The following is a 57671-nucleotide window of genomic DNA, read 5'->3' as shown; positions in this document are numbered from 1 at the left end:
ACTGCCATGACAAACCCAAATATCCAGGTCGCTATCACTGGATTGGCCCATCGAAGCGGTGCTGCCCATGCTGTATAAACCCCAAATTTGGCGCTTTTGCGGCTCTTGTGCGCTACAGCCAAAATGGTTTTTTAGCATGACCTGATGACGGGAACTACTGCGAAATAAACTAACGCCACAGGGCGTTTCATCACCGACAAAACCAGGCAAAGAGGGATGGTTAAAATGCAACAACAGGGGGATCAGTTCAAATGTCTGACGAGCGTTTGAACTCATACTTTGGATAGCAAAAGCTCGTCGCCAGTCACTGTACTCAGTGGCCCGAGCCAAATATTCTTCGATACGTTGTTGCAAAACTGGACCTAAAGATTTTTAAATGACCGCGGTCGATACCCCGGTAACAGAATAAACGAATCACAATCACAGTGTGACGATGTTAACAGTTTATCTAATAGTGGTAAATAAAACTGATGAAAAAACCACCACTAAAATGATGGATATCAATTCTACACATAAACTCTGTGGATATCTGCATAAATAGCACGTATGCAATAGCTTAGCAGCCGCCTGATTACAGATGTTTTGCCCCAAGCATGTTATCATAATGCAGCTTTAGCTCCTAACAGGCTGTTATGGCTGCAAATACGATAATACCCGTTGCGGTATTTTATCATGACCCGTTCAAGAAAAGAGGATATTCATCGTGTTTACGATTCGAATTGCTACGCGTCAGAGCGCATTAGCCCTTTGGCAAGCCCAATATGTCAAAGACGCGCTGCTCGCCCATCATCATGATCTTCAGGTCGAGTTTGTTCCGATTACGACGCGCGGCGATAAGTTACTCGATACGCCTCTTGCCAAAATTGGCGGAAAAGGACTGTTTGTCAAAGAGTTAGAAGTTGCCATGTTAGAAGGCCGAGCCGACATTGCCGTTCACTCCATGAAAGATGTGCCAATGGCGTTTCCAGAAGGGCTTGCCTTAACCACTATCTGCAAACGTGGTAATCCATTTGATGCGCTAGTCAGCCATAGCGTTAGCTCTTTAGAACAGCTGCCCAAAGGAGCTGTTGTGGGCACCTCAAGTTTACGTCGCCAAAGTCAGCTCAAAGCATTACGCCCAGATCTTGAGATTAAAACCTTGCGCGGTAATGTCGGAACTCGCCTTGGGAAATTAGATGCAGGCGATTACGATGCCATCATCCTGGCTTGTGCTGGTCTCGAACGTCTTGAATTAAGCGATCGCATCGCTAGAGTTCTAAATGATGAGCAAATTCTACCAGCCTGTGGACAAGGTGCCGTGGGGATTGAATGTCGCAGCGATGATACTCGTCTGCATCAGTATCTTGCACCGTTATCTGATGCCGACACACGCGATAGAGTACTAGCTGAGCGCGCCATGAATACACGCCTAAACGGTGGTTGTCAGGTTCCTATCGGCGGCTATGCAACGCTTGATGAAAACAATCAGCTGACCCTCAAAGGGTTAGTTGGCAGCCCCGATGGAAAAACCCTGATTACGGGACAAGTGTGCGGCCCAAGAGAAAATTGTGAGCAATTAGGTCAGCAACTGGCCGAAGATCTCTTAAGCCGAGGCGCTCAACAGATATTACAGGAACTCAGTGGTGACTCCATCTAACGTTCATCTGTTATTGACCCGTCCCCAACCGGCGTGTGCAGTCGATTGCCAAACGCTGCAAACGCTTGGCTTTGATGTGCAGGCCGCGCCACTTTTGGCATTTGCAGCAATGCCAACATTAGAAGGTGCGGCGCTAGAGAAATATCTGGCAAAGTTTGATGTCATCATTGCCCAAAGTCCTCGGGTTTTTGAATTTTTAACACTGCGGCACTGGCCCAATTGCCAGTATTTCGCCATTGGCGAGAAAACAGCTCGAAGCTGGCAGGCGCTAAATCTTAAGGTAACTTGCCCGGAACAGGCCAATAGCGAAGGCCTGTTAGCCACGCTTAAAAACACTGCTCCCACGGCAGCTAACATTCTTATTTTGCGCGGCGAGACATCGCGCAACTGGCTGCCAGGGCAACTCACGGCACTCGGTTTTACGGTCTCTGAATTATGCTGTTATCGGCAAATTCCTCAGTCGATCACAGCAGCACAATTTCACCACTGGCAAACTGCCGGTATAAACTTCATTGTATGCACCAGTGCATTACAGGTCACCACACTTGTAAAACAGGCTCAGTTAGCCGCAATGCAAGATTGGCTGAGTCAATGTACTTTGGTTGTCCCCAGTAAAAGAATTATACAAATGATCGATTTTCCTTTTCGCCATGTGTATAACTGTGGGGGGGCCCATGTTGATGCGCTTATCGATACTCTCAGATCTATTGTTTAAGGAACCTCTATGTCCGATCAATCATCTCAACCTGTTGTAGAGCAACCGGAACCTAAGCACGCCAAAGGACCATGGGTTCTTGCAGGTATTGCGCTTATCGTATCGGTTGCTATAGCTGGGTATGGCTGGCAGCAGATTCATGGGGTGACGCAACAAGTTGCGCAGTTGAGCGAGCAAAATGCCCAATTGCAAAGCACGTTAAGTTCCACTCAAACCGATGCGGCTAAACAAGCAGCGCAATTACGCGCGCAATTGGCTCAGACTCAAAGCGATCTGAAAACACAAAGTAATCAAAGCCGTGTGGTGCTAAGCCAAATGCAAAACACCACCCAAGCGCTCAAACAACAGTTGGCCAACTTAAATATTCACGATTTGAACCAGTGGCGACTGTACGAGTCTCAATATTTAGTGCATCTGGCTGCGCGCAAAGCTTGGCTCGAAGGCGATATTGGCTCAGCGATTGCGCTGCTGAAAAGCGCTGATAAAGGCATTGCTCAGCTGCACGACCCTAAATATATTCCACTTCGCCAGTCATTGGCCGATGACATCAACCAGTTGGACTCGCTACCTAAAGTAGATGTCGAAGGCATCATGATTCAGATAAACAGCCTGCGCGAGCAAATTGCTCATCTGGCGCTCACGCGTGTGAATCTACCCAAAGCGACCGATGACAAAACACCCGCGACAGCAAAGCCAACCTGGAAAACACAGCTTGCTGATAGCTGGCATACATTTATTCATCAGTTTGTGACCGTGCGTCGCCGAGATGGGGATGTCAAACCATTGTTAGCGCCAGAAAAAGCCTGGTACCTGAAACAGAATTTGCAGCTACAATTAGAGCAGGCGGCACTGGCAGCAGGAAACCGCCAACCGAAACTGTATCAACAGAGTTTAACTCAGGCCAGTCAATGGCTGTCCAAATACTTTACACACAACCCAGCAGCGGATCACTTAGTGAACGCCATTGCTCAGTTGCAAAAACAGTCCGTTGCCGTTATACAACCTAGTCAGCTAAATAGTGTGGAACTTATCGACAAGGCCGTTGATCAAATTAGCCAGCAAAATTCGTCCAGGGAGGAGGCCAAATGATTCGGCTGTTCTTACTACTTTTGGTGGTCGCTGCTGGCATGATTGCCGGGCCGCTACTTGAAGGTCATCAAGGGTATGTTTTAATCGCCTTAGGTCATTATACTATTGAAATGTCAGTCGTTGGTGCGCTGAGCGCCCTGATTGTCATTTACATTCTTGCCCAATTACTAAGCGCTTTAGTTAAACAAACTTGGCGACTCTTTCCCGGATTGCGTTACAGCATGAAAAATCGCAAACAAGCGATCGCTCGTAAACAGACGCAAGAAGGCCTTTTATCGCTGTACCAGGGCGATTATCAAAATGCCCATCAACAATTAGCAAAATCGGCCAAAAGCAGTGATTCACCATCGCTGAACTATCTGTCGGCGGCTCGCGCAGCGGCAAGTCAGGGGGAGGTCAATTTAAGCGACAAATTACTCTCTAAAGCAGATAAACAAAGTGGGGATTCACAGACGCGCCATGCGGTCTGGCTGGCTCGCGCCAAACTGAAACTAGAAAATGGCGATATTGAAGCGGCTCGCAAACTCCTTGAGCAGTTACCGAGCAATCAACGCCATCGTCCTTCAGCGCTGCAAATCCATTATCAGTTGGCCAAAGCGGACCAGGATTGGGATAAACAGTTAGAATTATTAGAGCAATTGAGTAAATTTCAGCCCCAGCGATGGCAAGAAGAGCGGGAATTTAGCTATCGCGGCAAATTTATGCAATTGGCAGATGCTGGTGAGAGCGAATTAGAGAACTACTGGCATGGCCTTGCTCGCAAACTAAAACAGCAATCGTGGTTGTCACGCGCAGCACTGCCTGCTTTGCTCAAATTACAGCGCACCGACCTCATCGTTAGTATGCTAAAAAAACAGGTAAAACAAAAAGATCCAATTGCCCTGTCTATATTGCCACGGCTTCCCAAAGATCAAGCCGCTCAATTCAGCAAAGAGCTTGAATCACTGGCTAAAACAGATAGTAACAACGCAACGCTGCTCACTGTATTAGGCGCGGTTTATATTCTCGATGGTCAATTTGAACAAGCGAGCGAAGCGCTCAAGAAAAGTCAGGCAATCTCTCCCAGTGCTCGAAATTGCAAGCTACTAGGAGATATCAGCGCTGCCCGCCATGAAAACGAACAAGCGCTGAGCTGGTATCAGCAGGCGCTACAGCTGCGCACGGCCGAAGCCTAATTAAATAAATTCGTATGCGTCGCCATGTAACTGGCTGGCAACCAGTCCTTTGGCAAAAAAGGCATCCCGGGCGACGGCAGCCATTTCAAAACGCCCTGCGACATAAACATCGACATCTTTAAGTGATGCAAAATCACTTAGAACCGCTTCGTGAACAAGCCCGGTATGATGTTTCCACTGCGCAATGGGCTGTTCAATCACCGGTTCAAATTGCACTTGCCCCGCATCGTGCCATTGCTGAGCCAACTCATATAAATACAATCCACCAAGATTACGACCGCCCCAATACAGATAAACATTCACCGAATGTGGGATCTGATTAAGCGCTTCAACCAACGCTTTGGCATATGAGAACCCTGTTCCACCAACCATGATCAACACATCTCGCTCAGGTGCTTTCGCAATGCTCGCTCGACCAAATGGCATCTCAATATCAATCTGGCCTTCGGTGCGCATCCGCTCTAACACTTGACCGGCGTATAAATTCCCGGGGGCCGCACCAATATGTAACTGCAGATGTTGCTCACCGGGTGCATTTGCAATCGTAAACGGGCGCTTATCATCGTTTGCCATTACTACCTGCAGATATTGTCCAGCAACATAGTCAAAGCTTTGCTGAGGTTTTAATACAACGTCATAGACATCATCTAAAATGGGACTCAGCAACTCAACCTGGCAATTCATCCGTTCCATGCAAACTCCATCAGTTTAATCGTATGACCGGTCTAGATACTTAACTCTGTTAACCAATATCATACGTTCTTTTAACAAAATTTAACTTCTCAGTGCATTACACCCGATCACCGCTCACTAATCAATGCCCAGTGATGACCAAATCTCATCGACTCGCTGTTTTACACCCGCATCCATCTCGATAGCTTCACCCCATTCGCGATTGGTTTCACCGGGCCATTTATTGGTTGCATCTAACCCCATTTTAGAACCCAAACCTGTCACAGGAGAGGCGAAATCTAAATAATCGATCGGCGTATTTTCCATCATCACCGTATCTCGGGCTGGATCCATCCGGGTGGTAATAGCCCAAATAACATCTTTCCAATCACGAGCGTTCACATCACTATCACAAACGATGACAAATTTAGTATACATAAACTGGCGTAAAAACGACCAAACCCCCATCATGACTCGCTTCGCATGACCGGGATATTGTTTCTTCATGGTCACCACCGCCAACCGATACGAACAGCCCTCAGGTGGCAGATAAAAATCAACGATTTCCGGAAACTGCTTTTGGATAATTGGCACAAAAACTTCATTAAGAGCTTTGCCCATTACCGCTGGTTCATCCGGTGGCCGGCCAGTATAAGTCGTGTGATAAATTGGGTCTTTACGATGGGTAATATGGGTTATCGTAAACACCGGGAATGTATCCGTTTCATTATAGTAGCCAGTATGGTCGCCGTAAGGGCCTTCTATTGCCTCCTCGCCCGGCATCAAATAACCTTCTAAGACGATTTCAGCAGTAGCTGGGACCTGCAAGTCGCTGCTGATACATTTCACCACTTCGGTACGCGAGCCGCGCAGCAATCCAGCAAAGGCATATTCAGAGAGTGAATCGGGAACAGGTGTCACCGCAGCCAGCGTCGTTGCAGGATCGCAGCCTAAAGCAACAGCAACCGGATAGGGTTTGCCCGGGTTTACCTCTTGCCATTCTCGATAATCCAGCGCCCCACCGCGATGCGATAACCAGCGCATAATGAGTTTATTTTTAGCCAGCTTTTGCTGGCGATAAATTCCGATATTTTGCCGCTTTTTAAATGGCCCTTTCGTAACCGTTAAACCCCACGTCACTAATGGCGCAGCATCTTTTGGCCAGCAGGTTTGAATCGGCAATTGGTCCAAATCGACATCATCGCCTGTGATTATGACCTCCTGACACGGCGCTTTACGTCGCGTCTTGGTCGGCATATTCAAAACCTGCTTAAAAATCGGCAACTTCTCCATGATCTCTTGCAAACCGCGCGGCGGTTCAGGTTCTTTTAGATAAGCTAACCACTGGCCGATATCTCGCAGCTCACTGCTATGATCGCGCCCCATTGCCAAGGCGACCCGCTCTTCGGTTCCAAATAAATTGCCCAGCACTGGCATGTCATGGCCTTTAACATTCTCAAACAATAATGCTGGCCCCTCTTTTTTAAGGGTCCGGTCGCAGATTTCAGTCATTTCCAAATATGGGTCAACACTTTGGTGAATTCGCTTTAATAGGCCTCGTGATTCAAGCAAAGCGATAAATTCACGTAGATCTCGGTATTTCATTCTCTCCCCTTAAGTCTGAATCAATTTATGCTGGCGCAGTACATTGAGCGCTTCTTGGTTATATGGGCCTTTCTCTTTTTGCTGAAGTAAGTATAAGCGCGCCTTGGGATAACGTTTGGCCAAAAGCGCAATTGCATCAAAGCTATAAGAGAGTAGCTGTTTGTTATCTAAAAGTTTTTTAAAAATAGCTAGCGCCCGCTCAGGCCGATAATGTGCAGCGATCTGGTGCAGAGTATCCACCGTGTATTGATCCACTGGCTGAGCAAATAATAGTGCCAGTAACTTATCGTCATTGAGATGATAAGCAATGGCACTAAGAACGCTGTTATCTGGAAAATAATATTGATGAGCCGTAATTTTTTGCCAGCTGCGGCGCAATTGTTTGGCATCAAGCTGAGAGAGCGCGTACACCACACTTTGCTGCTCAGAAAAAAGTGCGGGGTTATCTTGGCTAAAAATCTTCTGCCAAGGTAACGAGCCTTCACGCAGCTCATTGGCATACTGCTGACGACGTTCGACTAGGCGCCAATGGCCTAATATCGCGCGAGCCAGAGATGGGTAATCATAGCGCGGACGCACCACTTGATAGCCATCGAGCAAAGTCGTTTCACTCAAAGTTGGCCGTTCTTTGGCAATGGATTGCAACCACGGAACAAGCGTTGGTGAGGGTTTAGGGTCAAATTGATAATATTGGCTGAGCAACACATACAAAAGTGGCTCGCGTTTTTTCGCTGGCAAAATGGGAATGTGATACTGCAACCAAGACAGATTGTTATTGGCCAGAGCCTGGCTGGCTTCATTAAGCAGTGGCAAGCTGTCATCAAATGTTTTTTTGCCCCATGCCACAGTCGATAACATCAGCAGAAAAAAGGCACATCCGATATAAAACAGGTGTCGTATCATGAGAAAAAGCTGCGTTAATCGCTAAAAGCTTATCATAGCATGGCAAGCTATGATGACTCACGCAGCGAAGATATCTAAATTTTGGCCAATAAAAAGACCGACTCAATGGCCGGCCTTTTTGACAACACTTAACGCTTATTTTTTCTTCATTGCATCGAAAAATTCGTCGTTGGTTTTGGTCATTGCCAGTTTATCGATGAGAAATTCCATCGCATCGATTTCATCCATTGGATGAACGATTTTACGCAGGATCCACATTTTTTGCAGCTCATCAGCGGTGGTCAATAACTCTTCGCGACGAGTCCCAGAGCGGTTGATATCAATGGCAGGATAAACACGTTTTTCAGCGATTTTACGGCTTAAGTGCAGCTCCATGTTACCAGTACCTTTGAACTCTTCGTAAATCACTTCGTCCATTTTCGAACCGGTATCAATCAGCGCAGTAGCGATAATGGTCAGGCTTCCGCCTTCTTCAACATTACGCGCAGCACCGAAGAAGCGCTTAGGACGATGCAGAGCATTGGCATCTACACCACCGGTGAGCACTTTACCGGAAGATGGAATAACGGTGTTATAGGCACGCGCTAAACGAGTGATAGAGTCGAGCAGAATCACCACATCTTTTTTGTGTTCTACCAGACGCTTGGCTTTTTCAATCACCATTTCAGCAACTTGTACGTGACGGTTGGCTGGTTCATCAAAGGTTGAAGCAATCACTTCACCTTTCACCAAACGCTGCATCTCAGTTACTTCTTCAGGACGTTCATCGATAAGCAGAACCATCAATTCACACTCTGGGTGGTTAAATGCAATGTTTTGCGCAATGTTCTGCAGCAACATGGTTTTACCAGCTTTAGGTGGCGCAACAATCAAGCCACGCTGACCTTTACCGATAGGCGATGCTAAATCCAGAACACGTGCGGTAATATCTTCAGTTGAACCATTGCCGCGCTCCATCCGTAGCCGTTTGGTTGCATGCAGCGGAGTTAAGTTCTCAAACAACACTTTGTTGCGAGAATTTTCCGGCTTGTCATGGTTCACTTCATTAATTTTTAGTAACGCAAAATAGCGCTCGCCATCTTTAGGCGGACGAATTTTTCCGGCGATGGTATCACCAGTGCGTAGGTTAAAACGGCGGATCTGACTGGGTGATACATAAATATCATCAGGTCCGGCCATGTAGGAACTGTCTGCACTACGCAAGAAGCCAAATCCATCCTGAAGGATTTCTAAGACACCGTTGCCAAAGATGTCTTCGCCACTTTTGGCGTGGGCTTTCAGGATTGAAAAAATTATGTCTTGTTTACGTAGTCGGGCAAGATTTTCCAGCCCCATCTGCTCGCCTAGCGAGACAAGATCATGGACTGGCGTATTTTTCAGCTCAGTTAGATTCATAATGGTGAGTTTCTTGATTGGTTAGGATCAAACCCTAAACAGTGTTTATTTTCAGATTTCGTTTAATCAAAAAGTAATGATAAGTGATTCGCTACAGACTGAAGTATGGAATGGGCCTTTGGATCGGCACAGAGACTTCGGTAAGATAAGTTAGCACTGTTGCAAGGGAAAATCCAGTACAATTAATCAATAAAGCAGACTCATTTAATGAGTCTGCTTTGGTATGGTAATTTTTAATAAACCAAATTAAATGTTTTCGTTAATAAATTCAACTAATTGCTGTTTAGACAAGGCACCAACTTTGGTCGCAGCAACATTGTGATCTTTGAAGATCATTAATGTAGGAATGCCGCGAATCCCGTATTTTGGTGCTGTTTCAGCATTTTCATCGATGTTTAACTTGGCAACAGTTAATTTACCGGCGAATTCTTCTGCTACTTCTTCGAGAATAGGTGCAATCATTTTGCATGGACCACACCATTCTGCCCAAAAATCTACAAGGACTGGTCCACTAGCGTTGAGAACATCTTCTTCAAAGCCTGAATCAGTTACATGAACAATGTTGTCGCTCATTAGTTACTCCGGGTTACAATATGTAGGTCACAAAAAGTGAAGATACTTTTCGTAATATAGTCGCTCTATTTGAATAGATCCTGCTTATTATTGCAACCCTAACCTGATATGCTTTAGGAATGAGTAAAAAACATTTAACAGACCAGAAATTTGCCAATCTGGACCTCCAACCGCAAGTGCTTAAAGCACTGGAGCAGCAAGGCTACGAATATTGCAGCGCAATTCAGGCAGAAAGTCTGCCGATTTTACTGCAAGGAAAGGATATTGCCGGTCAAGCGCAAACCGGGACAGGCAAGACTCTAGCGTTTTTAATTGCCACATTTAACCACCTGTTGGTCACTCCCGAACCATCGCAGCGTCAGACCAATCAGCCTCGGGCGGTGGTCATGGCACCAACGCGGGAATTAGCCATTCAAATTCATCGTGATGCCAAAGTACTGGCTAAAGAGACCGGACTAAAAATGGGGTTAGTCTACGGCGGTGAAGGCTATGAAAGCCAGCGACAAGTCCTCGATGCAGGGGTCGATATTCTGATCGGGACCACCGGGCGAATGATCGATTATTACAAACAGGGCGTGTTTGACCTCAAAGGTATCCAGGCCTTAGTTTTAGATGAAGCAGATCGCATGTTCGATTTAGGCTTTATCAAAGATATTCGCTATTTAATGCGTCGCATGACCGCGCCGAAAGAGCGGTTAAACATGCTGTTTTCGGCAACCTTGTCTTATAAGGTCAAAGAACTCGCGTTTGAGCACATGAATGAACCGAAACATATTGTGATCGAACCTGAACATATGACCAACGAGCGGATCACCGAAGAGCTATTTTATCCCTCGAACAATGAAAAAATGGCACTGTTCCAAACCATCCTCGAAGAAGAATGGCCGGATAAAGCAATTGTTTTTGCTAACACCAAACATCGCTGCGAAGACATCTGGGCAAATTTAAAAGCCGATGGTCACCGGGTTGGAATGCTCACCGGGGATATCGCCCAGCGCAAACGCTCCAAAATCTTAGAGCAGTTTACCCAAGGCAATATTGATATTTTAGTTGCCACGGATGTCGCGGCACGCGGGCTGCACATTCCACATGTAACAGTTGTATTCAACTATGATTTACCTGATGACGCAGAAGATTATGTCCATCGGATTGGGCGAACAGGCCGCGCGGGCGACACTGGTAAAGCAATTAGTTTGGCGTGTGAAGAATATGTGTTTAACCTGCCAGCTATCGAAGAGTACATCAAACACTCCATACCAGTGACACAGTACGATCCGGAAGCACTTTTAGATGACTTGCCAGCGCCGGTAAGAATTCATCGCTCACGCAATAATAACCGTAGCGGTGGCAATAAAAGCGGCGATCGCTCACGACGAGGCAACTCGCGCAACCGGCGTCGCAGCAATAATGGCTCCCGTAGCCAGGCAAAACCGGCTTAGGAGTTAAACGTGTCGTCACCCTTGTACGCTGCTATTGATTTAGGTTCGAACAGTTTTCATATGTTGATTGTGCGTCAAGTCGATGGTGCCGTGCAGACGGTTGCAAAGATTAAACGCAAAGTCCGTTTAGCTGCCGGACTAGATGAACATAATCAGTTAGATGAAACAGCAATGGTGCGCGGCTGGCAATGTTTGAGCTTATTTGCCGAACAGCTCCAAGATATTGAGCCACAAAACGTGGCAATTGTCGCCACCGCCACACTGCGCCAAGCGGTTAATCGAGAGCAGTTCATCGAGAAAGCGCAGCAAATTTTGCATCATCCGATTCAGGTAATTAGTGGCGATCAAGAAGCACAAATTATCTATCGCGGGGTTGCCTGCACCAGTAGTGGCCGGGGCAAGCGCCTTGTCATTGATATTGGCGGAGCCAGTACCGAGCTGATTATTGGCGAAAAAAATCGAGCGTTACTACTCAATAGCCTGCAAATGGGCTGCGTTACTTGGTTAAACCGGCACTTTAAATCCTCAGAGCCGCTCCAAAAGGAGCAGTTTAACCGAGCCATCGATGCGGCCAAGGCGGTTTTAGCACCTTATCTCAGTAGTTATCGTCGCTTGGGTTGGCAAAGCTGCATTGGCGCCTCAGGGACGATTCAAGCGGTTCAAGAAATCATGTTAGCCCAAAATTTGGGCGAGCCAATGACCCTGAAAAAGCTGTATCGCCTGCGCGGACAAGTACTTGAGTGCGGACAATTTGAGCAACTACAGCTCAAAGGTTTAAGCGCCGAGCGAACGCCTGTTTTTCCTAGTGGATTAGCGATTTTAATCGCCTTATTTGAAGAGCTTAAAATCAAACAGATGAGTTTAGCCGGCGGAGCCCTTCGTGAAGGGCTCGTCTATGGGCTGCTCAGCCAGCAAAGTTCTTCAAGCGTGCGAACCCAAACCGCACACAGCTTTCTTAAACGTCACCGCATTGATGCCAAACACGCGCAACTGGTGTCTGACTACGCGTTGCAACTGGCCACTCAAATTAAGCCAGAACTTGATCATCTCGAGCGGCAAATGCTGCGATACTCAGCCATGTTCCATGAAGTTGGGCTTAATATTGAATTTAAGCGCGCCCCCGAACATGCCGCTTATATTATTGATCATAGCGATTTGCCGGGTTTCAGTATGGAGCAAAAGCATTTGATCTCAGCGATATTGATTAATCAACGAGGTGATTGGCAACTTGCGCCACTAAAGCAGCAACGCGCCCTTCCCTATGCTCGCGCGCTGATGCTAACTCGGTTATTGCGAATCGCGATTATTTTGAGTATGCGCCGCTCTCAGCGCCAGTGCCAAAGCATTAACTTGCTCCAACAAGTGGATAATCTTGACCACTGGACACTGAATATGCCGCCAGGTTGGCTGGATGATTACCCACTGCGCTGTGCGGAATTGCAGCTTGAGCAACAAAATCAGCCAGATTCTGAACTTACCCTAGAAATCAGTGAGCTTATTGCTTGATGCAATAATCAGCCTCATACAACTGGGTAAACGGCGGGCTAAATTGCAACATTGACGGGCCAACTGGCAAAGGGTCATCTCTTAAAGATGCAACCTGCGCAACAGTACAACCAATTGAAAAAGGATACTGCCAACCAAATTTGGCCATTGGCTCAAACCCAAATCGAGGGTAATAATCAGGCAGTCCCATCACAATTAGCGCATCATAACTGCGCATACGCAGCTGCTCAAATGCCACTTTAACCATCGCCGAGCCAATGCCATCGCCCTGATATTTAGGAATAACAGCCATCGGCTCTAAAATCATCATGCATAATTCTTCAGCGCCAGCAAGCGAGATAGGACTGGCCAGCAGATGGCCACTGATGACCCCATCTACCTCAACAATGAGCGATAAAAATTCGCTTTGCTCTGCGCGAATGGCTTCGACAAATTTAGCTTCTTGGGGACGTTGAAATGCCTGAATGTAGATCTGGCGAATCGCATCATAATCACTTAGGCGAGCGATGCGAAATGTTGGGCTTAAGCTACTCATTGAACCGTACTCCTCATAACCGGTATTGGGCATTGCATCAGAGACAAAAGTCCTCCCTTGTGTGTTCCAATCGCTATCAACCACCATGGCTGTTATCGGAACCTTTTTAAGCATAGAAGCTTTAGTGTGAATTTGTCAGAAACAATCCAACCCTGTGAGTGGCTCTACATTTACTCTACATTGCGCGCAGCTTGCTTAACTCAAAAAAAGACGCAAACAGCGCCTTGTGCAAAATGCGTTTAAGTTACACAAAATTCAACTATCAAGGACCAGCAGCCCCTAACAACTAAAAACTCAACGCAACCGCCGCGCCCCTTTATCTTGTGATAAAATCGAGTGCTTTATTCGTGGAAAAATCCACGCTTTCATATTGGTTGTTAAGGACTTTATCTCTCATGGGCTATGAATGGCTCGCACTTATTTCTGCGGCTCTTTGGGCATTAACCAGCCTCATCTCTGTCACCCCGGCCCGCCATCTGGGGGCATTTAGTTATAGCCGTTGGCGAATGACGATTGTGACTGCCATTTTGGTTGTATTGAGTCTATTTACGCATGGCCTCAATACGATTCATGGCATGGATTTTATGTGGCTGATTAGCTCCGGGATCATTGGGATTTTCATCGGTGACACCGCATTGTTTGCCTGTATGAATCGAGTGGGTCCGCGCCGAGCGGAGCTCTTGTTCACCTGCAATGCGATTTTTTCACCGATTTTAGGCATCTTATTTTTTAATGAAACCCTTTCGCTCGCCCAACTTGGTGGCGCCACGTTATTACTAATCGGTGTGGCTTTGGCGATTATGTTTGGTAAAAATCAATCCAACCACTGGGAGGCGATTCGCGGACCACTTGCCGTGGCTATTTTATTAGGATTAGTCTCAGCATTAGGCCAAAGTTTTGGCTCAATTTTGGCAAAACCTGCTATGCACGCCAATACCGATGCCATAGCAGCGTCCATGATTCGAATGGCTTCAGCATTTGTCTCACATATGATTTTGTGGTGGCGCGCCCCGAAGCTAACTCGAGCTCTCAAACCCATGAATTGGTCCATTTTTAGATATGTCTTTGCCAACGGCTTTTTAGCAATGGCGGTGGGCATGACATTAATTTTATATGCACTACGCCATGGCGATGTTGGGTTAGTGGCACTGTTTTCAGCCACCACCCCAATTATGATCTTGCCGATGCTGTGGATCTATACTAAACAAGCTCCAACCCGCAGTGCCTGGGTCGCATCCGCACTGGTCGTACTTGGAACCGGATTACTTTTATAACGCATCACAGAATCGCTATTCTTCAATGCGCAATCCATACGTTGTGAATTTTTCAAGCACAGTGGCAATCTCTTCGTCATCCAGAATCGGCACGTCATCGGTGACACTGAGTAATTTCAGATAGAGATTGGCCAGTACTTCAATTTCATTAGCAAGCCACAGTGCTTTGGCTAAATTAACCTCATAGCAAAGCAAACCATGGTGCTGCAATAACAGCGCTTTGCGTTTATCAACGTATTGCGCAATGTTCTGCGAAAGCTGTTTGGAACCAAATGTTGCGTACGGCACACATGGAATGGTGTTTCCACCCGCTGATGCGATCATATAGTGAATAGCAGGAATATCGCGGTTTAAAATGGATACGGCTGCACAGTTCACCGCATGGTTGTGTACCACCGCTGCGACATCCGGGCGATGCTGATAAACGACTTGGTGAAAGCGCCATTCACTCGATGGCAATTTATCACTCTCATGATGGCCATCAGCATCCACATAAACAATGCTCTCTGGAGTCAGCTGTTCATAAGCTATTCCGGTAGGGGTAATTAAAAAACCTTCTTGATAACGGGCACTGACGTTCCCTGCCGTTCCCTGATTGAGTCCAAGTTTGGTCATTGTTAAGCAGGTATCTATTATTTCTTGCGCTAATATAGTTCGATTGTTCATTTGTAAGCCTCTGTTCACTTAGCAATAAGTTATAACTAATGGCCATTATTAGTGAAGCAAGGCTTAACAGAGCCAATACCATATTATTCCGTGATATTTGTCATAAAAAAAGCCAGTCACAAGAAATCATTTTTTCCAAATATAATGGAACTGTTTTTGTTTTTATAATTTTCTCATGAAACGGTCAAAAAAAGCCTAAATGCCCGTTTAAAATTAAAACAAACCCAATCGGGCAGATTAAAAATTAATATATTAAGTATATCTATTCACATCGAGCAAAACAGTCCAATTACCCTGTGATAATAATCACAAAAAAACCTCAGGATAAATTGAATGTGACAGCTATCAAAGATTACCCATCACTCCTTCTAAAAAATAAGCAAAGTTTAATTTGCTCAACCTTTTTAAATAGTTGTTCCCCTAAAATCACAATGTGTGGAGAGGACTATGGGACTTTTAACAATTCACCACCATCATGCCGAATATGACAAATCGCTGGAGAATACAAATAGTAAAGGCAAAGCATTGATTCCTTTTTCATTGCTGTGTTCATTATTTTTTCTCTGGGCTGTCGCTAATAACTTAAATGATATTTTATTGCCACAATTTCAACAGGCATTTACATTAAGTAATTTCCAAGCAGGCCTGATTCAATCTTCATTTTATTTTGGCTATTTTATTATTCCGATCCCAGCTGGGATATTGATGAAAAAACTGGGATATAAATCTGGAATATTAATCGGATTATTATTTTATGCCGCAGGCGCTGCATTGTTCTGGCCAGCAGCATCAACCATGAACTACAGCTTGTTCTTGATTGGCTTGTTTGTCATTGCCGCAGGTTTAGGTTGCTTGGAAACTGCTGCGAACCCCTTTGTAACGGTTCTTGGGCCAGAAGAAACTGGACACTTTCGCATCAATCTTGCCCAGACATTTAACTCATTTGGCTCAATTTTAGCGGTTGTTTTCGGTCAAGGCTTGATTCTGGCCCATGTCCCACACCAAAGTGAAGCAGCGCAACAGGCCATGAGCCCAGAGCAGCTTTCAAACTACAAACATAGCCTAGTGCTGGCGGTGCAAAATCCATATTTGATGATTGTTGGTGTCGTCCTATTTATTGCAATTTTAATTGCGATAACATCTTTTCCAAAAATTAAAGATGAAGAACAAGTCACTACTGACGATCAACTTATTCCATCAATTAAACGTTTGATTCATAAACGTCACTGGCGTTGGGCAGTATTATCTCAGTTCTGTTATGTCGGTGCACAAACAGCATGTTGGAGCTATTTAATTCGCTATGCAGTTGAGGAATTACCCAATGTTACTGCCAGCTTCGCGGCTAATTATCTAACGGCAACAATGGTTTGCTTCTTTATTGGCCGTATCAGTGGTACATGGCTTGTTCGACGTTATAAACCAAATAAAGTATTAGCGTTATATGCATTAATTGCGATGATTCTTTGTTTAATATCAGCAGCCGCTAAAGGGCATGTTGGGCTCATTGCCTTAACGCTCTGCAGTATGTTTATGTCTATTCAATACCCTACTATTTTTTCACTTGGAATTAAAAGCTTAGGACGAGATACAAAATATGGTTCGTCATTTATTGTAATGGGAATTATTGGTGGTGGGGTTGTTACACCAATTATGGGATTTGTAAGTGATGCAGCCGGAAATATTCCAACAGCAGAATTAATTCCTGCTCTATGTTTTCTGGTTATCTTTATATTCGCCAAATTTAGATCAACACCAGAAAATAAAACATTATAACTAACGACTGAGTTCAGTCATTAAGAGAGGTTTGCAATGAATAAAGATAAATTCTTACCCAAAATTGGGATTCGCCCCGTTATTGACGGCCGTCGAATGGGGGTTCGCGAGTCATTGGAAGAACAAACCATGCACATGGCTCAAATCACCGCCGATTTGCTCACCAGTAAATTAAAACATTTCGATGGCAGCGCCGTTGAATGTGTCATCTCTGACACATGCATCGCTGGAATGGCCGAAGCTGAAGCCTGTGAAGAAAAATTTTTGGCCGAACATGTCGAGCTAACGATTACCGTTACGCCTTGCTGGTGTTATGGCAGCGAAACCGTCGATATGGACCCTCAGCGACCGAAAGCTATTTGGGGTTTTAATGGCACCGAAAGACCTGGAGCCGTTTATCTAGCAGCCGCACTGGCCGCTCACAACCAAAAAGGGATCCCAGCATTTTCAATCTATGGACAAAACGTGCAAGATGCCGATGATGATTCCATTCCAGCTGATGTTCAGGCGAAATTACTGCGCTTTGCTAAAGCGGGGTTAGCGGTTGCAGATATCAAACGGCGCAGCTATCTATCCGTTGGCAACGTCGCAATGGGGATTGCCGGGTCTATCGTTAACCATGACTTTTTTGAATCCTACCTTGGCATGAAAGTTCAAACAGTCGATATGACAGAACTGCGCCGACGTATCGATAAAAAAATCTATGATGAAGATGAGCTAGCTCAAGCTATGAGCTGGGCAAAAGAACATTTTCATTTTGCTGAAGATACCAACAAAGAACAGAATAAACTCTCTGCCGTTGATAGCCAAAGCGCCCTGAAAGAGTCGCTCACAATGGCTATCTGCATTCGCGATATGATGGACGGTAGTGCCAAAGTTGCAGAAAAAGGATTTATCGAAGAATCATTGGGTTATAACGCAATTCTAGCGGGCTTCCAAGGCCAGCGGCACTGGACTGACCAATATCCAAATGGCGATACGGCCGAAGCGCTGCTCAATAGCTCATTTGACTGGAACGGGATTCGTCGCCCGCATCTGTTAGCAACTGAAAATGATAGCCTCAATGGGGTTGCCATGCTATTTGGCAACATGCTAACAGGCGCTGCTCAAGTCTTTGCGGATGTGCGAACTTATTGGTCAAGCGAAGCGGTCGAGCGCGTCACCGGCACTCACCTAACCGGTCAAGCCGCCCAAGGCTTTATTCACCTGATAAACTCAGGTGCAGCCGCCCTTGATGGCAGTGGTCAGCAAAAAGACAGCCGAGGGAACCCGACAGTCAAACCGTTCTGGGACGTTTCAACTCAAGAAGCGCTCGCCTGTTTGGACGCAACCGACTGGTGTGCGGCGAACCGCGAATACTTCCGTGGCGGCGGGTTCTCATCACGCTTTTTAACCAAAGGTGGCATCGCCTTTACCATGAGCCGACTGAATCTGGTCAAAGGCTTAGGGCCAGTGCTGCAAATTGCCGAAGGCTGGAGCCTTGAACTGCCAGAAGATGTGCATAACAAACTCAATGAACGTACCGATCCAACCTGGCCAACGACTTGGTTTACACCGCGCCTAACCGGTGAAGGCGCGTTTAAAGATGTCTATTCGGTCATGGCAAATTGGGGCGCTAACCACGGCGTATTATGTCCAGGACACGTCGGCGCAGACCTAATTACACTTGCTTCGATTTTGCGAATTCCGGTTTGTATGCACAACGTCAGCGACGACAAAATCTACCGGCCATCCGCTTGGGCAAGCTTTGGGATGGATAGCGAAGGACAAGATTACCGCGCTTGTCAAAACTATGGTCCATTGTATAAATAACTCAGTCTGTGGCGGGTTTCATACCCGCCACAAGGGAGATTTAAAATGGATAATGAAGTCATTATCGTTTTAGATTGCGGAGCGACGAATCTGCGAGCAATTGCCGTCAATGCAAGTGGTCGTATCGTGGCAAAACAAACCGCTGCCAACCAGACCGAATCCGACTCTCAGCATTCCCAATGGCATATTTGGTCATTGGAAAACATCATGAACCAGTTAAATCAATGCGCTAGAGCATTGATGCCACAGTTAAGTGACTATCAAGTAGTTGCGCTAACGGTCACCACATTTGGCGTTGATGGCACACTAATCGATGCTAAAGGAAATCTGCTCCATCCGATCATCAGTTGGAAATGCCCTCGCACCATCGAAGTGATGGAATCAATTGATAAGTACATCGATGCTAAGCGCCTACAGAGCATATCCGGCGTGGGCAGTTTTAGCTTTAACACTATCTATAAATTAATCTGGCTAAAAGAAAATCACCCAGAACTGATTGATAAAGCTCATGCTTGGCTGTTTATCTCATCGTTAATCAACTATCGCTTAACGGGGGTGACGAGCACCGATAGAACCATGGCTGGGACGAGCCAGCTGTTAGATATTCATCAAGAACAATTTAGCCAAGAAATTCTAGATGCCATTGGTCTTAATGCAGATCTATTTCCACCCATGGTACAGGCATCAGAACCGATTGGGGTCCTTCGCGAAAAAGCCGCTCGCGAACTGGGGCTCAAAAAGCCAGTTCCGGTAATATCCACAGGCCATGATACCCAATTTGCGCTGATTGGCTCAGGTGCTCAGCCAAACCAACCCGTGCTCTCATCCGGAACCTGGGAGATTTTGATGGCTCGCACCACCGCCATTGATACGCAGTCATTGTCTAACTATCCGGGGTCCACATGTGAGCTAGATGCCTGCAGCGGCCTATTCACCCCCGGCTTACAGTGGCTAGCATCAGGAACACTGGAATGGGTTCGAGAGCTATTCTGGCCCAAAGAAGCCAAACCCGATGTCTATCAGCAGATGATTGAGGCTGCCCGACAAGTTCCAGCCGGTTGCGAAGGGCTGCAAATGCAGGGTTCATTGTTAAATCCAGCATCTCATCCGGGCTGGCAAGGGCTAGCTTTAAATACGCAACGCGCCCATTTTTATCGAGCCGCACTAGAGCATCTGGCGCAGACCTTAAGTGACAATCTTTTAACGCTCGAAGCAATTGCCCACTTTAAAAGCGAACAAATTTTAATGGTCGGTGGCGGGACACGAAATCCGCTCTGGAACCAACTCAAAGCCAACGCTACAGGCAAAACACTCAAAATACTTGATGAACCTGAAACGACCGTTTTAGGGGCGGCAATGTTCGCGTTTGCAGGAATTAAGCGTTACGACAGCATCGCCCAGGCTCAAGCAGGTTTTGAACATCATTATCACTATATTCAGCCGAGCCATTAACCCCGGCAAAAGGAGATTTTATGCTAAAAAATATTTCACCGTTGATTTCACCTCAGCTGTTAAAAGTTCTCTGCGAAATGGGCCATGGTGACGAAATCGTTTTCTCTGATGCCCATTTTCCCGCCCACAGTTTAGGCCCGCAGGTGATTCGAGCCGATGGGTTATCAGCCGACCAACTGTTAGCTGCCATTGCCCCATTAATTGCTCTAGATACTTACGCACCGCCAGTTGTCATGATGGCGGTTGTCGAAGGTGACAGCCTCGACCCTAGTGTTGAAGATCGCTATTTAAAAGCGCTTTATGACCCAGAGCATCCAATAGAAGTCGTTCGCATTGATCGCTACGCTTTTTATGAGCGCACTAAACAGGCATTTGCGATCGTAATCACAGGCGAAACAGCCAAATATGGAAATGTTTTGTTAAAAAAAGGGGTGATACAGTAATCTATCTTACATTCCCTCACTTATTGTGGGGGAATGTAAGGAGATAGAGATGAATACCAAATCGGAACGCCAACAAGCCGTTATTCGATTACTTACTATTCATGGATCTCTGAGCACCAACGAGCTTGCCTGCTCGTTACGCGTCAGTCAGGAGACGATTCGCAGAGACTTAAGTTACCTTCAGCAACAGGGATTAGTCAGCCGTCAGTACGGTTGTGCCCAGTTGGTTCAACAAACAGCAACCGACAATGGTGAGTCATTTTATTCTCGCTTGCGTAGCCACTTTGCCAGCAAGGCAGATATTGCCCGTCATGCACTACACTGGATTGAAAAAGATATGGTCATCGCGCTAGATGCAAGCTCCACCTGTTGGTATCTAGCCAAACAGCTACCCGATATGGATATCACTATCTACACCAACAGCCTGCGAGTTTGCCATGAAATAGCCAAACGCCATCGGATTACTCTCATCTGTACCGGCGGAACATTACTTAGAAAATACGAGTGTTATGTAAATCCTAACTTATTAATTCAGCTTAGAAAAATCGATATAGATCTGTTTATTTTTTCTTGTGCGGCTATTGACCCGGAAGGAAAATTATATGACTCGAATATTTATAATGCGGAATTTAAATCACTATTGTTAAAAAAAGCCAACCAAACGCTGCTGCTAACTGATAAAAGTAAATTTAATCGCTCGCGAGAAATAGAAATTGGCCATCTTGATGAGATTACTCATATCGTATCGGATCTTGATACCGATACGATAGAGCAACTTATCCAATAGCGTTAAATCAAGTCACTGGCGCTGGGTTAAAGACTGACAGCTGATTATAGAGTTTCCATCGCTGCGCCCAGGTCTCATGTCGGCCGCTCGCAACCGCGAGGATCATCTCAAAGAGTTGTTGACCAACCTGTTCAATGCTGGCATTTCCTTCGGCAATGACACCCGCATTGATGTCAATTAAGTCATCCCAACGGTTTGCCAACGCACTGTTGGTTGCCATTTTGATGACCGGAACGGCTTTAAGCCCATATGGCGTGCCGCGACCGGTGGTAAATACTTGCAAGGTGATACCGCTAGCAAGTTGCTGAGTACCACAGACAAAATCACTGGCCGGTGTTGCCGCAAAAATAAGCCCTTTTTTAGTCGGTCTTTCGCCAGGTGCTAGAACTTCAACGATAGGAGAACGGCCCGATTTAGCAATGGAACCCAACGCTTTTTCCACCACATTGGCTAATCCACCTTTTTTGTTTCCTGGCGATGGGTTAGCGCTGCGATCTGTTTTACCCTGCTCCAGATAATTATCGTACCAGCGCATCTGTTCAATCAGCCCTTTTGCGACTGTTTCATCAGAGGCTCTTGGCACCAACAGATGAATGGCATCACGCACTTCGGTAACTTCTGAGAACATTACAGTTGCACCGCAACGCACCAACATATCCGCTGCATAGCCCACCGAAGGGTTTGCCGTCACACCAGAAAAAGCATCACTGCCACCACATTGCACACCAATCACCAAATCTGATGCCGGGCAGCGTTCACGTTGGCGTTGATTGAGTTTTGCCAAAAGCTTATCGGCTTGGTGCAAAATGTCTTCGACCATCGCCCCAAAACCCAGATGACGTTCATCCTGCAGCATAATAATCTGCTCTTGAGGAACCTCAATATTATCATTTGGTGCCTCAAGTAGCCGCTCAGGCGTTAACTTCTCGCAGCCCAAACCAACAACCAAAACTTCAGATCCGAAATTAGGATTTTTGGTTAAATTGTGCAAAGTGCGAATTGGCACAACCGCCGCCGGAGCATTAATCGCCACGCCACACCCATATAGATGGTTAAGCGCAACCACCCCATCGACATTCGGATATTTGGGCAATAGCTCCTGCTCGATTTTCGCAACAACATAATCGACCACACCAGCCACACAATGCACGGTGGTAGTAACAGCTAGCAAGTTCTGGGTTCCCACTGAGCCATCAGGATTACGATAACCATCGAAATAGTAACCACTTAGTGGTTCTTGAACCTCTCCATGACCATAATCTAAGGGAAGTTCATCCAGAGCCGGAGCTGTTGGCAACTCAACCCGAAACTGATGAATCCAGCTTCCTGCTGGCAGATCACTGACGGCATAGCCAATCACCTGATTATAACGGCAGATCTCATCGCCTTTTTTAAGGTCAACAAGCGCAACTTTATGGCCCATTGGGACTTCTTCTTGTAACTCGATGTGGTCATTGACGATAGTTCCAGCGCTCAGGCCGTTAATTGCCGTCACAATGGCCACATTATCATGCTCATCCACTTGGATGAGTGATGAACTTGTCTTCATTAGCACACCTTTATAAAGCAACTTTGCTTAGGTTCCACTATCAAACTAAGCCGCTGTGATCTCAACAACTATTGATTATGACAAATCACAGTTTGTGATTGAGCAACCATCTTTTTGGGCATTCGCCAGAAAATAACCCAAATCAGCCAAGGATCTTAAGTCAGCCGCCCAATGCGCTGTACCTATCAAGCTTCTTACAATAAATACATAACGAAAAACAAATAAATAAAACAGCTAAACGCCCTACACGAACAAACTCAATTTAAGAGGCTGAAAGACTATGGAACACATAAAATCGCAAGCTGCGACAGTCGCGAAAAGTCAAACGCATGCGCGCTACTGGATTGTAGCAATGCTGTTTATTATTACATCCGTCAACTACGGTGACCGAGCAACGCTTTCTATCGTCGGAGATCCAATGTCTCACGCGCTGGGCATTAGCTCTGTTGCGATGGGATTTATTTTCTCCGGCTTTTCATGGGCCTATGTGATTGGGCAGATCCCTGGCGGATTACTGCTTGATAAATTTGGCTCCAAGAAAGTGTATCTCGTGTCAATTATCACCTGGTCAATATTCACTTTTGCCCAAGGGTTTATCACTCTATTCCCTGGAGCATCGGTCATTGCCGTACTCTTTTTACTACGCTTTTTAGTCGGCATTTGTGAATCCCCTGCATTTCCAGGTAACAGCCGAGTCGTCGCAGCTTGGTTCCCAGCACAAGAACGTGGCACAGCATCGGCAATATTTAACTCGGCGCAATACTTTGCCACTGTCATTTTTGCCCCAATCATGGGCTGGCTTACTCACAGCTTTGGTTGGCATCACGTCTTCTTCTTTATGGGGATTATCGGCTTTATTGCCGCATTTATGTGGCAGAAAGTTATTTACCCACCGAATCAACATCCACATGTGAATAAAGCGGAGCTCAAATACTTAGAAGATGGGGGCGCTCTTATCAACATGGATAAAAAAGTTGACCCAAAAGCGGCCAAAGCTGAAAAAACAACGGATGAACCAGTCGTTTCTAAAGGCCAAGCGATTAAAGAGCTAATGAGCTCAAGAATGATGCTCGGTATCTATCTAGGTCAGTATTGCGTAAATGGGATGACCTATTTCTTTTTAACTTGGTTTCCAGTTTATCTGGTTCAAGCTCGCGGCATGTCTATCTTGCAAGCTGGCTTTGTCGCGGCAATCCCTGCAATTTGTGGCTTCTTAGGCGGGATCTCCGGTGGCGTTATCTCTGACTTTCTACTAGCCAGAGGGCTTTCACTCACTTGGGCCAGAAAAACCCCCATTATTTGCGGCATGTTGCTCTCAACCTCAATGGTGGTATGCAACTACGTCGACACCCAATGGTTAATCGTTGCCTTTATGGCGCTGTCTTTCTTTGGCAAAGGCGTTGGCGCTCTGGGCTGGGCGGTTATGTCTGATACCGCACCGAAAGAAGTGGCTGGTTTAAGTGGTGGGATTTTCAACACTATCGGTAATTTAGCCGGCATTATCACCCCGATTACTATCGGTTACATCATCGCCACAACAGGTTCTTACAACGGGGCTCTTGTTTACGTCGGTATTCATGCTCTGGTCGCGATTTTCAGTTACGTCTTTATCGTCGGCAAAATCCAGCGCATGAAATTGTCACCCGCTCTGGCAGTTTAAATTAAGGAAAAAGTAATGACTCTTAGTTCAACCCCATTAATTACACAAGTAGAAGTCGTTCCGGTTGCCGGTTTTGACAGCATGTTGCTCAACATCGGTGGTGCTCACGGCGCAGTGTTTACTCGCAATATTGTCATCATTCATGACAACAGTGGCCATATTGGTCTGGGGGAAGCACCTGGCGGGGAAGTCATCGAGAAGACTTTAAACCAAGCAGGCTCGTTGCTGATTGACCAACCTATTGCCTGTTGCAATCGATTGGTACATCAAATTCACCATGCCAATCAAGCTTCTGATTTTGATGTTTTTGGCCAAGGTGCGTGGACGTTTGAGCTAAGAGTCAACGCTGTTGCAGCCATTGAGGCCGCACTACTGGACCTGTTAGGCCAACATCTGAATGTGCCAGTTTGTGAACTGCTCGGCCCTGGCAAACAGCGAGATGCCGTCACAGTTTTGGGCTACCTATTTTACGTCGGTGATGGCGCTAAAACAGATATGCCCTACCCGCAGGCGCAAGATGGTCATCCTTGGTATCAAGTTCGCCGCCAAAGCGCAATGACGCCGCAAGCCATTGTCAATCAGGCAAGTGCTGCTAAAAGTCGCTATGGATTTAAAGACTTCAAACTCAAAGGCGGTGTTCTGCGCTCAGAGCAAGAAGCCGAAACCGTTCATCAGCTAGCGGCGGCATTTCCCGATGCCCGGATTACCATCGACCCAAATGGTGCTTGGTTACTTGATGAAGCCATTTCACTAGCCAAACAGCTCAAAGATGATTTGGCCTACGCAGAAGACCCATGTGGCGCCGAACAAGGCTTCTCGGGACGCGAAGTTTTGGCCGAATTTAAAAATGCGACTGGGATCCCAGTCGCCACTAACATGATCGCGACAAACTGGCGAGAGCTCAATGCTGCAATCAAACTGGATTCAATCGATATCCCGTTAGCCGATCCTCACTTTTGGACATTAAGCGGCGCAGTACGGGTTGCTCAATTGTGTAACGAATGGGGGCTGACTTGGGGCTGTCACTCTAATAACCATTTTGATATTTCGCTGGCAATGTTCACCCAAGTTGGCGCCGCCGTCCCAGGCAATCCAACCGCTATCGACACGCATTGGATCTGGCAAGAAGGTCAGCATTTAACCCAGCATCCACTGCAAATAATTGATGGTCAAATTCACGTTCCTGACGCACCAGGGCTAGGAATCACCTTGGATAAAGAACAGCTCAACAAAGCGCATCAACTCTATCAAAGCCTGCCCAATGGTAAACGCGATGATGCCCGTGCAATGCAATATCTTATCCCAGGATGGCAATTTGATCGCAAACGGCCATGTTTGGTCCGTGATTAACGAAATGAGTTTATTTTGAAGGGGAATGTAATGAGTCTTTCAAGTGCACCGCAAGTGACCGATATGCAAGTCATTCCGGTTGCTGGGCGCGACAGTATGTTAATGAACTTAAGTGGCGCTCACGCACCATTTTTCACCCGCAACTTAGTGATTCTCTCTGATTCCAATGGCAATCAGGGTGTGGGTGAAGTCCCTGGCGGTGAGAAAATTCGCCAAACTTTAGAAGACGCCAAATCGTTGGTCATCGGCCATACCCTTGGTGAGTATAAAAATGTGATGAATCAGGTTCGTCGCACCTTTGCTAAACGAGATGACAGCGGCCGCGGTCAGCAAACATTTGACTTGCGCACTACTATCCACGCCGTTACTGCAATTGAAGCAGCGATGCTCGACCTTTTAGGGCAAGCGCTCAATGTACCCGTTGCGGCACTGCTTGGCGAAGGTCAGCAGCGCGATGGCGTCAAAATGCTGGGCTACCTATTCTATGTCGGTGACACGCAACAAACCGACCTGCCTTATCTTCGCGAAGATAACCAAAGCGATAACTGGTACCGACTGCGAAGGCAAAAAGCCATGGATACGCCAACGGTTGTTGCGCTGGCACAAGCAGCCCATGAAAAATATGGCTTTGAAGATTTTAAACTAAAAGGCGGCGTTTTAGCCGGTGAAGTCGAAGCGCAAACTGTCACAGCGTTACATGAAGAATTTCCAGATGCCCGCATCACGCTAGACCCTAATGGCGCATGGCTACTGGATGAAGCCATTAAATTAGGTCGCCAGTTAACTGGTGTACTGGCTTATGCCGAAGATCCATGTGGCGCAGAACAAGGCTTTTCAGGTCGTGAAATCATGTCTGAATTTCGCCGCGCAACCAGCCTGCCAACCGCCACTAATATGATAGCAACCGACTGGCGCCAAATGCAGCATTCTATCAAGTTGCATAGCGTCGATATTCCATTGGCTGACCCTCACTTTTGGACCATGCAAGGCTCAGTGCGCGTGGCTCAAATGTGTCACGAATGGGGACTCACTTGGGGCTCTCATTCAAATAACCACTTTGATGTATCACTGGCAATGTTTACCCATGTTGCAGCAGCAGCTCCTGGGGACATCACCGCGATTGATACTCACTGGATCTGGCAAGAAGGGACGGACCGTTTAACCGTTGAACCATTAGCTATCAAAGGCGGCATGGTTCAGGTTCCACAACGCCCAGGCCTTGGTATCAAACTCGATATGAAACAGGTTGAAGCAGCGCATCAGCTCTACATTGACCAAAAACTTGGGGCTCGTAACGATGCCAAAGGGATGCAGTATCTCATTCCAGGCTGGCAGTTTGACCCTAAAAAACCATGTATGGAGCACTAGTTGCTGCATCTAAATCAATACTTAATGAATCACCTTTAACAGGTTGTAAGGATAAATCATGACTGAAGCAACTATTCCCAATCAGCTGCGTCAAAAATTACACGCCAAAGAGAGATTAATCGGCTGCTGGTCGGCCTTATCAAACCCAATCTCAACTGAAATTTTAGGTATGGCTGGCTTTGACTGGATTTTATTAGATGTAGAACACTCAACGAACGAATTCAGCGACCTCATTCCACAGTTAATGGCTTTAAAAACGAGCCCTAGCGAAGTAATCGTGCGCCCGCAAATCAACCGCCCTGAAGTTATCAAAAAGCTGCTTGATATCGGCTTTTATAACTTCTTAATTCCTTACGTTCAAAACGAAGAACAAGCCAAATTAGCAGTGGCTGCAACACGCTATCCACCTAAAGGCATTCGCGGCGTCTCGGTTGCTCATCGCAGCAATAAATTCGGCACATTGGAAGGTTATTTCGACCAAATTGATGAACAAATCAGTGTCATCGTCCAGATTGAATCACAAGAAGCGGTTAACAACGTTGAGAAAATTGCAGCAGTCGATGGTGTTGATGGCATTTTCATCGGTCCTGCGGACCTTTCCGCATCGTTGGGTCATCTTGGTAACCCTAACCATCCAGATGTACAAAAAATCATTCAGCAGGTCTTTAGCGTTGCAAAAGCTGCTAATAAAGCCAGCGGCATTTTAGCGCCAAAATATGAAGACGCGCAGCGTTACCTTGAATGGGGCGCAACCTTTGTTGGCGTGGGTTCAGATTTAGGCCTGTTTAAAGGCGCATGTTTCGCTTTAGCACAACGTTATAAATAGTCGTTTCGGCAACAACACAGATATTTCTTACCAAGGAGTTACGCATGACTAGTAAAAAAGTTGGTTTCGTCGGTTTAGGTATTATGGGTAAACCTATGTGTAAAAATTTACTCAAAGCCGGTTATGAAACCGTTGTTTATGATCACAACCATGAGTCCATTACCGAACTGGTAAAAGCTGGAGCCGTTGGCGCTGACTCATCCAAAGAAGTAGCCCAGCAGGTCGATGTTGTCATCACCATGTTGCCAAACTCACCGCATGTTAAAGAAGTTGTGTTTGGTGACAAAGGACTTGCCGAAGGCTTTAAATCAGGCAGTACTCTGATTGATATGAGCTCAATCGCACCACTAGCAAGCCGCGAAATTGGAGCAGAATTGGCTAAACTGGGTGTGGAAATGCTTGATGCACCTGTTAGTGGCGGTGAACCCAAAGCAATTGATGGCAGTTTGTCAGTCATGGTTGGCGGTAAACAGGCCGTCTTTGATCAATATAAAGCGCTGCTCGATTGCATGGCAGGCTCAGTGGTACGCACTGGCGAAATTGGCGCAGGTAACGTCACAAAACTTGCCAACCAAGTCATTGTTGCAATTAACATTGCAGCTATGTCAGAAGCTTTAACTTTAGCAACCAAAGCTGGGGTTGAACCTGAATTAGTTTATCAAGCCATCCGCGGTGGCCTAGCTGGCAGTACCGTTTTAGATGCCAAAGCGCCGATGGTATTGAGCAATAACTTTAAACCAGGTTTTCGCATTGATTTGCACATCAAAGATCTTGCCAATGCCCTTGAAACAGGCCATGGCACTCACAGCGCCCTACCGCTCACTGCATCAGTTATGGAAATGATGCAAGTGCTTAAAAATGAAGATCTGGGTGGATGTGACCACAGTGCCTTAGCCAAATATTATGAAAAATTGGCCAACATTGAAGTTCGCAAATGATTGATAGGCAGCTAGTTGGTCCTAGCTGCCTTGTTTACTTCATTTGATTTTTTAGATGGATATCTACTATGAAGATTGTTATCGCTCCGGACTCATTTAAAGAAAGCCTGAGTGCTTTTGAAGTGGCTAATTATATCGCCAAGGGATTTCAACAGATTTATCCGCATGAACGCTATGATTTAGTCCCCGTGGCCGACGGCGGTGAAGGCACCGTTCAGGCGCTAGTCAATGGCATTAATGGCCGCATTATTACTCTTGAAGTTACAGGCCCTTTAGGGCAGTCAGTCCCAGCACATATTGGCTTTTCCAAAGATGGCAAAACAGCCATCATCGAAATGGCAACAGCCAGCGGTTTGATGCTAATTGATGAGTGTGAACGCAATCCTCTGCTCACCACCAGTTATGGTACCGGTGAGCTCATGTTAGAAGCGGCAAAACGAGGCGCTGAAAATATGATCCTTGGCGTTGGCGGAAGTGCCACCAACGATGGTGGGGCCGGTCTGCTCCAAGCAATTGGAGTACGCTTATTAGATAGAAATAATCAAGATATCGCATGGGGTGGCGGAGCCTTGAGCGAGCTTTGCAAAATCGATGTCACTCAACTTGATCCAGCACTTAAAAAATGCCGAATTACTATCGCCTGCGATGTCACTAATCCGCTAATTGGTCCAGAAGGCGCATCAGCCATTTTCGGTCCGCAAAAAGGGGCTGATGAAGCGATGATCGACCAGCTCGATCGTAATCTGGCGCACTTTGGTGAATTACTTGAAGATTTAACAGGTCACACCATTATTCAGTATCCAGGCTCAGGAGCTGGTGGCGGGATATGCGCGGCACTTTTAGCTTTTTTAGATACTCATTTGTGCTCAGGAATAGACTTGGTCATGGAGGCGGTTGATTTAGAAAATCGTCTTAAAGATGCCGACTTAATTATTACTGGCGAAGGCCGAATTGATAGCCAAAGCGTTCATGGCAAAGTTCCGATTGGTGTCGCAAAACTGGCCAAAAAATATCACAAACCTGTGATAGGCATAGCAGGAAGCTTAAGCCATGACGTAGAAGTTGTGTACAGTCACGGTTTGGACTGCGTTTTCAGTGTCATACTAAAACCTTGCTCGCTTAAAAGTGCGTTAGATGAGGCATCAATCAACCTTCAGACGACCGCTAGAAATATTGCCCAGTTATTAGATATAGGACGACAAATCGGCCGCTCGTGCGTTGCTGACGTTCAATTAAGTTCTGTTGAACATTTGTCATAGTTGATAATGGCGATGAGATCATAATGGACGCGATTATTTCCACAAAACCGCTGAGTTATCCGCAGCCCAATAATAGTAGTTACGACTACCAACGCGGGCTTGATCACCGATTGGCACAAGAAATTGTTTCTCGAACCATGAACATTATTCAATGTAACGTCAATATCATGGATGAGCATGGCGTTATCATCGGTAGCGGGAACATGGAGCGAATTGGCGAGCTACATGAAGGCGCTTTGCTGGCACTGGCAAATGGCGAGATGTTCTCCATTAATGATAATTTGATGCAACATCTTCGCGGCGTACAACCCGGTATTAATATGCCGATGCGCCAAGATAATAAAATTGTTGGGGTGATAGGTTTAACTGGCGATCCGCAAAAGCTGCAGCAATATGCCAAATTAGTCACCATGACGGCAGAAATGATGCTTGAGCAATCGCGCCTACTCACGATTTTGGCGCAGGATCAACGTCTTCGTGAAGAGCTCGTTTTAGCCCTTATTCGCAACGAAACTTTAAGTGAAGAACCACAAGAGTGGGCTCGGCGGCTGGGAATAGATTTAAACGAAGCGCGAATTGCCGTGGTGATTGAAATCGACTCAGGGCAACTGCCGGTGAACGATACAATCTTTGAGCTGCAATCTCTGTTAAACCAGCTCAAACGCCCCGATCATCACAACCTTGTGGCTCGGGTATCTTTAAACCAAATAGTGGTCTTAAAACCGGCTTTTAATCGCACCGGGGTGCTCAATTATTCTTGGTTAAAACAACGAATTGAGCGCTTTTATAAAGATATTACTGGCCAAGGAAAGCTACAACTGCGAATTGCCTTAGGGAGCTATTTTGATGGTGAAGGTGGCATTTGCCGCTCTTATCACACCGCGTATACCACGTTAAAAATAGGCAAAACTTACGCGCCAAAGCAGCGTATTTATGACTATCAACAATTACGCCTACCCGTATTATTGGACTATCTTCGCGACAGTTGGCAGACCACCGAATTCACCCGTCCGTTAGAGCGTCTTAATACCATGGATACTAACGGATTATTGCGTAAGACTTTACTGACATGGTTTAACCACAACATTCAATCAACACCGACGGCCAATGCGCTATATATCCATCGCAATACGCTGGAATATCGCCTGAATAAGGTTCACGATCTCACCGGGCTCGATATTCGCAATAACTTTTTTGATCGCATGTTGTTGTATATTGGATTGCAGCTGAATGAGGCGCTTGGTCAACAATAACACAGAGCTTTTCTATTGCTCATCGCTTGATTAAACTAACCTTACCATCCTATTTACGAACGAATGCCTTGTGGAACAAAGCTCATCAACTAATTCTCATCAAGCGCCACAGCTAGATCGCACCGAAAAAAGGCTGTCAACTCTTGAAAAAGACAAGATGCGGCTTTGGAAAATGCAAAATGACCAGCATGTGCAAATCGACCAGCTGACGCAACAATTGGATGTATTAAATCAAGCGCAAGGTAAACAACAGCAGAGCGAACAGCAGTTTAATCAGCAAAATGGGCAACTTCATCAGGAATTGAATCGGCTATCACTGACGTTAAAACGAACGCGCAGACTATTATATTTGGCGGTCGTTTTATTGCTGTTGGTTTGTGTCAGTCAAGTTGACTGGCAGCCTCTGTGGCAAGCCAGCCAACATGCTCTTAGCTTATTGCAGGCTCGAATGACCAGCTAGAGAATCAAGGATCGGGCAATCCGGCAAGTTGTTTCCGGCGCAACACCCCACTAATTGATGCAAGCTGTCACGAAGTTTAGATAACTGGGCGATGCGCTCTTCAATTTCACTTAAATGCGCATTAGCAATTCGCCTTACATCTGATGATGCTCTATTCTTATTGACATATAGCGATAGTAATTGCTCACACTGTTCTAAACTAAACCCAATTTTACGACAATTACCTAAAAACCGTAATTGGTCCAGCTGAGCCTGAGAATAGCTACGATAACCGTTATCAGCACGTTGAGCTCGAACCAATCCGATGTCATGATAATAACGAACGGTTTTTACCGATAAACCACACCGTTTTGCGACTTCTCCGATCTTCATGATTTCCTCCTATTCCTATCCTTCGCCTCAGCTTAATGCTTCGATGGCCGCCAGCGGGTCAAACGAACAGAGTTCGTCACAACCGACACAGAACTAAGAGCCATTGCCGCACCCGCTATCGCAGGGTTTAGCAAACCAAAAGCGGCAAGCGGAATACCAATGACGTTGTAGCCAAATGCCCAGAATAAGTTCTGCTGGATAATCCGCCAGGTTTGACGAGCTAAATGTACGGCATCGGCAACTAACATCGGCTCATCACGCATCAGCGCAACATCCGCACTTTCGATGGCAAGGTCACTACCGCTTCCCATGGCAATGCCGACATCAGCTTGAGCCAGCGCAGGCGCATCATTGACGCCATCACCGACCATCAGCACATGATGTCCTTGCTGTTGGCGTGTTTTAACCTCATTGAGTTTATCTTGAGGTTTAAGCTCGCCTTGCCAATCGCTCAAACCAAGCTGATGAGCTAAAGCATCAGCCACACGTTGCTGATCCCCCGTTAACATCACGCTGGTGACGCCAGAGCGCTGCAATTTGGCAATGGCGGCAGCGGCATCTTCACGTACAGGGTCGGCAGTTGCAATAATACCGTGTAATTTGCCATCAATCGCGACATAAACACTTGAACCACTCATATCCATCGCCGCCATGCGTTTTTGCCAACTTTCATCGAGCGCAATCTCAAATTTTTCTAAAAGCGCCTGATTCCCAATCAATACATTGGTTTTAGCATCGTTATCAAGGGTGGCCGAAATTCCCATCCCAGGATAGCTATCAAAGTGCTCAAGCTCGATGAGCGGCTGCTCATTCGCGGCTAGCATTGCTTTGGCAAGAGGATGTTGGCTTCCCTGCTGAGCACTTGCGACCAATTGCAATAACAGCTCTTGAGAGCCTTCACAATCAACAGCGTGAAGTTTCGGTTCACCCACCGTTAAGGTTCCGGTTTTATCGAAAATGACTTGATCAATCTGTCGGGTTTTCTCTAACGCATCAATATTGCGGTATAAAATACCATACCGTGCGCCACTGCCAGTACCGGCAACTAATGCCGTTGGGATGGCCAACCCCAAAGAACAAGGACAGGCGATAACCAGCACCGAAATGGCAGCAATAGCGCCATTGGCCCAGTCAGAAAATGCCAAGCCCCAAACTAAAAAGCTGACAACGGCAATAGAAAGAACAATCGGCACAAAGTAAAAACTGATTTTATCAGCTAGTTTTTGCACTGGCGCTTTGCCCGCTTGGGCATCACTGACCATCTGGATCATGCGCCCCAAGGTGCTGTCTTCATTGGCTCGAGTAACTTCGATTTTAACTAGCCCTTCACCGTTAAGGCTTCCGGCTAAAACAGTGTCGCCTTGTGGGTGAGCGACGGGTTCACTTTCGCCAGTAATGAGCGCTTCGTTAAAGGCTGAACTGCCCCATCGAACAATCCCGTCAGCAGGAACCTTCTCACCGGGTTTAATCAGCAACCAATCGCCTGCTTTAAGGCTGTCTACGCTCACATCAACGCTGTTATCCCCATCAATGCGATGAGCCTGCATTGGCGCTTCATTAATCAGCTCAGAGACCGCTTTAGCGGCGCGAGCTTTCGCCCTAGATTCAAGGTAGCGACCAAATACAATCAAAGTGATAATGACCGCAGCACCATCGAAATAGAGATGCTGCGAATGACCACTTAAATGCAGCCAAACACTGTAGCCATAGGCTGCGAACGTCCCCATGGTGACCAGCGTATCCATGCTGCTTGAGCGATTACGCAGCGCATGCCAAGCGCCTTTGATAAACGGCCAGCCAATGATAAATTCGACCGGAGTGGCTAGCAGCCACTGCCAACCCCCCGGTAATGCGGCGATAGGAAAGATCATTGGCACCAGGAGCGGGATGGTCAGCACAATGCTCACGACCAATCGCCATGGAAAATCCGCGCTCGTTTTCGGTGCCTCAGGCTTTACCGCAGAAGAGTCTCCTTCTACTTCGTAGCCCGCATTTTCAATTGCTTGTTTAATTGTGCCATCTAAGCCAAGACCTGCGACAATTGTCACATTCGCTTGGCCAAGCGCGTAGTTTACTTCAGCATTAATCACGCCAGGAACTTTCGCCAGAGCGCGCTCAACAGCTGCAGAACAACCCGCACAGCGCATTCCTTTAATGTGCACTAAACTTGACTCGGTTGTTGCTGGATAACCAGCTTTATCCAAGGCTTCAACGATTTCACCTAATGAGTTAGGATCATCAAGTTCGATATGAGCTTGGTTCAGTGCTAGGTTCACGCTAGCAGATTTCACCACACCCAAATCATTGAGCGTTTGCTCGACTCGGCTTGAGCAGCCGGCACAACGCATCCCCTCAACAGGGATAGTTAATGAATCAGACATTGTCATCTCCTCATGGTCACTTTTTGGACACGCATTAACTATAAACCTTCCTACAACAGTAAGGTCAAGCTGTTATACCTTCTAAATGGGGAGCTTTTTTGATACGCATCAACAAGGTGTGTCAGCAAGATACAGATTTGCCGCATAAGATTTCGTTATAAACGCATCGATAGTCCTCTTTCGTTCGTCAATTTAACTTATATTCAACGACAAGAGAGACCGAGCTCATATATCTATAAATCAAGGGCACAAAGGTGCAGATAGGAATCGTTTTTATTCGTTAGTGGCCCGGCAAAAAACTTGCCAAGGTATAGCGTTTTAATCCAGATATAATTTGATAATTTGGGACTTAAACACCAGAAAATGTTAGAATGATGCAAAAGTCGCTATATACTTTTTAGAGGTGGTTTTGAGGCTATTTCAGCACCTGTAAATCACCTCAAATTTAGCTTTTATGATAATACTCAATAAGCGTGATGATTCAGCCCGCAGAACGATTATTTTTTGGCCGTGAATTATCAACATGCCCTAGAGTTTATCCGCCTTCCGGTATAAAATAATCGGTCATTTCGAGATCTAATGGAGTTGCGTGTGAGTGTGTCGTTATGGCAGCAGATTGTCAGTCGATTGCAGGATGAATTGCCGGCTACAGAATTTAGTATGTGGATCCGTCCGTTGCAAGTTGAACAGGCAGATGAACTGCTGACGTTATACGCGCCGAATCGCTTTGTTTTAGACTGGGTCAAAGACAAATACGTGATTCGAGTCAACGCGCTACTTGAAGAGTATTGTGGTCATGATAAGCCGAAGCTGCGCTTTGAAGTGGGCAGCCGTCCAGTTCGCCAGCAACCTCAACCTGAAGTTGCCACACCATCAGCATCGCCAGCACCAGTTGCGTCTGTTGTCGCTAAACCCGTGTATCAGGAGCGCAGCTGGGATCGAGATAATACTAGCCCCGCGCAAACCATTAATCATCGCAATAACATAAACCCCAAGCACAAATTTGATAACTTCGTAGAAGGTAAGTCAAACCAGCTAGCTCGAGCTGCAGCTTCGCAAGTTGCGAGCAATCCGGGAGGAGCCTATAACCCACTATTCTTATACGGTGGTACAGGCTTGGGTAAAACACACTTATTGCATGCTGTCGGCAATGGTATTTTGGAGCGCAAAAGCAACTCGCGCGTGGTTTACATGCACTCTGAACGATTTGTTCAGGATATGGTAAAAGCGCTGCAAAATAACGCGATTGAAGATTTTAAACGCTACTATCGCAGTGTCGATGCGCTGCTTATCGATGATATTCAGTTTTTTGCCAATAAAGAGCGTTCTCAAGAAGAGTTCTTTCATACCTTCAATGCGCTGCTGGAAGGGAATCAACAGATTATTTTAACCAGTGACCGTTATCCTAAAGAGATTGATGGTGTTGAAGACCGACTAAAGAGTCGCTTCGGCTGGGGGCTGACCGTTGCTATCGAACCACCCGAGCTTGAAACTCGCGTCGCGATTTTAATGACCAAAGCTCAGGAAAATAATATTAGTCTGCCCGATGAAGTTGCATTCTTTATTGCCAAGCGACTGCGCTCTAACGTGCGTGAATTAGAAGGCGCATTAAACCGCGTTATTGCCAATGCCAATTTTACCGGACGCGCCATTACCATCGACTTTGTCCGAGAAGCGTTGCGCGATCTGTTAGCGTTACAGGAAAAACTGGTAACTATTGATAATATTCAGAAAACCGTTGCTGAATATTATAAAATTAAAGTAGCGGACTTGTTATCAAAGCGCCGTTCACGCTCAGTTGCCCGCCCTCGTCAATTAGCGATGGCTTTAGCCAAAGAGTTAACCAACCATAGCTTGCCTGAAATCGGTGATGCTTTTGGTGGCCGTGACCATACTACGGTACTACATGCTTGTCGTAAGATTAATCAGCTACGCGAAGAAAGCCATGATATCAAAGAAGATTATCAGAACTTAATTCGTACTTTGTCCTCATAGGTAATGTCATGCAATTTCAAATTAACCGGGAAGCGTTAATCAAACCTCTGCAATTGGTCAGTAGCGCCATTGGCGGTCGGCCAACGGTGCCAATTTTGGGCAATATTTTGCTTGTAGTGAGTGAAAATTCGCTCTCACTGACTGGTACTGATATGGAAGTAGAGCTTATCGCTTCGCTCGACGTTGAAAGTGCACAGCAATCAGGCTCGGTCACCGTTCCGGCCAAGAAATTCGTCGATATCTGCAAAGGTTTGCCTGATGGTTGCTCCATTGAGTGCAAAGCGCAAGGGGATCGTTTGCAAATTCGCTCGGGGCGTAGCCGCTTTTCATTGGCCACATTGCCCGCTGAAGATTATCCCAATGTGGACAGTTGGCAGCCGCAACTGGACTTGGCTATCAATCAAGCAGTTTTAAAGCAACTAATTGATAATACACAGTTTTCTATGGCTAGCCAGGATGTTCGATATTATCTAAATGGGATGTTGTTTGAAACCGAAGGACAAACACTTAAAACGGTTGGCTGTGACGGGCACCGAATCGCGGTTGCATCCACAGATTTAGGTCAGCCTCTGGAAAGTCTTCAGGTTATTGTCCCACGTAAAGGTGTGTTAGAACTGATTCGCTTGCTCGACCAAGATGACGCGATGGTTCAAATTCAAATTGGTGCAAATAACATTCGCGCCAGCGTTGAAGGCTTTACATTTACCTGCAAATTAGTTGATGGACGTTTCCCTGATTACAAACGCGTGATTCCTAACGGTGGCAATAAAGTACTTATCTCCGGACGCGAAGAACTGCGCCAAGCATTTTCACGAGCCGCTATTTTATCGAACGAAAAATTTCGTGGCGTTCGTTTGCAGTTAACCGGGCAAACCTTAACCATTACAGCGAATAACCCTGAACAAGAGGAAGCAGAAGAAATTCTAGATGTTGCTTACCAAGGGGATGATTTAGAAATTGGTTTTAACGTGTCTTACCTTTTAGACGTGCTTAATGCGCTTAAATCTGACCAAGTACGCATTACTATGTCAGACAGCATCACAGGCTCAATTATCGAAGATAGCGAGCAAAGTGGTCAGGCATTGTATGTCATCATGCCGATGCGTCTGTAGTAACGCCTCTTTAGTTTTTATTCATGGCAATTGACGCACTGACAATGACCAATTTTCGCAACATTAGTGAACAGCGGATGCAGTTCAACTCTAATTTAAATGCGATTATTGGTGACAATGGCAGCGGAAAAACAAGCATTTTAGAAGCGCTATATTTACTCGGATTTGGGCGCTCATTTCGAAGCTCTCGAATCCGCCAGGTTGTTCAGCATCAACAACCCCAGCTGGTTTTGTTTGCACAGGCTAATCAACATCGGATTGGCCTGTGCAAACAAGTATCAGGTGAAACACAACTACGAATCGATGGTGAAACGGTTCGCACTCAAGCTGAATTGTCAAAGATACTGCCGATTCAGTTGATTCACCCAGAAGGATACAGCGTGGTAAACGGCAGTCCCCGTTATCGCCGAGCTTATCTCGATTGGGGAGTGTTTCACGTGGAACAACAATTTCAGACAGTGATGCATCGTTATAAACGCTTACTCAAACAGCGCAATGCGCTGTTAAAGCGGCGAGCTAGCTATCAGGAATTGTCATTCTGGGACCGAGAGTTGGTAACTCAAGCCGAAGCAATCTGCCAGATGAGGCAGGATTATTTTGCTCAACTGGTTCCAGAAATTCAGCGAATTGCTGAAGATTTTTTACCTGAGTACAAATTTGAATTTAGTTTGTATAACGGGTGGAATCATGACTCAAGTTTGACAGAAATACTTGAGCAAAATTATGAACGGGAAAAGCTAATGGGATTCACCCTTGCCGGTGCTCATAAAGCTGATATCCGAATTAGAACTGAACAAGGGAACGCAGCTGAAACGATTTCCCGAGGCCAGTTGAAGTTGTTGGTTTGTGCCCTGCTTTTAGCGCAAGGGCAATACGCATATCGTGTATTAAATAAACCAACTATTTATTTAATTGATGACTTCGCTGCCGAGCTTGATCCAAATAAACGAGCGCTTTTAGCGCAATATTTGCAACGCAATAGTGCGCAAGTATTTATTACAGCGATCGAGCAGCAAATGCTAGAAGGCTTTGATTTAACCGATAGCAGCCTGTTTCACGTGAAACAAGGCAGCATCACACAACAGTAAACGAGAGCGAAACATGGCTGAAAATAATTATGGTTCGTCAAGCATTAAGGTCTTAAAAGGTCTTGATGCAGTGAGAAAACGTCCTGGAATGTATATCGGTGATACCGATGATGGCACTGGACTACACCATATGGTCTTTGAGGTGGTCGATAACTCCATTGATGAAGCATTAGCAGGCTACTGTAAAGATATCGTCGTCACCATTCACGGCGATGGTTCCGTTTCTGTCACCGATGATGGCCGAGGCATCCCGGTAGACTTACACGAAGAAGAAGGTGTTTCTGCGGCACAAGTAATTATGACCGTGCTTCACGCCGGCGGTAAATTTGATGACAACTCATATAAAGTTTCTGGTGGTCTGCACGGCGTTGGTATTTCCGTTGTTAATGCTTTGTCAGAAAAACTAAAATTAGTGATTCGTCGTCAAGGCCACGTCTACGAACAGTACTACAAACTGGGCGAGCCAGTAGCCGAGTTAAAACCAATTGGTGAAACCGATCAAACCGGGACAGCAATTCGTTTCTGGCCAAGCGACACCATCTTTACCAAAACAGAATTTAGCTACGATATTTTAGCTAAACGTCTGCGCGAGCTATCCTTCTTAAACTCTGGCGTCTCAATTATCTTAAGAGACGAACGAGATGATAGAGAAGACCACTTTATGTATGAAGGCGGTATTAAGGCATTTGTTGAATACTTAAATGCTAAAAAAACGCCAATTCATGATGCGCCTTTCTACTTCACCTCAGATAGAGATGACGGAATTACTGTCGAAATTGCCATGCAGTGGAATGACAGCTTCCAAGAAAACATCTACTGTTTTACCAACAACATTCCACAACGTGATGGTGGTACGCACTTGGCAGGATTCCGCTCTGCCCTAACGCGCACACTCAACACCTATATGGATAAAGAAATTGGTAAAAAGAATAAGACTAACGCCGCTGGCGAAGATGCTCGCGAAGGGTTAACCGCAGTTGTCTCGGTCAAAGTTCCAGATCCAAAGTTCTCAAGCCAGACTAAAGACAAGCTAGTTTCTTCAGAAGTTAAGACCGCTGTAGAACAGGCAATGGGTGAAAAATTTAGCGAGTTTTTGCTTGAACAGCCGGCAGCTGCTAAAGAAATTACGCAGAAAATTGTCGATGCGGCTCGTGCTCGAGAAGCCGCTCGAAAAGCTCGTGAAATGACACGGCGCAAAGGCGCGTTAGATTTAGCAGGGCTACCTGGCAAACTAGCTGATTGTCAGGAAAAAGACCCAGGCCTTTCTGAACTGTATATTGTGGAAGGGGACTCAGCGGGTGGTAGTGCCAAACAAGCACGAAATCGGCGTAACCAAGCCGTCCTGCCGCTGAAAGGTAAAATTCTTAACGTTGAAAAAGCGCGTTTTGATAAAATGCTTTCTTCTCAAGAAGTCGCAACTCTAATTACCGCACTCGGTTGTGGTATTGGGCGCGATGAATATAATCCAGATAAAACTCGCTACCACAATATCATTATCATGACCGATGCCGATGTGGATGGTTCACACATTCGTACCCTATTGCTCACTTTCTTCTATCGCCAGATGCCAGAAATCGTTGAGCGTGGTTACGTTTATATTGCCCAACCACCTTTATATAAGATGAAAAAAGGCAAACAAGAGACTTACATCAAAGATGATTTAGCCTTGGTTGAATACTTCACATCTCTTGCATTAGATGATTCGAGTTTACATGTCAGTGAACATGCACCGGCGATTCAAGGCGCTGCACTGGAAAGCATGGTTCGTCAGTATCGTACCGTACAGAAAATGCTGGACCGTTTAGCGCGTCGCTACCCTCGCGATTTGTTAAATCAGATGATCTACCAAGAGCCTTTGCTTGCTGAACAGCTTAAAGATGAAGCAGTGCTTAAAGAATGGATGGAAGCACTCGTTAAATCCGTGAATGACCGACTGCCAAAAGGTAATTTCTATAAAGTGGAACTTGTTCGCCATAAAGAAGTACCTGTTTGGGAACCTCGGGTTCAGTATCGTATGCATGGCGTAGATACAGAATATCATTTTGAATATGAATTCTTTGAAAGCCATGAATACGAACGCATCGTTGAGCTGGGTAAAGTCATCGGGAATCTGATTGAAGAAGGTGCTTACGTTGAACGCGGCAATAAGCAATATCCAGTAACTAGCTTTGAAGAAGCACTGACCTGGTTAATGAACGATTCTAAAAAAGGAATTTCAGTTCAGCGATACAAAGGTCTTGGTGAAATGAACCCAGAGCAGCTGTGGGAAACCACAATGGATCCGGATTCTCGCCGTATGCTTCAAGTTACCGTCGATGATGCAATTGCTTGCGATCAGTTATTTACGACTCTAATGGGTGACCAAGTTGAGCCTCGCCGAGAATTCATTGAAACCAATGCGTTAAATGTTGCGAACTTAGATATCTAGTTCTGCTAATTAATTAGCATTGATGCACACAAAACCGGGATTATTTCCCGGTTTTTTATTCTCCCTACCCCCAGATATAATACCTATATCCCATCTTTTTTGTATCTCTAAGCCCAGCGATTCGATTCTCAAGAATCTCAATTACGTTATAAATTTTCTTTTTTCTTTGCTACCAATTCTGCCGATATCTCAGAGCAAGCTACCAAATATTGACTAGCACATCATTGTGCATTGTGAAGGACAATTAAAAAGAGAATTTAATCTACAATAATTCAATTGGTTATTTAAAAATTAAGAAAAAATTTGAAAAATTTATCTTGAAAAATCTCGACTCACACCCATTTTATAGTTGTGATGCCGAGAGGGTCACAACAAAAATGGTTCTGACTGGATTGATTCAATCAGTCACCTTCATTAATTGCTCAACATAAGAGGATTAATATTATGCGTACATTTGATTTCACACCACTTTATCGTAGCGCCATTGGTTTCGATCGCTTAGCAGATCTAGTCGAAGCGGCAGCTAGTGCATCAGCACAAAATGGCAACGGTTATCCACCATACAACATCGAATTAATCGGTGATGATAAATATCGTATCACTCTGGCAGTCGCTGGTTTCAAAGAAGAAGAACTGGATATTACTAGCCATGAAAATACATTAATTGTCACTGGTAGCAAAACACCAGAAGAAACCTCAGAAGGTGAAAAAGCGGATAGTCGCAAATTCCTGTATCAAGGGATTGCCGAACGAGGCTTTGAACGCCGTTACCAATTAGCTGACCATGTTAAAGTACAATCAGCTAGTTTAGAAAATGGCTTGTTACATATTGACTTGGTACGCGAAGTACCTGAAGAATTGAAACCTAAAAAAATCGCGATTCATTCAGGTCGTAACCCAGAATTGATTGAAGGTTAATAACCGCATCAATCACACAGTTACAGAAAGCCCGGCATAAAGCCGGGCTTTTTATTCTGTATATTAAAAGAGAACTTTCACATTAAAAGAGCACTTTCTGACTGATCGTTTCACGTGAAACATAATGAATTTATCAGCTAGATGTTAACAGCGATTCCGTGGGAAATTGTTTCACGTGAAACACTAAAATTAAAATAATCAATAATAGTAATAGTGATCCGGTGAAGACTGATCCAACACAAAAGATCAACTAAGATAAGATCAAGATTGCTGATCTTTTTTACGAACATAGACCACTGGATCCTGCCCTCTTAAATCCAAAAAGAATTGATAGGTTCCATCTGTTTTCGGGATAAACTTAATACTATTAAATTCAGCACAAGCATCAACAACCCGCTTCTGTCCTTCTTTTAACAATGAGCTATCCGACTTATATCCAAAATCAGTTCCACAATGCCAATCTTTATCACCAATCTTCCATTCGTATGGACGACCATCGGCGATGAGTTCAGCTTCAGTCATCCACAACCCCTTCTGCCCCGAAACTTGTTGCAATTGATACTGCGGGTCAGCATCCCACCACGTAAAAACACCGCGCAAATAGATAGGACGATCAATTTGGATTTTACTGCCAGAAGAATACATCGATGGATGGCTACTACACCCCGCTAATAAAACAGCACCCAACAGGAATAATCCAAAATGGATATTTTTCATAATTGCCTTCTTTATCGGTTCAATGGCTATAAATAGAACAATATACTCGATAATAACAGATCTATTGCTAAGCACCAGTTTATTAAAAACCCTAAATAAAACAGTTAAATATAACATAAGGAAAATAAAACAAGTGCGCGCTAAGAGAGCATCTCTTAGCAACTAGACTAGATGAAATGACAAGCTATAAACTACACAATTTAGACAAAAAAATAGCCCGTTATTTAATCATAACAGGCTATTATTCAAAAAGACTTAAGCTACAAGCAAACCCTATTCTTCAGCAAGCCACTTGGCTACGCGTTTAGAAAAATAAGTTAAAATACCATCAGCACCAGCCCGTTTAAAGCAAAGCAAAGATTCCATAATAGTGGCTTTTTCTTCGAGCCAACCGTTTTGAATAGCGGCCATCTGCATGGCATATTCACCGCTAACTTGATAGGCAAAAGTTGGGACATGGAAGGTATCTTTGGTTTGGCGAATCAAATCAAGATATGGCATTCCGGGTTTAATCATCACCATATCAGCACCTTCTTGAAGGTCCAAGCCCACTTCATGCAAAGCTTCGGCACCGTTTGCAGGGTCCATCTGATAGGTCTTTTTATTACCGCCTTTAATGTTAGAGCTCGAGCCAATTGCATCGCGAAAAGGTCCATAGAAGCACGATGCATATTTAGCAGAATACGCCATAATCTGCGCATTCACGAAACCTGCTTTTTCAAAGGCTTCACGCATCGCCAGAATACGGCCATCCATCATGTCACTTGGAGAAATAATATCTGCACCGGCCTCTAAATGAGATAGCGCCTGACGGACCAACACTTCAATCGTAATGTCATTTAAAACATAACCATTATCATCGATAATCCCATCTTGCCCATGTGTTGTAAAAGGGTCTAGTGCGACATCGGTCATCACGCCGATAGTTTTACATTCAGCTTTAATTGCTCGAATGGCGCGTTGAATCAATCCATCAGGGTTATAGGCTTCTTCAGCGTGTAAAGATTTTTTATCAGCTTCAACATAGGGAAACAAGTCAATCAATGGGATGCCAAGCGCTTCACACTCTTTAACTTCCTTTACCAACTCGTCGATACTGTAACGAAAAACACCCGGCATGGAAGAGACTTCTTCAACTCGTCCACTCCCCTCTAATACAAACATCGGATAGATAAGATCATCAACAGTTAATTGATTTTCAGCCACTAAACGGCGTGAAAAATCATGGGCACGAAGACGACGCATCCGTCGCAAAGGAAACTGACTTAACTCATTCACAAGAGAACTCCCATTTGAATTGTTGAGCATTAATAAAATTTCTCAGGATAGAAATACGCGCTGAAAATTATCCCGAATCTGAGCGGTCAGCTCGCTGACCGAAACCTGGCGAAGCTTGGCGACAACCTCATAAATATGAGGTAAATAACAGGGTTCATTACGCCGACTCTTAGGCTTATTAGGCATATCTCTAGGTAAGAGATAAGGCGCGTCTGTTTCTAAAAACAACCGCTCGGCAGGGATTAACTTGACGAGCTCTCGTAAATCCTTGCCGCGTCTTTCATCACAAATCCAACCGGTTATGCCAATATATAACCCTGCTGCTAAATAGCGCTCTAGCGCTTGTTTCGAACCGGTAAAACAATGCAGTACACAAGAGCGAAGCGAAGCAAGTCGAGGCTCAAGGATAGCCATAAACTCATCATGGGCATCGCGCTCATGCAAAAGTACGGGCTTATTAACAGAGGCGGCTAAATCAAGCTGCGAGATAAACACCTGACGCTGAACATCCCGAGGTGAATAGTCACGATTATAATCCAAACCGCATTCCCCGACAGCAACGACTTTATCTAATTTTGCTAACTCATTGATAACATTGGGACTATCATTGTTAAATAACTGTGCTTGATGAGGATGACAACCAGCAGTGCTAAAACATCCCGGGTAGCGCTCAGTCATACTCACCAATTGACGAGCCTCTTCAACTTCACTGGCAAGCAATAAAAACTGTTCTACACCAACATCTCTTGCTCTATGAATGACCTCGTCACGGTCTTTATCAAACTGACCACTGGAAAGATTTAAAGCAATATCAATCATCTAACGACTCTGTATTTTCCGTCTCATTTTTGCGGGTGTAAAAACGCGCGAAAAACAAACCTAATTCAAATAAAAACCACATCGGCAATGCTAACAGCGTCTGAGAAATCACATCAGGAGGCGTCAACAACATTCCGACAACAAAGACAGCTACAATGACATATGGCCGTTTGGCTGACAACGACTGCACTGATGTTATCCCCGACCAGCACAATAAAACCGTGGCAATAGGGATTTCAAACGCCGCGCCAAACGCAAAAAACAGCTTCAACACAAAGTTTAGATAACTCGATATATCGGTTGCTATGGTTACCCCGGCCGGAGCAACTGCCGTAAAAAACTTAAAAGCTAAAGGAAATACCACAAAATAAGCAAATGCCATCCCCGCATAAAACAAGACGGTACTGGCCACAACGAGTGGTAAAACCATCCGCTTTTCGCTGCGATACAAACCTGGGGCAATGAACAACCAAACCTGCGCCAGAATAAAAGGAATGGCAATAAATACCGAGCAGACAATCGTCAGCTTGATAGGTGTTAAAAATGGCGCAGCAACCTCAGTTGCAATCATTGATGAGTGATTAGGTAAAACGGCCAATAATGGCCTAGCAACCCAGCTATAGATAGTGTCACTAAAGTACACCAATGCAGCGAAGATGATTAAAACCGCCAGAATGCATCGTAATAAACGCCGGCGCAGTTCTAACAGATGGCTAATAAGGGGGACAGACTCAGATTCTGATTCAGGATTTTGGCTCATCATTGCCCTTATGCGTTGAATCTTTGACGTCTTCTTCCTGCTTTGGTGTTATATCGGCGCTCACAACATCTTCATCGCTATCTTGGCGGGAGATATCTCGATGAGCGAGGCTATCTTTTAACTGCCCACCGATGTGGTAACCTGCTTGTCGCGCCTTTTCGACCTCTTCGCGAAGCTCCTTCAACTGAATTTCTTTTTCCAAGTCATCTTTGACCTGATTAGCCATCGAACGCAACATATAAACCCAGCGCATAACGGCCCTAATCGCCTTAGGCAAACGCTCGGGGCCTAAGACAACCAGACCAATCACCGCGCATAACACCAGCTCCCAAAACCCAATATCAAACATAATTGTTTACTGGTTCGGTTTATTGGTGTCGTCTTTATCATCCGTGTTCTGACGCGTCTGCTTAGAATCAGATTCCTTATCTTGACTATTCATCGCGTCTTTAAAGCCTTTAACCGCATGGCCGATATCGCCGCCCATACCACGCAAGCGCTTAGTACCGAATAACAACGCCACAATGACCGCAATAATTAATAATTGCCAGATACTGATGCCACCCATAGCTTGCTCCTACTTTCGCGTTGATTATAGTTAACGAAGCTTTCTAAAACCAAAAGCTCCTAAAACGACGGTTAAACCGAGTAATACGGCGCAAATTCGTATATCTACACTATATAAAATAGCAGCACTAATGAGGCATGCACCAGCACCTAACCCATAGAATAAGCTCGCCTGCTTGGCCTTTTGTCGATTTAAGTAAAGTTTAGAAAGCTCACCAAAATTCTGCTGATGACGACGCGCCAATTGCAGATTTTCGTATACGAGCTCAGGAATTTCCGGAAATTTTTCCATCCAATGGGGAGATTTTGCTTTAATCGCATCAAACAGCGCACCAGGGCCTACTTGATGACGGATCCATTTTTCTAAAAATGGTTTGGCAGTTTTCCACAAATCCAGTTGTGGATATAACTGACGCCCAAGCCCTTCAATATATAACAGCGTTTTCTGCAGCAATACAAGCTGTGGCTGGACCTGCATATCAAAACGCCGCGCGGTATTAAACAAATTCACCAGCACATGGCCAAATGAAATTTCTGCCAACGGTTTCTCAAAAATCGGTTCACAGACTGTACGAATGGCCGCTTCAAACTCGCTCACATTGGTATCGGCTGGCACCCAACCAGAATCAACATGCAATTGCGCAACCATTCGATAATCACGATTAAAAAATGCCAGAAAGTTTTCCGCTAAATAGCGTTTGTCATCACGATTAAGCGTTCCCACAATGCCGCAATCAATACCAATATACATTGGATCTTCAGGGTGCTCGTAGGAAACAAACACATTGCCCGGATGCATATCGGCATGAAAGAAACTGTCACGAAACACTTGGGTGAAAAACACTTCCACACCACGCTCAGCAAGCAATTTCAAATCCGTACCTTGGGCAATGAGCTGATCGACATCAGAAACGGGAATACCGTAAATTCGCTCCATCACCAGCACATTTTTATGGCAAAGTTCGCTGTACACCTCAGGGATATAAAGCTCTTTTGAGCCTTCAAAATTACGTCGCAGCTGAATGCCATTGGCCGCTTCTCGAATAAGATCTAATTCATTGATAAGGGTGCGCTGATACTCTTCAATCACTTCAACCGGACGCAACCTTTTGGCATCTGGAATTACGCGCAGCAACCGGGCAAAACGGCGCATCAGGCTGATGTCAGAATCGATAACATCTTCAATTCCCGGGCGAATGACCTTAACCACCACCGCTTCGCCATTCTCAGCAAGCGTTGCACAGTGAACCTGCGCAATCGAAGCCGAAGCTAGCGGTTCGATATCAAACTCGCTGAACACCTCATTAAGGGGTTTTCCCAGCGCCTTTTCAATGCGTTTAATCGCTTCTTCGCCAGCAAAGGGCTTCACCTGATCTTGCAAAAGTGCTAAAGATTCCGCGACCTCTTTTGAGAGTAGATCTCGGCGGGTTGAAAGCATCTGACCCAATTTTACGAACACCGGACCTAACGTTTCTAACGCTAAGCGTAAGCGCTCGCCGATTGGCATTTTTTTATATCGATTCGGCCAGAAAAATAATAACCTTCGCGCCAAGCGCATTGGCCACGGCCAAAACTTCCGAGGAATGGCTTCATCAATCCCAAAACGGCATAGAGTATGGACGATAACCCAAAAACGAAGTGCAGCCTTAATTCCCATGTCGAGCCGCCAGCTGCTTTAACCTTGCCTCAAATTGATTCAGTTGAGATTTCAGGGCACTAATATCACAAGAGAAATCATTAAATTCGGTTTTGCCAACGCCAATGCGCCACTCTTCAATGGCTAATTCAGCACCTTTAGCCACACTTTGGGCCGAGCTTACACGAATCATCTCAACTAATTTTTGCAGCTGATGCACCAATAAATGCGCGGGAGCATCGCCAATAAGTGTCGATAACTTCTCTTCAAAATCGGGCTCAACGTCGCTAAAAAGCGCTGCAAACTGCTGGATAACACGAATATCACCAGTGAGTTCAACTTCACCCGATTTAATCAGCTCAGGCAGACGATTGGGGTCGCGTAATTTCACCGCACTAAACACGGATGCCTTCAGTTGACTATCGCTTTGACCTTCAAAATGATTCAGAACATCTAACTGATGAGATTCAATATTAAAATAGATAGTTGGCAATGGCGTAATTTGAACGGCCACCACTTTGCCACTGAGTTTGTTTAAGCGTTTGGATGAGTTTTCATCCAAACTAAGATAGTGATTACTAACTAACTCCAGACATGCTGACATTAATGGAGCAAAAGGCATATTGACTCCTAAAATTTGTAACCCCGATGCAGTGCTACAATCCCGCCGGTCATATTAAAGTATTCGACATTCTCAAAACCCACCTGTTCCATCATGGATTTTAATTTTTCTTGACCAGGATGCATGCGAATCGACTCAGCCAGATATCGGTAGCTTTCAGAATCATGTGCAATCAATTTGCCCATTAACGGCAGAACGCGAAACGAATATTGGTCATAAACTTTGCTTAAAAGCTTATATTGCGGTTTAGAGAACTCAAGAATCAACAGCCGCCCACCAGGTTTAAGAACCCGGAACATCGATGCCAACGCTTTGTCTTTATCGGTCACGTTACGCAAACCAAAGCTAATGGTGATCAGATCAAACGTGTTATCAGGAAACGGCAATGCTTCAGCATTCGCCTGAACAAAACGAACATTATCAGCAATGCCACGATTGCGCAGCTTCGCGCGACCAACTTTAAGCATTGAATCGTTGATGTCAGCCAGTACGACTTGTCCAGAAGGCCCGGTTAAACGAGAAAATTTTGCGGTTAAATCACCAGTACCACCGGCTAAATCGAGCACTTTTTGCCCGGGACGAATCCCACTACAGTCAATGGTGAAACGCTTCCAAATACGATGGATACCCATCGACATCAGATCGTTCATAATGTCATATTTAGCGGCTACAGAGTGGAATACATCAGCGACCATGTCGGCCTTTTGAGATTTTTGAACTTGGGTAAAGCCAAAGTCGGTAGTGTCGTCCTCGTGCTTGTTCATACGAACTTGTCCTGACAAAAAGAGATAGTTCGATAGTTTACTTGATGGGCAGCCTATAGCCAAATAGCTTCTCAGTTCTATCGTGAGTTAACAGGCTCTTGGCAAACAAAAAAGTGCGTACCAAGCTTGCCGCACGCACTTTTTTGTCTATAACATATCGCTGGTAACCAGCACGACTCCCTGATCAGAGATAGTAAAGCGTTTGGCATCCAATTCTTTATCAACGCCAATTTGCATCCCGTCAGGGATAATGCAATCTTCACCAATAATCGCTTTATGAATCAAGCAGCGTTTACCGACTTCACTGCCCGGCAACAACACACTATCGTATACTTCACTGCGCTCTTCGATGCGCACATCAAATGACAACAGTGAATGATGAACAGCTGCTCCGGAGACAATCACCCCAGCAGAGAGCATTGAATCAACCGCATAACCACGTCGGTCATCTTCATCAAAGACAAATTTGGCACCGGGACGCTGTTTCTGATCGGTGATAATTGGCCATTCTTTATCATAAATATTGAGCTGTGGTTCTGGCGCTAATAAGTCCATACTTGCCTCATAATAGGCGTCCAAATCCCCCACATCTCTCCAATAACCATTGTTGCCAGGGTGGCCTTTGGCGCCAAAAACATAACCATAGACACGCCGTTTAGACAACAGCGATGGAATGATATTGTGCCCAAAATCATGCCCATAGCCAGGCTGAAGTAGGGCTTTACGTAATTCACAATCTAATACGTCGGTATTAAAGACATAGATCCCCATCGAAACCAACGCCTGTTGCGGGTCATGTGGGTCGCATTTGGGATTAGCAGGCTTTTCATCAAAGCTCAGAACGCGGCCATCTTGAGCCAGTCCCATGACGCCAAAAGATGACGCTTTAGCAATTGGCGTGCGAATACAAGCAACAGTCACTTCAGCATCGTTTTCCGCATGGAAGTTAACCATCCTTGAATAATCCATTTTATAAACATGATCGCCCCCTAAAATAAGGACGCGGTCAAAGCGATTACTGTCAATCAAATCCAGGTTCTGATAAACCGCATCAGCTGTGCCTCGATACCATTCTTCGCCAGTACGCTGCTGAGCGGGAATGATACTAACCTGTTCATCGAGAGCAGAATGAAAAAACTGCCATCCCGACTGCAGATGCATAATCAGATCCTGAGCCATGTATTGAGTTAATATGCCAATTCGGCGAATGCCGGAATTGACGCAATTAGATAAGGTAAAATCAATAATTCGGTATTTGCCACCAAACGAAATAGCTGGCTTAGCGACACGATTAGTAAGATCACGCAGTCGAGTCCCTTTCCCTCCGGCCAAAACCATCGCGGTGGTTCTTCGAATCAGTTGGTTACTCGATAGGTGAGAATAGCGGTTTTCTGACATAACGGCTCCGTAATACGATCAATGATCCACCCTCTACGTCATTGTTGAAACCTGCTACAGCTTAAATGCAGTTAGCGCAATAAAAGGGACAGAAACCCCTCATGACTAAGACATGCATAAAATTATGAGAGGGATCTTCTTATTGAGCTTAGTCAACGGATAGAAATTCGTCGAAAAATCAACCGAATTAACTGACTAATCGTGCGCTAGCATTCATAACTTTCAATTGATAAGGCCTGTGCTATCACATTGGCACGTTATTAGATAAAAAATAAAATATCCCCACACCCCACAATTGCGATTAAAAACTAAACTATTACAGCGTGTGTCACAAAACTGTCATCAAAAAGAAATATCCTTGTCATCGTATTCATCTACTTTGCAAGACGTTAATTAAAAACGATTGAATGAATCAGACAATGATGTCGATTCTACAAAAAGCTCCCATTAGGAGGGATCATGAAATTGATGCGTACAACTGTCGCGGGTCTTATGGCGGCAACACTGTCTCTGACTACGCTGTCAGCTATGGCTGCACAAACAATTACAGGTGCAGGTTCAAGTTTCGCTGGACCTATTTATTCTAAATGGGCAGCAGCATATAACAAAGAAACTGGTGTTCAGTTGAACTATCAAAGCATCGGTTCATCAGGCGGCATCAAACAAATAAATGCAAGCACTGTTGATTTTGGTGCATCAGACAAACCGTTATCTGATTCAACTTTGGCTAAAGACGGTCTGGCTCAGTTCCCAACTGTTGTAGGCGGCATCGTTGTTGCAATTAACGTCCCTGGTGTAAAACCAGATGAAATGGTTCTTGATGGTAAAACATTGGGTGATATCTACCTGGGTAAAATCAAAAAATGGAATGACCCAGCGATTAAAGCGTTGAACCCAGAGCTTAACCTGCCAGCAACTGACATCGCAGTTGTGCGTCGTGCTGATGGTTCAGGTACTTCATTTGTATTCACCGGCTACCTGTCCAAAGTAAACAGCGATTGGAAATCAAAAGTAGGTCAAGGTACAACTGTTAACTGGCCAGTCGGTTTAGGTGGCAAAGGTAACGATGGCGTCGCCGCATTTGTTCAGCGCGTTCGTGGTGCTATCGGTTATGTTGAATACGCTTACGCGAAACAAAACCATTTAACCTATACCAAAATGAAAAACCACGACGGCGAAATTTTAAGCCCAACTCGTGGTAACTTTAGTGCAGCCGCTGCAGGGGCTGACTGGGCTAAAACATTCCAGCAAGATTTAACAGATAAACCCGGAGCTCATGCTTGGCCAATTACATCAGGCACTTTCATCCTGATGCATACTCAGCCTAAAGATGCTTCACGAATTAAAGAAGTGATGAAATTTGTTGATTTTGGTTTCAAACATCCAGACTTAGCAAAATCATTAGACTACGCGCCTCTTCCAGAATCTGTGGTAAAAGTCATTCATGAAGAATGGTCTACTCAGTTTAAAGGCGCTGATGGCAAAGCAATCTGGTAAGTGATTACACATACCAAACGCTTCGTCTAAACAAGTTGTTCCCTTCCCTTTTTTAAGGGAGGGGAATTTGTTTATATTAAGTTAGCAATAAATAGAGAGAGTTATGGTGCAACCGCTAAGAAAAGCGCCCAGCAAACTAACTGACCGACTATTTTCTGCGATCGTTCGTATCGCAGCGATTGTGACACTGTTAGTCCTCGGTGGCATTATTGTGTCGCTGATCATATCGTCGATGCCAACCATCCGAGAATTTGGGCTGTCGTTCCTTTGGCTCAAAGAGTGGAACCCACCCGCTGATAAATACGGAGCCCTGATTCCGATTTATGGCACATTGGTTACATCCTTCATTGCCCTGCTCATTGCTGTTCCGGTTAGTTTCGGAATCGCATTATTCTTAACGGAGTTATCACCAAACTGGCTCAAACGTCCTTTGGGCATTGCCATTGAACTGTTAGCCGCCATTCCTAGTATTGTTTATGGGATGTGGGGATTATTTATTTTTGCCCCGTTATTTGCCCAATATTTTCAACAGCCGCTAGGCGATCTGCTCTCAAACGTGCCACTAATTGGCTTTTTATTCTCAGGCCCGGCTTTTGGGATTGGGATCCTAAGCGCTGGGGTCATCCTAGCGATTATGATTATTCCGTATATTTCATCAGTCATGCGTGATGTGTTTGAACGCACCCCACCGATGATGAAAGAATCAGCTTATGGCCTTGGCTGCACCACTTGGGAAGTCATCTGGCACATTGTGTTGCCATTTACCAAAAATGGCGTGATTGGGGGCATTATGCTAGGGCTCGGACGAGCTTTGGGCGAAACCATGGCAGTCACCTTTGTCATTGGCAACACCTACAATATGTCGAGCTTTTCGCTGTATCAGCCGGGCAACAGTATCACCTCCGCTCTGGCTAATGAATTTGCTGAAGCAGGACCTGGGCTTCATACCTCAGCACTGATGGAATTAGGCCTCATCTTATTTGTTATCACCTTTATCGTTTTGGCGTTGTCGAAATTGATGGTCTTGCGCCTGTCACAAAATGAGGGCCGCAAATCATGAGCACTACCGCCGAATTACAAAAACAGAAAATAGCCATTTCACGCACCAAAATGCAGGCCAAACGTCGTGTTAAAAACCGTATTGCGCTGTTTTTATCACTATTGACGATGATCTTTGGTCTGTTCTGGCTCGCTTGGATCCTCTATTCAACGTTAACTAAAGGGGTTTCAGGGTTAAGTTTGCAGCTCTTTACCGAATCGACTCCGCCACCTAACTCAACCGAAGGCGGGCTAGCCAACGCCATCGTCGGTAGTGGCTTGTTTGTGTTTTGGTCAACCATCATAGGGACGCCGCTGGGGATTTTAGCCGGGATTTATTTGGCCGAATACGGCAAAGACTCACCACTGGCGGGCTTGACTCGTTTCATTAACGATATCTTGCTCTCGGCGCCTTCGATTGTCGTGGGGCTATTTATCTACTCCATCGTGGTGATGAATACCGGCCATTTCTCTGGCTGGGCTGGGGTTTTGTCACTAGCGCTGTTACAGATCCCGATTGTTGTTCGAACCACTGAGAATATGCTCAAACTTGTCCCCAATAGCTTGCGAGAAGCGGCGTATGCACTCGGGACACCGAAGTGGAAAATCATCCTATCGATTACCTTAAAATCATCGGTATCGGGGATTATTACCGGGGTTCTGCTGGCGATTGCCCGCATCGCTGGGGAAACAGCGCCACTGCTGTTTACCGCGTTGTCGAACCAGTTCTACAACACAGACTTAAATAACCCGACCGCCAGTTTGCCAGTAATTATCTTTAACTTTGCAATGAGCGCCTTTAGTTCATGGCAACAGCTAGCTTGGGCCGGCGTGTTATTAATTACTGTGTTTGTATTGATACTAAATATTTTAGCTCGCGTTATTTTCGCGAAAAAACAGCGTGGATAAGCCGTTAGCCTTCGGATCTACGAGATTAAGAGAGATGTTTGAATGAGTACTGAAACCCCGATCACTGATCCCAAAATTCAAGTGCGCAACATGAATTTCTTCTACGGTAAATTCCATGCGCTAAAAGATATCAATTTGGATATCGCCACCAATAAAGTGACCGCTTTTATCGGTCCATCAGGGTGTGGCAAATCCACATTGCTGCGTACCTTTAATAAAATGTATAACCTCTACCCAGAGCAACAAGCAGAAGGTGAAATTCTGCTTGATGGCAAAAATATTCTGGCTGATAACCAAGATGTTGCGCTGTTACGCGCTCAGGTTGGGATGGTCTTTCAGAAACCGACGCCATTTCCGATGTCGATTTATGACAATATTGCCTTCGGTGTTCGGTTATTTGAAAAACTGTCTCGCCCAGAAATGGACGAACGCGTTCAATGGGCATTAGAAAAAGCAGCCTTGTGGAACGAAACCAAAGACAAGCTGCATAACAGCGGCAACAGCCTCTCTGGTGGTCAGCAGCAGCGTCTGTGTATTGCCCGAGGGATTGCCATTCGTCCCGAAGTATTACTGCTTGATGAACCATGCTCTGCCCTCGACCCAATTTCGACCGGGCGCATCGAAGAGCTGATTAGTGAGCTAAAATCAGAATATACCGTCGTTATCGTAACCCATAACATGCAACAGGCGGCGCGCTGCTCTGACTACACTGCCTTTATGTATTTAGGTGAACTGATTGAATTTAACGACACTAATACATTATTTACAACGCCAGGCCAGCGACAAACAGAAGACTATATTACCGGCCGTTATGGTTAATATCAGGAGCCTAAATAATGGACAATCTCAACATCAATAAACATATTTCGGCTCAATATAATGCTGAGCTCGAATCAGTACGCAACCAAGTTTTAACCATGGGTGGGCTCGTCGAAAAACAGCTCGTCGATGCAATTAAAGCGATGAACAAAGGCGATGCGGAACTGGCACAAACAGTTATCGACAATGACCAAAAAGTCAATGCGATGGAAGTTAGCATCGATGAAGCCTGCACGCAGATTATTGCCAAACGCCAGCCAACCGCCAGTGACCTGCGATTAATTATCGCAATCATTCGAACCGTCTCTGAGCTGGAACGCATTGGTGATGAAGCCGATAAAATCTGTCGTACTGCGCTGGAAAAATTCTCTAATCAGCATCAAACCCTGTTGGTTAGCCTTGAATCATTGGGCCATCACACCATTCAGATGCTTCATGATGTCTTGGACGTATTAGCTCGATTGGATTTAGAACAAGGGATCCAGGTTTATCGCGAAGATAAAAAAGTAGATCGTGAATATGAAGGTGTTGTGCGCCAGTTGATGACCTACATGATGGAAGACCCTCGGACCATTCCGAATGTGATGACCGGAATGTTCTGTGCCCGCGCCATTGAGCGTATTGGCGACCGAGTGCAGAATATCTGTGAATTTGTATTCTATCTGGTCAAAGGCAAAGACTTCCGCCATGTTGACGGCGAATCGCTAGAAAAACTGCTGTCCGATGTCACTCCGCCAGCTAAAAAATAATGGTTTGGGGCAATGACTTAATTGCCCCACGTTTTAACTTTTAACTTCCATCTTGGCAAAACAACCTCTTTGCCTCTCTGCACCATCTGAAAAAGCCAGCGATCTTAACCATGATTTAGCTATTTTATAGCCATATTTGCTAGCTTTTATGCCACGTTTAATCATCCCTTCTGTTTAGCTCTGATGTATAGATATCCCGTATCAGCAATGTTAATGTGATAAGTCATACATAATGGATGGGTAATGCAGATTGCCCAATTTCACTGAACAACAATAAATTTGAGCGAGGACAGGCAACCATGAATGTAGGTTTTGTGGGATGGCGCGGAATGGTTGGTTCCGTACTAATGCAACGGATGCAAGAAGAAAATGATTTTGCCAAAATCACCCCCGTATTTTTCACCACCTCACAAGTCGGACAGAAGGGTCCAGAAATTGGCGATAGCAAGCCGTTAAAAGATGCCTCATCGATTGAAGAACTTGCAAAAATGGATGTGATTGTCACCTGTCAGGGCGGTGATTACACCAAAGCTACTTACCCCAAATTACGCGAATCAGGCTGGCAAGGCTACTGGATTGATGCCGCATCGACACTGCGCATGGTTGATGAATCCGTTATTATTCTCGACCCGGTTAACCGCCATGTTATCGACAAAGCATTGGCCGAAGGCACAAAAACCTTCGTCGGCGGTAACTGCACCGTTTCATTGATGCTAATAGCGCTGGCCGGTTTATTTGAAAAAGACTTAATCGAATGGGTCACCCCGATGACCTATCAAGCCGCATCTGGGGCCGGTGCTCGCAACATGCGTGAACTGCTTAGCCAAATGGGTGAGTTACACGATTGTGTCGCGCCAGAGCTAAGCTCGCCATCTTCAGCGATTTTGGAAATCGATCGCAAAGTTGCCGCTAAAATGCGCTCAGACAGCTTTCCAACCGACCAGTTTGGTGTACCGCTAGCGGGCAGCCTAATTCCATGGATTGATGCCGAACTGCCATCTGGCCAGAGCAAAGAAGAGTGGAAAGCGCAGGCTGAAGCCAACAAAATTTTAGGCCAAAGCGATACCCCAGTGCCAATCGATGGCTTGTGTGTACGAGTTGGCGCGATGCGCTGCCATGCTCAAGCACTGACCATTAAGCTGAAAAAAGACTTGCCGGTCAGTGAAATTGAATCCATCTTAGCCGAGCATAATCAGTGGGTAAAAGTGATTGCCAACGAAAAACAGTTGAGCATGCAAGAGCTTTCGCCTGCAAAAGTGACAGGGACGCTAAGTGTGCCTATCGGCCGAATTCGTAAATTAGCCATGGGCGGAGAATATATTTCAGCATTTACCGTGGGTGACCAGCTGTTATGGGGCGCCGCTGAACCACTGCGCCGGATGTTAAATATTTTGCAGCAGGCTTAAAATTAGAGAACTTTTGAGCGCAGCGCTTTTTTAGAGCTGTGCTGACTTTTCTTATCAAGGCGTCGACGCACCGACGCCTTGGTTGGTTTGGTCTTCTTACGTTTTTTATTTTGATGCAGCGCCTTAGCCACCAGCTCAACCAGCCGCTGTTTCGCATCGTCTAAATTAAGCTGATAAGTGCGGTGCATCTGCGCTTTAATCACAATCTCCCCTTGAGAAGTAATGCGCTGATCTGAATAACGCAGCAAGCGCTGCTGCTGAGTTTGAGTTAAACCGCTTTGCGCA

General features: G+C 45.5%; 53 protein-coding genes (2 of these 53 only partly in view). 31 read left to right on the top strand and 22 right to left on the bottom strand.

Features of this window, described 5'->3' with window-relative positions; all coding sequences use genetic code 11:
* Positions 1–354, bottom strand: the 5' portion of a protein-coding gene (locus ABTQ23_RS00825) for a class I adenylate cyclase (RefSeq protein WP_408613722.1). It extends 2148 nt beyond the left edge of the window; the window shows 354 of its 2502 coding nt (coding positions 1–354); its start codon is at positions 352–354; its stop codon lies off the left edge, out of view.
* Positions 355–703: 349 nt separating this feature from the next.
* On the opposite strand from ABTQ23_RS00825, the gene hemC reads away from it, so the two are divergent.
* Genes hemC through ABTQ23_RS00805 form a run of 4 tightly spaced genes read left to right on the top strand, consistent with a single transcriptional unit; the run spans position 704 to position 4615 of the window.
* Positions 704–1636, top strand: coding sequence for a hydroxymethylbilane synthase (gene hemC / locus ABTQ23_RS00820; RefSeq protein WP_408613721.1), 933 nt, complete (start codon positions 704–706; stop codon positions 1634–1636).
* A complete protein-coding gene (locus tag ABTQ23_RS00815; protein ID WP_408613720.1) occupies positions 1623–2351 on the top strand; it encodes a uroporphyrinogen-III synthase in 729 nt (242 codons plus the stop codon). The genes hemC and ABTQ23_RS00815 overlap by 14 nt, the downstream gene beginning before the upstream one ends.
* A gap of 9 nt (positions 2352–2360) precedes the next feature.
* Complete coding sequence (locus ABTQ23_RS00810) at positions 2361–3440, top strand: uroporphyrinogen-III C-methyltransferase (RefSeq protein WP_408613719.1); 1080 nt, start codon at positions 2361–2363, stop codon at positions 3438–3440.
* The gene (locus ABTQ23_RS00805) at positions 3437–4615 is read left to right on the top strand and encodes a heme biosynthesis HemY N-terminal domain-containing protein (RefSeq protein WP_408613718.1); all 1179 of its coding nucleotides are present in this window, start codon (positions 3437–3439) and stop codon (positions 4613–4615) included. Before ABTQ23_RS00810 ends, ABTQ23_RS00805 begins: the two co-directional genes overlap by 4 nt.
* Here the strand turns inward: ABTQ23_RS00805 and fre are convergent, their stop codons facing one another.
* The 5 genes from fre to trxA all read right to left on the bottom strand — a co-directional run bounded on the left by fre (position 4616) and on the right by trxA (position 9763).
* Positions 4616–5308: an NAD(P)H-flavin reductase gene (gene fre / locus ABTQ23_RS00800; RefSeq protein ID WP_408613717.1), complete on the bottom strand. Its 693-nt coding sequence runs from the start codon at positions 5306–5308 to the stop codon at positions 4616–4618.
* Positions 5309–5425: 117 nt separating this feature from the next.
* Positions 5426–6892 (bottom strand): 4-hydroxy-3-polyprenylbenzoate decarboxylase, encoded by a 1467-nt coding sequence (gene ubiD, locus ABTQ23_RS00795; RefSeq protein WP_408613716.1) that lies wholly within the window; start codon positions 6890–6892, stop codon positions 5426–5428.
* A gap of 9 nt (positions 6893–6901) precedes the next feature.
* Complete coding sequence (locus tag ABTQ23_RS00790) at positions 6902–7795, bottom strand: hypothetical protein (RefSeq protein WP_408613715.1); 894 nt, start codon at positions 7793–7795, stop codon at positions 6902–6904.
* Positions 7796–7930: 135 nt separating this feature from the next.
* Complete coding sequence (rho, locus tag ABTQ23_RS00785; protein ID WP_408613714.1) at positions 7931–9190, bottom strand: transcription termination factor Rho; 1260 nt, start codon at positions 9188–9190, stop codon at positions 7931–7933.
* A 246-nt stretch (positions 9191–9436) separates the two neighbouring features.
* Complete coding sequence (gene trxA, locus ABTQ23_RS00780; protein WP_408613713.1) at positions 9437–9763, bottom strand: thioredoxin TrxA; 327 nt, start codon at positions 9761–9763, stop codon at positions 9437–9439.
* Between the two features lie 119 nt (positions 9764–9882).
* On the opposite strand from trxA, the gene rhlB reads away from it, so the two are divergent.
* Positions 9883–11202 carry an ATP-dependent RNA helicase RhlB gene (gene rhlB / locus ABTQ23_RS00775; RefSeq protein ID WP_408613712.1) on the top strand — a complete coding sequence of 440 codons (1320 nt, stop codon included), beginning with the start codon at positions 9883–9885 and terminating at the stop codon, positions 11200–11202.
* A gap of 9 nt (positions 11203–11211) precedes the next feature.
* Complete coding sequence (gppA, locus tag ABTQ23_RS00770) at positions 11212–12708, top strand: guanosine-5'-triphosphate,3'-diphosphate diphosphatase (RefSeq protein ID WP_408613711.1); 1497 nt, start codon at positions 11212–11214, stop codon at positions 12706–12708.
* Here the strand turns inward: gppA and ABTQ23_RS00765 are convergent.
* Positions 12698–13357 carry a GNAT family N-acetyltransferase gene (locus ABTQ23_RS00765; protein ID WP_408613710.1) on the bottom strand — a complete coding sequence of 220 codons (660 nt, stop codon included), beginning with the start codon at positions 13355–13357 and terminating at the stop codon, positions 12698–12700. The genes gppA and ABTQ23_RS00765 overlap by 11 nt on opposite strands.
* 281 nt (positions 13358–13638) lie before the next feature.
* On the opposite strand from ABTQ23_RS00765, the gene ABTQ23_RS00760 reads away from it, so the two are divergent.
* Positions 13639–14517: a DMT family transporter gene (locus ABTQ23_RS00760; RefSeq protein ID WP_408613709.1), complete on the top strand. Its 879-nt coding sequence runs from the start codon at positions 13639–13641 to the stop codon at positions 14515–14517.
* A 15-nt stretch (positions 14518–14532) separates the two neighbouring features.
* Here ABTQ23_RS00760 and ABTQ23_RS00755 read toward each other — a convergent pair whose 3' ends face one another.
* A complete protein-coding gene (locus ABTQ23_RS00755; RefSeq protein ID WP_408613708.1) occupies positions 14533–15183 on the bottom strand; it encodes an L-fuculose-phosphate aldolase in 651 nt (216 codons plus the stop codon).
* 447 nt (positions 15184–15630) lie between these two features.
* Here ABTQ23_RS00755 and fucP point away from each other — a divergent pair, with 447 nt between their 5' ends.
* The 5 genes from fucP to fucR are packed head-to-tail and all read left to right on the top strand — an operon-like array spanning position 15631 to position 21450.
* The gene (gene fucP, locus ABTQ23_RS00750) at positions 15631–16956 is read left to right on the top strand and encodes an L-fucose:H+ symporter permease (RefSeq protein ID WP_408613707.1); all 1326 of its coding nucleotides are present in this window, start codon (positions 15631–15633) and stop codon (positions 16954–16956) included.
* Between the two features lie 36 nt (positions 16957–16992).
* Positions 16993–18768 (top strand): L-fucose isomerase, encoded by a 1776-nt coding sequence (locus ABTQ23_RS00745; RefSeq protein ID WP_408613706.1) that lies wholly within the window; start codon positions 16993–16995, stop codon positions 18766–18768.
* A gap of 45 nt (positions 18769–18813) precedes the next feature.
* Positions 18814–20220, top strand: coding sequence for an L-fuculokinase (gene fucK / locus ABTQ23_RS00740; protein ID WP_408613705.1), 1407 nt, complete (start codon positions 18814–18816; stop codon positions 20218–20220).
* Between the two features lie 20 nt (positions 20221–20240).
* On the top strand, positions 20241–20663 hold the full coding sequence (gene fucU, locus ABTQ23_RS00735; RefSeq protein WP_408613704.1) for an L-fucose mutarotase: 423 nt from the start codon (positions 20241–20243) through the stop codon (positions 20661–20663).
* A 49-nt stretch (positions 20664–20712) separates the two neighbouring features.
* Positions 20713–21450 carry an L-fucose operon activator gene (gene fucR, locus ABTQ23_RS00730; protein WP_408613703.1) on the top strand — a complete coding sequence of 246 codons (738 nt, stop codon included), beginning with the start codon at positions 20713–20715 and terminating at the stop codon, positions 21448–21450.
* Between the two features lie 7 nt (positions 21451–21457).
* Here fucR and garD read toward each other — a convergent pair whose 3' ends face one another.
* Positions 21458–22999, bottom strand: a complete 1542-nt coding sequence (gene garD, locus ABTQ23_RS00725; protein WP_408613702.1) for a galactarate dehydratase — start codon at positions 22997–22999, stop codon at positions 21458–21460.
* Between the two features lie 280 nt (positions 23000–23279).
* Between garD and ABTQ23_RS00720 the strand changes: the two genes are divergently transcribed.
* From ABTQ23_RS00720 to ABTQ23_RS00685, 8 genes are all read left to right on the top strand, one after another.
* Positions 23280–24659 carry an MFS transporter gene (locus ABTQ23_RS00720; RefSeq protein WP_408613701.1) on the top strand — a complete coding sequence of 460 codons (1380 nt, stop codon included), beginning with the start codon at positions 23280–23282 and terminating at the stop codon, positions 24657–24659.
* A gap of 15 nt (positions 24660–24674) precedes the next feature.
* Positions 24675–26009 carry an enolase C-terminal domain-like protein gene (locus tag ABTQ23_RS00715; protein WP_408613700.1) on the top strand — a complete coding sequence of 445 codons (1335 nt, stop codon included), beginning with the start codon at positions 24675–24677 and terminating at the stop codon, positions 26007–26009.
* A gap of 30 nt (positions 26010–26039) precedes the next feature.
* Entirely contained in the window at positions 26040–27377 is a 1338-nt protein-coding gene (locus ABTQ23_RS00710; RefSeq protein ID WP_408613699.1) for an enolase C-terminal domain-like protein, read from the top strand.
* Between the two features lie 58 nt (positions 27378–27435).
* On the top strand, positions 27436–28203 hold the full coding sequence (gene garL, locus ABTQ23_RS00705) for a 2-dehydro-3-deoxyglucarate aldolase (RefSeq protein ID WP_408613698.1): 768 nt from the start codon (positions 27436–27438) through the stop codon (positions 28201–28203).
* A gap of 44 nt (positions 28204–28247) precedes the next feature.
* Positions 28248–29141, top strand: a complete 894-nt coding sequence (gene garR, locus ABTQ23_RS00700; RefSeq protein ID WP_408613697.1) for a 2-hydroxy-3-oxopropionate reductase — start codon at positions 28248–28250, stop codon at positions 29139–29141.
* 68 nt (positions 29142–29209) lie between these two features.
* Entirely contained in the window at positions 29210–30400 is a 1191-nt protein-coding gene (locus tag ABTQ23_RS00695) for a glycerate kinase (protein WP_408613696.1), read from the top strand.
* A 23-nt stretch (positions 30401–30423) separates the two neighbouring features.
* Positions 30424–31653, top strand: coding sequence for a sugar diacid recognition domain-containing protein (locus ABTQ23_RS00690; RefSeq protein WP_408613695.1), 1230 nt, complete (start codon positions 30424–30426; stop codon positions 31651–31653).
* 70 nt (positions 31654–31723) lie between these two features.
* Positions 31724–32113, top strand: coding sequence for a hypothetical protein (locus ABTQ23_RS00685; RefSeq protein ID WP_408613694.1), 390 nt, complete (start codon positions 31724–31726; stop codon positions 32111–32113).
* On the opposite strand, the gene cueR is transcribed toward ABTQ23_RS00685, so the two are convergent.
* Positions 32087–32485, bottom strand: coding sequence for a Cu(I)-responsive transcriptional regulator (cueR, locus tag ABTQ23_RS00680; RefSeq protein WP_408613693.1), 399 nt, complete (start codon positions 32483–32485; stop codon positions 32087–32089). The genes ABTQ23_RS00685 and cueR overlap by 27 nt on opposite strands.
* A 32-nt stretch (positions 32486–32517) precedes the next feature.
* Positions 32518–34866: a heavy metal translocating P-type ATPase gene (locus ABTQ23_RS00675; RefSeq protein ID WP_408613692.1), complete on the bottom strand. Its 2349-nt coding sequence runs from the start codon at positions 34864–34866 to the stop codon at positions 32518–32520.
* 579 nt (positions 34867–35445) lie between these two features.
* Between ABTQ23_RS00675 and dnaA the strand changes: the two genes are divergently transcribed.
* The 5 genes from dnaA to ABTQ23_RS00650 all read left to right on the top strand — a co-directional run bounded on the left by dnaA (position 35446) and on the right by ABTQ23_RS00650 (position 42407).
* Entirely contained in the window at positions 35446–36861 is a 1416-nt protein-coding gene (dnaA, locus tag ABTQ23_RS00670) for a chromosomal replication initiator protein DnaA (RefSeq protein ID WP_408613691.1), read from the top strand.
* 8 nt (positions 36862–36869) lie between these two features.
* On the top strand, positions 36870–37973 hold the full coding sequence (gene dnaN, locus ABTQ23_RS00665) for a DNA polymerase III subunit beta (RefSeq protein WP_408613690.1): 1104 nt from the start codon (positions 36870–36872) through the stop codon (positions 37971–37973).
* 23 nt (positions 37974–37996) lie between these two features.
* A complete protein-coding gene (gene recF / locus ABTQ23_RS00660; RefSeq protein ID WP_408613689.1) occupies positions 37997–39061 on the top strand; it encodes a DNA replication/repair protein RecF in 1065 nt (354 codons plus the stop codon).
* Between the two features lie 13 nt (positions 39062–39074).
* A complete protein-coding gene (gene gyrB, locus ABTQ23_RS00655; protein WP_408613688.1) occupies positions 39075–41489 on the top strand; it encodes a DNA topoisomerase (ATP-hydrolyzing) subunit B in 2415 nt (804 codons plus the stop codon).
* 444 nt (positions 41490–41933) lie between these two features.
* Positions 41934–42407 (top strand): Hsp20 family protein, encoded by a 474-nt coding sequence (locus tag ABTQ23_RS00650; RefSeq protein ID WP_408613687.1) that lies wholly within the window; start codon positions 41934–41936, stop codon positions 42405–42407.
* A 261-nt stretch (positions 42408–42668) separates the two neighbouring features.
* On the opposite strand, the gene ABTQ23_RS00645 is transcribed toward ABTQ23_RS00650, so the two are convergent.
* The 10 genes from ABTQ23_RS00645 to glgC form a co-directional block, all read right to left on the bottom strand.
* The gene (locus ABTQ23_RS00645; RefSeq protein WP_408613686.1) at positions 42669–43124 is read right to left on the bottom strand and encodes a hypothetical protein; all 456 of its coding nucleotides are present in this window, start codon (positions 43122–43124) and stop codon (positions 42669–42671) included.
* A 273-nt stretch (positions 43125–43397) separates the two neighbouring features.
* Entirely contained in the window at positions 43398–44369 is a 972-nt protein-coding gene (gene hemB / locus ABTQ23_RS00640; RefSeq protein ID WP_498038930.1) for a porphobilinogen synthase, read from the bottom strand.
* A gap of 75 nt (positions 44370–44444) precedes the next feature.
* Positions 44445–45221, bottom strand: coding sequence for a TatD family hydrolase (locus tag ABTQ23_RS00635; RefSeq protein ID WP_408613684.1), 777 nt, complete (start codon positions 45219–45221; stop codon positions 44445–44447).
* Positions 45214–45984, bottom strand: coding sequence for a twin-arginine translocase subunit TatC (gene tatC, locus ABTQ23_RS00630; RefSeq protein ID WP_408613683.1), 771 nt, complete (start codon positions 45982–45984; stop codon positions 45214–45216). Before tatC ends, ABTQ23_RS00635 begins: the two co-directional genes overlap by 8 nt.
* Positions 45965–46330 (bottom strand): Sec-independent protein translocase protein TatB, encoded by a 366-nt coding sequence (gene tatB, locus ABTQ23_RS00625; RefSeq protein ID WP_408613682.1) that lies wholly within the window; start codon positions 46328–46330, stop codon positions 45965–45967. Before tatB ends, tatC begins: the two co-directional genes overlap by 20 nt.
* A 6-nt stretch (positions 46331–46336) precedes the next feature.
* Positions 46337–46549, bottom strand: coding sequence for a twin-arginine translocase TatA/TatE family subunit (tatA, locus tag ABTQ23_RS00620; RefSeq protein ID WP_408613681.1), 213 nt, complete (start codon positions 46547–46549; stop codon positions 46337–46339).
* Positions 46550–46579: 30 nt separating this feature from the next.
* Complete coding sequence (gene ubiB / locus ABTQ23_RS00615) at positions 46580–48205, bottom strand: ubiquinone biosynthesis regulatory protein kinase UbiB (RefSeq protein ID WP_408613680.1); 1626 nt, start codon at positions 48203–48205, stop codon at positions 46580–46582.
* Positions 48195–48806: a ubiquinone biosynthesis accessory factor UbiJ gene (locus ABTQ23_RS00610; protein WP_408613679.1), complete on the bottom strand. Its 612-nt coding sequence runs from the start codon at positions 48804–48806 to the stop codon at positions 48195–48197. The genes ubiB and ABTQ23_RS00610 overlap by 11 nt, the downstream gene beginning before the upstream one ends.
* A gap of 8 nt (positions 48807–48814) precedes the next feature.
* Entirely contained in the window at positions 48815–49570 is a 756-nt protein-coding gene (gene ubiE / locus ABTQ23_RS00605; RefSeq protein ID WP_408613678.1) for a bifunctional demethylmenaquinone methyltransferase/2-methoxy-6-polyprenyl-1,4-benzoquinol methylase UbiE, read from the bottom strand.
* Positions 49571–49717: 147 nt separating this feature from the next.
* Positions 49718–50968 (bottom strand): glucose-1-phosphate adenylyltransferase, encoded by a 1251-nt coding sequence (gene glgC / locus ABTQ23_RS00600; RefSeq protein WP_408613677.1) that lies wholly within the window; start codon positions 50966–50968, stop codon positions 49718–49720.
* A gap of 459 nt (positions 50969–51427) precedes the next feature.
* On the opposite strand from glgC, the gene pstS reads away from it, so the two are divergent.
* The 6 genes from pstS (at position 51428) to asd (ending at position 57386) form a co-directional block, all read left to right on the top strand.
* Complete coding sequence (gene pstS / locus ABTQ23_RS00595; RefSeq protein WP_408613676.1) at positions 51428–52465, top strand: phosphate ABC transporter substrate-binding protein PstS; 1038 nt, start codon at positions 51428–51430, stop codon at positions 52463–52465.
* A gap of 103 nt (positions 52466–52568) precedes the next feature.
* Positions 52569–53525: a phosphate ABC transporter permease PstC gene (pstC, locus tag ABTQ23_RS00590; RefSeq protein WP_408613675.1), complete on the top strand. Its 957-nt coding sequence runs from the start codon at positions 52569–52571 to the stop codon at positions 53523–53525.
* Positions 53522–54412 (top strand): phosphate ABC transporter permease PstA, encoded by an 891-nt coding sequence (gene pstA / locus ABTQ23_RS00585; protein ID WP_408613673.1) that lies wholly within the window; start codon positions 53522–53524, stop codon positions 54410–54412. Before pstC ends, pstA begins: the two co-directional genes overlap by 4 nt.
* A 42-nt stretch (positions 54413–54454) precedes the next feature.
* Complete coding sequence (pstB, locus tag ABTQ23_RS00580) at positions 54455–55231, top strand: phosphate ABC transporter ATP-binding protein PstB (protein WP_408613672.1); 777 nt, start codon at positions 54455–54457, stop codon at positions 55229–55231.
* 17 nt (positions 55232–55248) lie between these two features.
* Positions 55249–55980: a phosphate signaling complex protein PhoU gene (phoU, locus tag ABTQ23_RS00575; protein ID WP_408613671.1), complete on the top strand. Its 732-nt coding sequence runs from the start codon at positions 55249–55251 to the stop codon at positions 55978–55980.
* Between the two features lie 299 nt (positions 55981–56279).
* Positions 56280–57386, top strand: a complete 1107-nt coding sequence (gene asd, locus ABTQ23_RS00570) for an aspartate-semialdehyde dehydrogenase (RefSeq protein ID WP_408613670.1) — start codon at positions 56280–56282, stop codon at positions 57384–57386.
* Positions 57387–57388: 2 nt separating this feature from the next.
* Here asd and arfB read toward each other — a convergent pair whose 3' ends face one another.
* Positions 57389–57671, bottom strand: the 3' portion of a protein-coding gene (arfB, locus tag ABTQ23_RS00565; protein WP_408613669.1) for an alternative ribosome rescue aminoacyl-tRNA hydrolase ArfB. It continues 128 nt past the right edge of the window; only the last 283 of its 411 coding nucleotides appear in the window; its start codon lies off the right edge, out of view; it ends in the stop codon at positions 57389–57391.

The sequence above is a fragment of the Celerinatantimonas sediminis genome, assembly GCF_046054195.1.
Classification (GTDB): Bacteria; Pseudomonadota; Gammaproteobacteria; order Enterobacterales; family Celerinatantimonadaceae; genus Celerinatantimonas.
Note: the sequence above shows the minus strand (reverse complement) of the source record. Positions and strands in the feature narration are given on the sequence as shown.

Bases quoted from the DNA above. Each gene is read 5' to 3' on its own strand.
- ABTQ23_RS00710 (WP_408613699.1), top strand. From the start codon at position 26,040: ATGAGTCTTTCAAGTGCACCGCAAGTGACCGATATGCAAGTCATTCCG.
- gyrB (WP_408613688.1), top strand. From the start codon at position 39,075: ATGGCTGAAAATAATTATGGTTCGTCAAGCATTAAGGTCTTAAAAGGT.
- recF (WP_408613689.1), top strand. From the start codon at position 37,997: ATGGCAATTGACGCACTGACAATGACCAATTTTCGCAACATTAGTGAA.
- rhlB (WP_408613712.1), top strand. From the start codon at position 9,883: ATGAGTAAAAAACATTTAACAGACCAGAAATTTGCCAATCTGGACCTC.
- ABTQ23_RS00715 (WP_408613700.1), top strand. From the start codon at position 24,675: ATGACTCTTAGTTCAACCCCATTAATTACACAAGTAGAAGTCGTTCCG.
- tatC (WP_408613683.1), bottom strand. From the start codon at position 45,984: ATGATGAGCCAAAATCCTGAATCAGAATCTGAGTCTGTCCCCCTTATT.
- garR (WP_408613697.1), top strand. From the start codon at position 28,248: ATGACTAGTAAAAAAGTTGGTTTCGTCGGTTTAGGTATTATGGGTAAA.
- dnaN (WP_408613690.1), top strand. From the start codon at position 36,870: ATGCAATTTCAAATTAACCGGGAAGCGTTAATCAAACCTCTGCAATTG.
- tatB (WP_408613682.1), bottom strand. From the start codon at position 46,330: ATGTTTGATATTGGGTTTTGGGAGCTGGTGTTATGCGCGGTGATTGGT.
- pstC (WP_408613675.1), top strand. From the start codon at position 52,569: ATGGTGCAACCGCTAAGAAAAGCGCCCAGCAAACTAACTGACCGACTA.
- ABTQ23_RS00755 (WP_408613708.1), bottom strand. From the start codon at position 15,183: ATGAACAATCGAACTATATTAGCGCAAGAAATAATAGATACCTGCTTA.
- tatA (WP_408613681.1), bottom strand. From the start codon at position 46,549: ATGGGTGGCATCAGTATCTGGCAATTATTAATTATTGCGGTCATTGTG.
- ABTQ23_RS00650 (WP_408613687.1), top strand. From the start codon at position 41,934: ATGCGTACATTTGATTTCACACCACTTTATCGTAGCGCCATTGGTTTC.
- fucP (WP_408613707.1), top strand. From the start codon at position 15,631: ATGGGACTTTTAACAATTCACCACCATCATGCCGAATATGACAAATCG.
- ABTQ23_RS00690 (WP_408613695.1), top strand. From the start codon at position 30,424: ATGGACGCGATTATTTCCACAAAACCGCTGAGTTATCCGCAGCCCAAT.
- ABTQ23_RS00610 (WP_408613679.1), bottom strand. From the start codon at position 48,806: ATGCCTTTTGCTCCATTAATGTCAGCATGTCTGGAGTTAGTTAGTAAT.
- ABTQ23_RS00790 (WP_408613715.1), bottom strand. From the start codon at position 7,795: ATGATACGACACCTGTTTTATATCGGATGTGCCTTTTTTCTGCTGATG.
- ubiD (WP_408613716.1), bottom strand. From the start codon at position 6,892: ATGAAATACCGAGATCTACGTGAATTTATCGCTTTGCTTGAATCACGA.
- garL (WP_408613698.1), top strand. From the start codon at position 27,436: ATGACTGAAGCAACTATTCCCAATCAGCTGCGTCAAAAATTACACGCC.
- ubiB (WP_408613680.1), bottom strand. From the start codon at position 48,205: ATGGGAATTAAGGCTGCACTTCGTTTTTGGGTTATCGTCCATACTCTA.
- trxA (WP_408613713.1), bottom strand. From the start codon at position 9,763: ATGAGCGACAACATTGTTCATGTAACTGATTCAGGCTTTGAAGAAGAT.
- pstS (WP_408613676.1), top strand. From the start codon at position 51,428: ATGAAATTGATGCGTACAACTGTCGCGGGTCTTATGGCGGCAACACTG.
- fucK (WP_408613705.1), top strand. From the start codon at position 18,814: ATGGATAATGAAGTCATTATCGTTTTAGATTGCGGAGCGACGAATCTG.
- rho (WP_408613714.1), bottom strand. From the start codon at position 9,190: ATGAATCTAACTGAGCTGAAAAATACGCCAGTCCATGATCTTGTCTCG.
- ABTQ23_RS00760 (WP_408613709.1), top strand. From the start codon at position 13,639: ATGGGCTATGAATGGCTCGCACTTATTTCTGCGGCTCTTTGGGCATTA.
- fre (WP_408613717.1), bottom strand. From the start codon at position 5,308: ATGGAACGGATGAATTGCCAGGTTGAGTTGCTGAGTCCCATTTTAGAT.
- glgC (WP_408613677.1), bottom strand. From the start codon at position 50,968: ATGTCAGAAAACCGCTATTCTCACCTATCGAGTAACCAACTGATTCGA.
- ABTQ23_RS00745 (WP_408613706.1), top strand. From the start codon at position 16,993: ATGAATAAAGATAAATTCTTACCCAAAATTGGGATTCGCCCCGTTATT.
- asd (WP_408613670.1), top strand. From the start codon at position 56,280: ATGAATGTAGGTTTTGTGGGATGGCGCGGAATGGTTGGTTCCGTACTA.
- fucU (WP_408613704.1), top strand. From the start codon at position 20,241: ATGCTAAAAAATATTTCACCGTTGATTTCACCTCAGCTGTTAAAAGTT.
- cueR (WP_408613693.1), bottom strand. From the start codon at position 32,485: ATGAAGATCGGAGAAGTCGCAAAACGGTGTGGTTTATCGGTAAAAACC.
- ubiE (WP_408613678.1), bottom strand. From the start codon at position 49,570: ATGAACAAGCACGAGGACGACACTACCGACTTTGGCTTTACCCAAGTT.
- ABTQ23_RS00805 (WP_408613718.1), top strand. From the start codon at position 3,437: ATGATTCGGCTGTTCTTACTACTTTTGGTGGTCGCTGCTGGCATGATT.
- ABTQ23_RS00720 (WP_408613701.1), top strand. From the start codon at position 23,280: ATGGAACACATAAAATCGCAAGCTGCGACAGTCGCGAAAAGTCAAACG.
- hemB (WP_498038930.1), bottom strand. From the start codon at position 44,369: ATGCGTCGTCTTCGTGCCCATGATTTTTCACGCCGTTTAGTGGCTGAA.
- ABTQ23_RS00675 (WP_408613692.1), bottom strand. From the start codon at position 34,866: ATGTCTGATTCATTAACTATCCCTGTTGAGGGGATGCGTTGTGCCGGC.
- pstA (WP_408613673.1), top strand. From the start codon at position 53,522: ATGAGCACTACCGCCGAATTACAAAAACAGAAAATAGCCATTTCACGC.
- ABTQ23_RS00810 (WP_408613719.1), top strand. From the start codon at position 2,361: ATGTCCGATCAATCATCTCAACCTGTTGTAGAGCAACCGGAACCTAAG.
- ABTQ23_RS00635 (WP_408613684.1), bottom strand. From the start codon at position 45,221: ATGATTGATATTGCTTTAAATCTTTCCAGTGGTCAGTTTGATAAAGAC.
- ABTQ23_RS00765 (WP_408613710.1), bottom strand. From the start codon at position 13,357: ATGCTTAAAAAGGTTCCGATAACAGCCATGGTGGTTGATAGCGATTGG.
- pstB (WP_408613672.1), top strand. From the start codon at position 54,455: ATGAGTACTGAAACCCCGATCACTGATCCCAAAATTCAAGTGCGCAAC.
- garD (WP_408613702.1), bottom strand. From the start codon at position 22,999: ATGAAGACAAGTTCATCACTCATCCAAGTGGATGAGCATGATAATGTG.
- dnaA (WP_408613691.1), top strand. From the start codon at position 35,446: ATGGAGTTGCGTGTGAGTGTGTCGTTATGGCAGCAGATTGTCAGTCGA.
- fucR (WP_408613703.1), top strand. From the start codon at position 20,713: ATGAATACCAAATCGGAACGCCAACAAGCCGTTATTCGATTACTTACT.
- phoU (WP_408613671.1), top strand. From the start codon at position 55,249: ATGGACAATCTCAACATCAATAAACATATTTCGGCTCAATATAATGCT.
- ABTQ23_RS00695 (WP_408613696.1), top strand. From the start codon at position 29,210: ATGAAGATTGTTATCGCTCCGGACTCATTTAAAGAAAGCCTGAGTGCT.
- ABTQ23_RS00645 (WP_408613686.1), bottom strand. From the start codon at position 43,124: ATGAAAAATATCCATTTTGGATTATTCCTGTTGGGTGCTGTTTTATTA.